Origin of the sequence: Cohnella herbarum (assembly GCF_012849095.1) — a bacterium.
GTDB lineage: Bacteria > Bacillota > Bacilli > Paenibacillales > Paenibacillaceae > Cohnella > Cohnella herbarum.
Genome location: NZ_CP051680.1, coordinates 4,233,021 through 4,290,691, shown reverse-complemented (window position 1 = coordinate 4,290,691; position 57,671 = coordinate 4,233,021). Strand labels below are relative to the sequence as shown.

The window sequence follows — 57,671 nt, the reverse complement described above, 5'->3', positions numbered from 1 at the left end:
ACGTATTGGAACAAGAACCGATCGCGCCGGACAGTCCGCTGCTGAAGATGGATAACTCCATCGTAACGAGCCATTGCGCGTGGTATTCCGAAAGCTCGCTTCTGCGCTTGCAGGAGTACGCCGCGCTGGAAATCAAGAGATTGTTCAGCGGGGAACCGCTGCTGCACGTCGTGAACGGAGTAGGCAAGTAGACGTTCGGGTTGCGAACGATGGACTGGGGGATTGTTGCAACGATGAAAGCATTGGTATATCAGGGTCCAAAGCAGTTGTCTCTCGAAGAGCACGCCATTCCGGAACCGAAACCCGGGGAAGCTATTCTTCGCGTCGTGGCCGTTGGCATATGCGGCAGCGAGTTGGAAGGATATTTGGGGCATAGCAGTATCAGGAAAGCGCCTCTCGTTATGGGGCACGAATTTTGCGGAGTGATCGATAAGTTGGGCGACGACGTCGGCGATTTCGGGGTCGGAGACAAAGTTATCGTAAATCCGCTCATCTCCTGCGGCGCTTGCGATCGTTGCCGGATCGGCAAAGGAAACATTTGCCGCAATCGTCAGATCGTCGGCATTCATCGTCCGGGAGCATTCGCCGAGTGCGTCGCCGTTCCCGCGAGCAATATGTACCGGGTACCGACGGAGATGGATGCCAATCTGGCTTCGCTAGCGGAACCGCTTGCGGTATGCATTCATGCGGTAAAGCTAGGCTTGGGCCCCTATGAGGATCTCATGATCTACGGCGCTGGTCCGATTGGATTGCTGACGTTGCAGGCAGCGTTGACGATGGGAGCGCATCGCGTTCTGGTCATCGACAGACAGCAGGACCGATTGGGTTTCGCTAAAGGGTTAGGGGCGGAGGTCGCGACGCCGGAACAAGCGGAAGAAGCGCACGCAAGTTTGTTCGGAGCTCGCGGAGTCGATACGATCATCGATTGCGTCGGCGTACAGTCCACTCGCGAGCAAGCGATCCGCAACGTCAATCCGGGCGGGACGATCGTCTCCGTAGGTCTGGGTCAAGATCAATCGTTACTTTCCATGAACCATGTCGTTCGTCAGGAAATCACGATCGTCGGCTCTTATACGTATTCGGATGACGACTTCGAACAGGCGGTCAATCTGCTTTCTCAAGGTAAAATCACGAGAGAGCAGTGGTCGACGACTTGCAGCTTGACGGAAGCGATAGACAATTTCGAAGCGTTAACCGACGGGAGCGCCAAATTCAGCAAGATTATCATCAATCCATCCGAAGGAGAGCGTTAGTATGAGCAGATTAGCGGGAAAGACGGCTATCGTCACCGGTAGCACGCGGGGAATCGGCAGAGGTATCGCCGAACGCTTCGGAAGGGAAGGCGCGAACGTCGTCGTCTCCGGAACGAATGCGGCGCTGTGCGAGGAAGTGGCTGCATCGATCCGCAAGGAAGGCGGCTCCGCGATCGGTATTGCTTGTAATATTGCCGATTTGGATCAGATTAATCATCTGTACGATAAGACGCTCGAAACGTACGGCGAGATCAACATCGTCGTGAACAACGCCGGAATTGCCATATTTAAACCGTTCGTCGAGGTTGAACCGGAAACCGTACGGAAAATATGGGACGTGAATTTGTTCGGCACTTTCTTCAGCGGCCAGCGTGCGGCCAAGGAGATGATTCGTCAAGGAAAAGGCGGCAAAATCATCAATATGTCGTCTATCTCCGAAGAGGTCGGTACGGCGCACTTGACCCAATACGCCATGACTAAGGGCGGAATCAAAATTATGACCAAGTGCATGGCTCTCGAGCTGGCGGAGCACGGCATTAACGTAAACGCGATCGGCGCCGGCGTCATCGACACCGATATCAGCATGGAGGAATTCGCTAAACCGGGAATGAGGGAAGAAACGGTCAAGAGAATTCCTTGGGGCCGCATGGGAGCCCCCGAAGATCTGGCGGGCACGGCGGTATTCCTCGCGCACGAAGATTCGGATTATATTACCGGAACGACGGTATACGTCGATGGAGGATTGCTCGCGATGTAAGCGGGCGATCTTCCGTAGGAGAATCGCCGGTCCGTTGATTGATCATATAACATTCCGCTTTATCAAAAACAGGGAGGTCATTTCTCAGATGAATTTCAAATTCCGTACGATGCTATTATCCTTATCCATCGTAAGCGTAGCAGCGCTTACCGCTTGCGGCGGCAACGACGCCAACAATGCCGGCAACGGCGGCGCATCCGGCTCCGCCAGTCCGGTTGCAACCGAGGGCGCGGCTCCGGGCAAGAAAGTCACGATTTCGCATGCGGTTGGAGGAGACAGCCCTAGCCGGGACAAATGGATGAATGCGATCGGCGACGCGGTCGGAACCGAACTCGACATTCAGGTGTTGCCGCTTGAGCAGATGGAGCAAATCTATAAAGTAAAGGCCGGCACGAACGATCTTCCGGATTTGATCAGCTATCACCCGGGCGCAAGAACGAGAGACGATCTTCAGGCGAAAGACAAGCTTATGGATTTGTCCGATATGCCGATCGTTCAAGAAATATTGGAAGACATCAAGCAGTATTACGTGGAACCGGACGGCAAAGTATACGGCGTTCCGGGTCAGGCGCTGAAGTTCGGCGGCATCGCGTATAATAAAAAAGCGTTCGCCGATGCGGGTGTCAGCATCCCGCAAACGTTGGACGAGTTGTTCGCCGCCAGCGAGAAGCTGAAAGCGGCCGGCAAAATTCCGTTCTACTTGTCGGCGAAAGATTCGTGGACGCTGCAAATTCCGGGACTCGCGGCATTCTCGTACGACCAGTTGCAAAGCCCGGGCATCTTGGACAATATCAATGCGAATAAAGCGACGTTCAAGGACGCGAAGAACTTCATCGAAGCATTCGATACGATGAAGAAGATGGTCGACCAAGGTTACGTGAACACCGATTATTTGTCGGCGACTTACGCGAACGGCCAGCAAGCGATTGCCGAAGGCAAAGCGGCCATGTATCCGGTGCTGACAAGCATCTACAGCTCTATTTTGGATACGTATCCGGACAAAATCAACGACCTGGGCTTCTTCCCGTGGCCGGTTGCCGGCGATAAAACGGTTACCGTATGGCCTCCAATGATCTACGGAATTCCGCAATCGAGCAAAAATGCCGACGCGGTCAAGAAATATATTGAATACTTCGCGTCTTCCGAAGGTCAGAAGATCTACTTCGAAACGTTGCCGGCCGCCGGCGTTCCGGCTTACAAAGGTATCGAGCTGGATGAGTCGAAGCTGCTGGATCCGATAAAAGAAATGATCGGCGTGACCAAGACGGCGAAGCAATTCGCTACGGTAGACTTCAGCGTCGTTGCCAACATGGGCGCGTTCGGTCAGACGGTACAAGAAATATTGATGGGTCAGAAGACGGGAGCGGACCTCGCGGCGGAACTGTCCGATATCCTGGCGAAAAACGCGAAAGCAAAAGGCGCCCCGGGTTTCTGATGGATGGAGCATAACGGATATTGGAGTCCCGCAAGGGGCTCCAATATCGGATAGGGGAGATTATATTGCATAAACTCGAACGCAAAACATACTCGATTAGCTTCGTTATTCCCTGGCTGCTCATCTACGGCATTTTTTTCGTTTTGCCAACGCTGTTCAGCTTTTACTACGCGTTTACCGACTGGAATTTGACATCCGCGAAGTTTTCCGGATTCAGCAACTTTGTCGAAATGTTCCAAAATCCGGTGTTTTCTACGGCGTTGACCAATACGGCTATCTTTACGATCATGTCGATCATCTTGAAAGTCGTCATTTCCCTTGCGCTGGCCATGGCGCTTTATCATTGCATCGCCAGCAACTTTTTCAGAACGATTTTTTTCTCCCCTTACGTGCTTAGCTATATCGCGATCGGCGTGCTGTTCACCGCGGTCATGCATCCGGAAATCGGCGTACTGAATAAGGCATTGCGCGCAATAGGCTTGGATTTTTTGGCGCTTAATTGGCTAATCGACAAAGGACAGGTTATCTATTCCCTTGTTTTCATCGACGTCTGGAAATCCGCCGGCTTCCACCTGGCGATCTTTATCGCGGCGCTTCAGACGATCCCTTCCGATATGATGGAATCGGCCTCCATAGACGGAGCCGGGCCGTGGAAGAAATTCCGCTATATTACGTTTCCGATGCTTGCGTCCGCGTTTAACGCCAACATCATTTTCGCGCTTATCGTCGGTTTGACGAAATTCGATCTCGTTTACGTCACGACGGGCGGAGGACCGGGTTATTATTCGGAAGTGTTAAAAACATTAGTCTACAAACAATTCGCCATGGGCCGTTACGGACTGGCTACCGCGGGCGAGTTGATCATATTCGTAATCGTCATCACGTTGACGGTCACGTTAAGGAAATTCCTCGATAAGCGGGAGGTAGAAGTTTAATGAAGAAACGTTCCCTTCCGATCGGGCAAATCGTCCTCATCATTGCGTTATCCGCATTGAGCTTGCTGATTCTCGTTCCTTTTTATCTCATCTTCGTGAATTCTTTAAAGTCGCCCGCCGAAGCCAGCGAATTGGGAATCGCGTTTCCCTCGAAGCTGGAGTGGGGCAACTATTCGAAAGTATTTGAAGTCGCGAACCTGCCGCTGGCTTTTACGAACAGCGCCGTGTTGACCTTCTCAAGCGTCGCGATCATCCTGATTACGGCCGCGATGGCGGCGTTCGTGATGCAGCGAAGAAAAGACGGGCTAAGCTCGACATTGAGCGTGCTGGTCATGCTGGGGCTCGTCGTTCCTCCCGCCATCGTACCGCTCTATAAGGTGCTAAGCTTTTTTCATCTGAATGGAACGCTACTCGGCGTCGTCCTGATCAACGTGGCGACCCGTTCGCCGCTTAGCGTTTTTTTGGCCCATCAATTCCTCAAAAGCATAAGCAAAGAGATCGACGAAGCCGCGATTATCGACGGATGCGGCAAGTATAGATTGTTTTTCAGAATCGTCCTCCCGTTAATGGGGCCGATTATCGTCACTCTTTTCATCTTTAACTCGACATTCGTCTGGAACGACTTTATGTACGTGCTGTATTTCTTGTCCAGCGGCAAGCAAATGACTCTGCCTCTGACGATGTACTTGTTTACCGGGCAATACGGATCGATGTGGAATCTCGTATTCGCCAATATTCTCATCATTTCGGCTCCGCTGCTCCTTATTTATTTTATTGCGCAGCGCTTCATTATTGCCGGCATGACGGCTGGCGCCATTAAAGGTTAACATCATCCGATAATTATATAACGAGGTGCTACGATGGCTTTCCGCGCAGAACGCTTAAGGGTCGAATATTTGGAAAATCCGCTGGGCATTGACGAACGGCGGCCTAGACTTAGCTGGATCATGGAATCCTCGGGACGGGGAACCCGGCAATCGGCTTATCGCATTCTCGTCGCTTCCGAAAGTTCGCTTCTTGACGACGATCAAGGCGACGCGTGGGATACCGGCAAAGTCGTTTCGGAGCAGTCGGAACATGTTGAATACGCCGGAGCAGAGCTGCAATCGCAGAAGCCGTATTACTGGAAAGTGAAAATATGGAATCAAAACGACGAGTCTTCAGAATGGTCTTTCGGAAGCTGGTCGATGGGGCTGTTGCGTCGGGACGAGTGGAAGGGAAAATGGATCGGCCTGAAATCCGACGTCGTGCCGAACAAAGAGGTTCAGAAGCCTTCGGTTTATTTACGCAACGAATTCGAAGTTTCCAAGCCGATCAAGCGGGCAACGATGCATGCTACGGCGCTTGGCTTATATATTTGCCATATCAACGCAAGCAAAGTAGGCGACTACGTGCTATCGCCGGAATTTACCGACTATAATACCCGGGTGTATTACCAGACTTTCGATGTGACCGAGATGCTCAAGCAAGGCGGCAACGCAATCGGTCTTACGCTTGGACAAGGCTGGTATGCCGGCTTCGTCGGGTTGTGGGATTTTCAGAAATACGGTACCGACCCGTTCGGCTTGCTGCAGTTGAATATCGAATACGAGGATGGAAGTTCATCTTATGTCGCAACGGACGCGGACTGGAAAGCTTCCTTCGGCCCGATCGTTTCTTCCGATTTGATTATGGGAGAAATGTATGACGCCGGACTCGAGATGCAGGGGTGGACAGAATCGGGGTATGATGCGTCCGCATGGTCGGAGCCGAACGTCAATTTCGATTACAAAGGTTACTTAGACGCGCAATGCGGTCCCGATATTCAAGTTACGATGAAGCTCTCGCCGCGGAAAATTACGCAGGTGGGGCTTCGCAAATATATCGTCGATATGGGGCAGAACATGGTTGGCCGAATCATCCTGAAGCTGCCGGCGAACGCCCAAGCGGGCAACCGGATGACGATTCGCCACGGCGAGGTGCTTACTCGCGAAGGCGAGCTGTACACGGACAACTTGCGCAACACGAAGCAACTCGACGTCTATATTACCGGCGGTCGAGGCAACGAAACGTACGCCCCGACTTTTACGTTCCACGGTTTCCGTTTCGTCGAAATCGACGGGTATCCCGGGGAACTGACGTTAGATTGCCTGGTCGGCGAAGTGATTCACTCCGCGATGGACGTCACCGGCAACATCGAGACGTCCGATGCGATGATAAACCGGCTGTTCAGCAATATTTTCTGGACGCAGCGCGGCAACTTTCTCAGCGTTCCGACGGATTGCCCGCAGCGGGACGAACGGGCGGGATGGATGGGCGACGCGCAAATCTACTCTTTTACGGCCAGCTTCAATATGGAGGTTGCATCGTTTTTCAAGAAGTGGATGATCGACGTCGAGGATGCGCAGAAACCGACGGGCGCTTTTACCGACGTTTCGCCGCACCTTCCGTATTCCACGATCTCGGCTTATCCGCTCGTCGGTTCGTCCGGATGGGCCGACGCCGGCGTCGTCATTCCTTGGAACATGTACCGGATCTACGGCGACAAGCGCATTCTGGAACGTCATTATGAGGCGATGAGCCGCTGGATCCGCTACAATCAGATGATGTATCCTCAGCATATTCGGTGGAATAAACCCCAATACGGGGATTGGCTGTCCATTCCCGCTGCGGATTTGATCGACGAGATGCACGGCAACAACAAGTACAGCGCGTTCTCGACGACGCCGTTCGAAGTGTTCGGAACCGCCTATTACGCTTACGTCGTAAATATGATGCGGGACATCGCGGATGTTCTCGGAAAGACGGAAGACGAGCGCAAATACGCCTCTCTGTTCGAAGAGATCAAAGCGACGTTTAACCGCGAATTCGTCGAGGAAGATGCGCGCATTAAAGGAAATACGCAGACGGCTTACGCGATGGCGCTGTTTATGAACCTGCTGCCGGAGGACAAGCGCGAACAAGCCGCCCGGCATCTGGTCAACCGCATCGAAATCGAGGACTGGCACATCACGACCGGCATCCACGGCATTCGCTTCTTGCTGCCCGTGTTGTCCGAATACGGTTACGACGACGTGGCTTACCGGCTGCTCCAACAAGATACTTACCCTTCCTGGATGTACACGATTCACGAGGGCGCCACGACGATATGGGAAAGATGGGACGGTTGGACGGAAGAGAGAGGGTTCCAGAACACGCTGATGAATTCCTTTAACCACTACGCGTTAGGATCGGTCGGCGAATGGATGTACCGTTATATGGGAGGCATCAATCCGGTGGAGCCGGGGTACAAAAAAATCGTCATTCAGCCGAGAATCAACGAGCGGTTGAAGAAAGCCGACGTAAGCTATCGCTGCATCAGAGGGCTCATCGCATCCAAATGGGAAGTTACCGAACGGGGCGAACTGGACTTGCAGGTTACGATACCGCCTAACGCCATTGGCGAAATCGTCATTCCGCTGAAGTACGGATCGACGATATCGGAAAGCGGCATTATGGCTGAACAGTCGGAAGGCGTTACTTTGCACGGCAGGGATGATGCGAACGCTATCTATCATTGTCAGCCGGGGACTTACCGCTTTACGTCCAAGACCTGAATGAAAGAACCCCGGGTACGCCATTCCGACCGAGAGGAGGGGATATGATTTGCGAGTAGATCGAATACGGCTATGGGATCATTGCGAACATGCGAACCTGCACGCTTATCTGCTGGATAATCCCGCAACGTTCAATGTAGATCGGAAACGTCCCGCCGTCATCGTATGTCCCGGCGGCGCGTATCTCGTGACCTCCGAACGCGAGGAAGAACAAGTTGCCCTGCGTTTTGCCGCTCAGGGGTATCATGCTTTCGTCCTTCGCTATACGACGCGCTTCCGTAGGGATGAATTCGATATATCCAACTTGCCGGAATCGCCGCAAGGAAACGAGGAACCGATCTTGCCTCAGCCGTTGTACGATTTGGCTAAAGGAATGCTGATCATAAGGGAAAACGCGCAAGAATGGCATGTCGACCCCGATAAAATCGCCATATGCGGTTTTTCGGCAGGCGGTCATTTGGCTGCAAGTCTCGGCGTGCATTGGCATGATGAGATGTTGCAAGAGAAGTTCGGCACGGACAGCGAGCTATTCCAACCCAATGCCTTGATCCTCGGATATGCCCCGACGGATTTTACGATACAAGACGGAGGGAATGCGCCAAGCGATTCTTACAACAACCTGAGGGATCTTGCTCATCGCGCGATGTTTGGAACGGCGGAGCCCATCTTGGAGCAATTGGAACGGCATAGCCCGGTGAATTACGTTTCGTCCCGTACTCCGCCGACCTTCATTTGGCATACGGCCGACGATCAAATCGTGGACGTCAGGCATGCGCTCGCGTTTTCGTCCGCCTTGGCACAACATGGGGTTTCTTTCGAATTATATGTTTTCGAGAGCGGATTGCATGGATTGTCTTTATGCGACGAATCGACGGCAAGCAATGAAGCGCAAATTAATCCGGATTGCGGAGTATGGGTAGAGTTAGCCATGAGATGGCTGAGAAGGCGATTCGGAAGGTAAGGAGGAGGCTGGCCGGGATGCAGCGGAAGCGGGTCGCATACTAGGGCGGGCGGCCATTCCTATACGTCGCAAGCGAACGGACTGTCGAAGAACTGAGATTCGCCTGACGATTTCGGAAAGATAGCGGGGGTATAAACATGAAATTGGTAACTTTTATTAAGGATGGACAACAAGCGCTCGGATTTAAATTGGACTCTGGTATCGTGGACGCGGCGAAAGCAGGACTGCCTTGGGACGTCATGGACGTGATCGAGGGCGGAGCGGACAAAGTCGCGGAGCTGGAGCGCGCGATCGGCGGATTGGATTTGTCGTCGGAATCCGGCCTGCTGCTGGACGAAGCGTCTCTCGAATGGGGACCTTGCGTAACGAAACCGAACAAGATCATCTGCGTCGGCCTTAACTATCGGAAGCATGCGGAAGAGACGAACGCTCCGATTCCGGAATATCCGATCCTGTTCAATAAATTCAACAATACGCTCACGGGACACTTGAAGTCCGTTGCCGTACCTAAGGTGACGGAGAAGCTTGACTATGAAGCCGAGCTTGTCGTCGTTATCGGCAAGAAGACGAAGGACGTCGCCAAGGAGAAGGCATTAGAGCACGTATTCGGATATGCGTGCGTGAACGACTTGTCGGCGCGCGATCTCCAGCTCCGCACCCAGCAATGGCTGCTAGGCAAAACCTGCGACGACTTCAGCCCGTTAGGTCCGTACCTCGTGACCGCGGACGAAGTTGGCAATCCGAACAATCTCGCGATGAAGACGACGGTGAACGGGGAAGTGCGCCAGCACTCCAATACGTCGGATATGATTTTCTACGTCGACGAGATCGTGAGCTATATCTCCCGGCACATGACGCTCGTACCGGGCGACATCATCCTGACGGGAACGCCGGAAGGCGTCGTGTTAGGATTGCCTCCGGAGCAACAAGTGTACTTGAAGCCAGGCGACGAAGTGACGATCGAGATCGAGAAGCTGGGTTCGCTTACGAACCGATTTGTTGCTGAATAATCTCGGTACATGTGTAGGTTCATCCTGCTTACAGTAGAGAACAGGAATAAGGCATTCCTTAAAGGAGCCTTATTCCCAGGGCAATCGCTTACGAAATCGAAATAATCCCACCACTGGTTAGCTCTGCGAGTGAACTTCTGGAAATAAGGGTGCTGAGCACCGCTATCTCGCTCCGTGAGCGGGTTTCTGGAGAAATAAGGGTGCTGGGCACCGCTATTTCGCTCCGTGAGCGGGTTTCCGGTGGAATAAGGGTGCAGGGCACCGCTATTTCGCTCCGTGAGCGGGTTTCCGGTGGAATAAGGGTGCTGAGCACCGCTATTTCGATCAGCGAGCGGGTTTTTGGAGAAATATGGACCTCTGTCAAGAAAGTGGACACGTTATAAGAGCGTTTATTTAATACTGCTATAGTACTGAGCTTCGAATTGCGAAGGTGATAAGTAACCTAGCGAACCATGTATTCTCTTACGGTTGTAGAAGAGCTCAATATATACAAACATCTCTTGTTGCGCCTGCGCCTTAGTTTGAAATTTCGTACAGTAAATAAACTCCTTCTTCAGCACGCTGTGGAACGATTCGATACAGGCGTTGTCGTAGCAGTTACCTTTGCGGCTCATGCTTGCTTCCATGCCATATTGCTTTAACCTTTCACGGTATTCATCTGATGCATACTGCGAACCCCGATCAGAGTGGTGTATAAGCCCTTTGGGAGGTTTGTGCGTACTGTATGCCTGATCAAGCGCTGCAAGCACTAAATCGGTTGTCATCCGGTCTGCGAGCTTCCAGCCCACAATCTTACGGGTATATAAATCCAGAACGCTGGCGAGGTACAAACGACCTTCACGGCACGGTATATAGGTAATATCGGTTACCCAAATCTTGTTAGGTGCAGTCGTCTTAAAATCCTGATTCAGCACATTTGGTGCTATAGGTTGATCGTGATTCGAGTCAGTGGTGGTCACTCGGAATTTCTTAGATACACAAGAACGTAAACCATTCTCATGCATGATTTTCCCTACTAAACGTTCAGAAACTGTCCAACCTTCTTTTCGTAGAAGTTTTGTGATTTTAGGGCTACCATACCTGTTGTGAGCGTCTAGGAAAAGCCAGGTGATTCGCGCCAATAGCGCTCTGCGACGCTTCTGATAACTGTTCTGGACGGTCTTCTCCAGAAGCCATTTATAGTAACCGCTCCGTGATACACATAGAACTGTGCACATCTTCTCCATTCGAAACTCGGAGCGATGATCTTCGATGAACTGGAACCTTAGTTCCTTTCTTTGCTGAAGATGTGCATGGCCTTTTTTAGGATAGCGATTTCTTCCTTGAGATCCTCAATCGTGCGTTCTTGCTCCATCAGTTGCTTATCTTTCTGGTGAAGGGTCTCACGATCTACAAGCGGTTCATTCTCAAACTTGCGGTACTTGGTCATCCACTGTTTTAACGTACCACTTGGGATGTTTAAATCTTCTCCGATCTGGGGCAATGTCTTTGTCTGTTCCTGAATGTATTTAACAGTCTGTTCTTTAAACTCTTCACTGTAACGCTGTCTCTTCTCACCCATACCGGACACCTCATCTTCTTATTGTTTTTTATTATCTGTTAGTTCTTATGAGGTGTCCACTTTCTATTCTAGCTGCAATAAGGGTGCTGGGCACCGCTATTTCGCTCGTTCTCCAGCTAGGAGGGAACAGTTACAGTTATCCCTTCGAGGATAACTCATCCTTAAACAGTTTCGTAAGCGATTTCCCTGCCCCTATTCCTGTTTGTTATTTAAAATCCTGGGAGTGACGATAGATTTCGTGATGGAGGCTTGCTCTCCATCATTCAAGCATCTCCGGTGTCACAGGCAAGTTTCGAACAATTTCATTCATGCTGAACGAGGAACAGGGAACCGTCTTGGAGAGGATTGTATCATCCTCGGCATAGACATCGGCCAGTTCATACCTGTCACCAACTAACACGTATTGCTCTAAAGTGAAGTTGGAAGGGTCTACGATCCAGTATTCGGGAACATGGTATTTGGCGTAGATGCTGCGTTTCTGTACTTTGTCCCGTCTGCGCGAATGCTCGGACGTAATTTCGACGACGAGATCGGGTGCGCCTTTAATTCCCCGTTTGCTAATGATGGATATTCTGCTGCGATGGATCATCACGATGTCAGGCTGCCGAACTTCCGTATTGGATAGGATGACATCGATCGGCGATGGAACGATAATAAACTCGCTACGGCAACTTACGTTGAGAATAACTTGCATTTCATGGCAGATGTATTGATGGATAAACATAGGAGAAGGACTCGTAAGCTCCAATACGCCGTCCGAGATTTCATAACGATTGCCGTCATCGACCATATTGGCATAAATTTCGTAAGTAACGGGAGACTCTTTCATGACCTCTTCGAAAGTTTTCTTTTTCATTTTAACCGCCTCCGAATCATAAAAAATAGCACCCCGTCAAAGCAACACTTCTCGTGTTCGGCTTTGTGAGGTGCTTCCTCGACTTCATTTCCTTTATTATGCCGGAACGCCTAAAGCCTGTCAAATACCTCTATCAAAATTTCTTTTCCATATCCTGATTAGGCGACACGCCGGTTTAATCTCGTCCGCAGCTTGTGGATACTCTATTTTTCGTAATCGTAACGCAACCTTCCGAATCCTTCGGCGTTTATTAAATTGTAAACATTTTACTATTTTATGGAATTCGAGATTCGGAAGGGGCAACTTTAAAGTTGAAAAAGTCGATATTAAGTTTAGCGCTGGCAACCCTATTGGGTTCAGGTTTGTCTTCCGTGGCGGCGGCCGAAACGCAGGAAACGTATGAGAACTCCACGATCAAAGATTATGATCCTTACTCCATAGTAAAGAAAGACGGTACGTATTGGGTATGGGGCCGGGATCATGCGGTGCCGACTCAGCTTCCGGCGCTGACGGAGGTGGAGCAAATGTATCCGGGAGGATTTTTCACTAAGAAGGATCATACGGTGTGGATGTGGGAAAAGGAGTCTTATTTCTCGGTCAAAGCGAAGGTTTACCCGGTCACGCGACTAAGCAATCTGATCGGGGTCTTTGCCAACTACCACGGAGATATGCTGGCTTTAGATAGTAATGGAACGGTATACCGGATTCCTAAAGAGGACAACAAACCGCAGCTTGATCAGATCGCGCCGTTGATCGGAATCGAAAATGTGGTCGACATCAATCCCTATTACGAGAATTACGAAAACATCGAGAAGCGCGGGGAGTGGAGATGGACGTTTCTAAAAAGCGACGGAACGGTATGGAAGGACTCCAACTCCTTAACTTCGTTCGACCCGATCCAGTCTCTTGAGCATGTCGTCTCCTTGGATTACAACTTGGCCTTGAAATCGGACGGCACGGTATGGACATGGCCGACGATTCTTACGGACGAGGAAAGCTCTACCGGTCAATGGATCCCGACTCAAGTCATGGGCCTAGAGAATATTAGCAAGATCAATGGGCGATTGGCAATCGATTCCGAGTCCCGATTATGGTTCTGGGGTTCGACGATTACCGGTTTCTCGGATGGGACGATGACGCATGAGGTTGGAGCGCCGATGCTGCTGACGAGCATTAACAACGTTAAGGAAGCTTATCTCGTCGAGAGATCGCTAATCGTAAGGACGAAAGACGACAAAGTGTACGAAGCCTCGATCGAACGCGAGCGGATGCCGACGGATCCGGAATTCAAGCATATAGCTTCCGATGTATCGGAGATCAAAGCGGGAAATAGATTTATCATCATGAGGAAAAAGAACGGAACGCTGTGGGGCTGGGGCGTGAATAAGAATCATGACTTAGGCTATGGAGACAATGAATTCATGCATAGTGTTCCGGTGCCGGTACAGAAGCCGATCTCCATCAGCCTGAATGGAGAGCAGGTAGTCATGAATAATGGAGTCGTCGTCCGTAACGAGCAGGTCTTCGTGCCATTGCGATCGATCTTCGAGAAGCTAGGCGCAACCATCAAGTGGGACAACACGGACAAAATCGTCACGATCACCCGGGAAGCGGAGGGGGATAAGCCCGCCATCACGATTCTCGTCAACTACCGAGAGGGAATGACGGAGATTAACGGCATTAAATCCGTAAATAATCCGTTCAACAATGTAGGCGGTACATCGTACTTACCGCTGCGATTGATTAGCGAGTCGCTCGGCGCCAAGGTGCACTGGATTCAGAAGGAAGACAAAATCTCGATTACGATGAATTAATGCGAACGGCCCGGAGTTTAACGAAGCTAAACTTATCTAGTTAACACAAACCAGACGAACACAAACCAGACGAACACAAACCAGAACGAACACAAACCAGACGAACACAAACCAGAACGAACACAAACCAGACGAACACAAACCAGACGAACACAAACCAGACGAACACAAACCAGACGAACACAAACCAGACGAACACAAACCAGACGAACACAAACCAGACGAACACAAACCAGACGAACATAAACCAGACGAACACAAACCTAACAAGCACAAACCAGACTGCTTAATCCCAAGAAACCGTCCTCCCGGGCGGTTTTTTGGCGCGAGAATCAGAAAGCTACTATGTATATAGCCACTTCAAGACGGTAAAGTCGACTTACTACTCTGCATTCTAGGCAACTAAGTGTAAAAATGGCATTTAGATGGAGTGATTTTTTACTGAAGAACAAACTAAGTGTAAAACATGCAACTAGTTGGAGTGGATGGACTCGAAAATGCGAATAAGCGCTCAACTAGTTGTACATTCTGCAATTAGATATTGCAGAGGTAGGCTTTCAACAAATCTAAATGTACGTTTTACAACTAGTCGCCGCCCCGCCCCCGCCTTCGCTTCTCCTCCTCCTCTCCCTCCCCCCCTCCTCCCCCTCCGCTCTCCGCCGTGCCCCCTCACCCCGGCTACAATATAACCTTTTCCGATCACAGTCCAACGACGGACAAGCCATTTTGCCGGATGCGGATCGAATATCCTAAAGAAATATGCACGAATCAAAAAAGATAGTGCGTTGTTGCATAGAGCCGTCGACTCTATACTTTGAAGAGTAGAACGTTCTACTACTTATGACTTCTAGGGGGATTCAAAATGAAAAGAGCGTTTCGGTCTACTCTGTTATCCGCCATCCTAACGTGCAGCTTAATCTTGCTAAGCGCGTGCGGAGGCAATAATTCGAAAGACGATAATTCTTCTCCTAATAGCGGAGCGACTTCAACGGCAAGCGGCAGTGAAACCGCGAGCGCCGAAGCGAGCTCGGAGGAGCCTGCAGCGAACGGCAAACCCGTCGTTATCAGACACACGATGTACGATACCGAATTTTCGAGCGAGATGGTCGCGGAGTTCGAGAAAACCCACCCCAATATCAAGGTCGAGATCGTATCCGCGGATTACAATAAGCTGATGGCCATGATGGCCGCGGGCAACGGGCCGGATATCATCCGCACGAATACCAATGAGCTTTCCGGTTATGTTTTGAAAGGGATGGCTCTTGATCTGACTCCGAATTTTAATAATAGCACCGTATTCAAACCGGACGATTTCTATCCTGTCGTTAACCAATTCAAATACGACACGACGACGGGAGTACACGGCGAAGGTCCGCTTTACGGATTCCCGAAAGACTGGTCGCCCGATTTTACGATTTACTACAACAAGAAAATGTTCGAAGCCGCGGGCGTTCCGTTGCCTAGCAGCACAGAGGCGATGACGTGGACGGAACTTATTGAACTAGGAAAAAAACTGACGGTCAAAAACGGCAAAAAGGTAAGCCAATACGGCGTTGTTTACTTTAACGGCAGTACCGCCGCGAATCAGGATCTGCTCAACGTGCAATTGCTTCAGCAAGGCGGAAGCATGTTCAGCGACGATTACAGCAAAGCTGACTTATCGACGCCCGGGATGAAAGATTTGCTTAATTTCTGGGTGGACACCGCGAAATTCGGAGTAGGACCAAGCCCTCTGCACCAGGAAACGGATTGGGGCGGTCAATTGTTCGTCGATAACAAGGCGGCGATCATCATATCGGGTTATTGGTTCTCCGGTTTCCTGAAGACGAACGAGTTGACCAAAGACCGCTTGGGCGATTTCGGAGTCGCGCCGGCTCCGTACCTCGAAGGCGGAAAAAGGATTTCGCCGACCGCATTCGGGACAGGCGCGATCATCTACAAAAATACGAAACATCCGAAAGAAGCATGGGAAGTATTCGAATGGTTCTTCGGCGGCAAGCCCGCGGAAGACCGGGCCAAAGCCGGATATGGTTTGCCGGGCACGAAAGCGTTGGCGGCGTTGCTGCCTCAAACTACCGAGTTCGACAAGATGAGCTACGACTTTATCCAGAACGAGCTGCAGTATACGGACGGCAGTCCTCCGTACAACCCGTTCTTGAATTATCAGGCCGTGAACTCGATATTCGATAAATATTTCACTCCGGTCTATTTCGATAAAGACACGGTGGAAGGCGCCACGCAAAAAATGACGGAAGAATTAAACACGCTTATTACGGAAGGCAAGCAACTCGTCAGCCCAGAGTAACAAATCTAGAAAAGGGTTACCGGAGGTTGTGCTAATCCGGTGACCCTTTTCAATCTCACACCTAAGCAAGGGGGCGAGCCTCTATGAGTCAATTAGCGAATACCGGTACGGCCACCGCTCTTCGCGACAAGCCGAAGCGTTTCCGCGGAAAGAGCTTCAAGGAAGCGATGGAATTTTACGTTTTTATCTCTCCATGGTTCGTCGTCTTTGTTCTCCTCGGCCTGATCCCGCTGTTATACGGACTATATTTGAGCTTAACGAACTACGCGGGATTTAATATGGACCGGTTGAAATTCGTCGGGTTCGATAATTATCGCAAAGTGTTCACCGATAACGACGCGATGTACTCGCTCGGCCGTACATTGCTCATTACGGCGATCATGGTGCCGTTAAGCACGGTCTTAGGCTTCCTGCTCGCGGTATTGTTGAATCAGAACATCAAAAATATCGGATTCTACCGAACCCTCTTCTTTATCCCGTCCATTATTCCGGTGGTTGCGGTAGGGACGATGTGGAGATCTTTGTTCGTGGACGATGGAGTAGTGAATAACCTTCTGGCGGACATGGGCTTGCAACCCGTCGATTGGCTCGGTTACGACTACGCGATGATTCCGTTGTTGATCATGCTTCTCTGGGGCGTCGGAGGCGGGATTCTCGTTTATTTAGCGGGGTTAAAAGGCGTATCCAAGGATCTCTACGAGGCGGCGGCGATAGACGGGGCTACGACGATCCAAAGATTCGCGAGAATCACGATCCCTTTAGTCACTCCCGTGTTGTTTTTCCAGTTCATTATGAGCATTATCGGTTCGTTGCAAATTTTCGTGCAGCCGATTCTGCTCGCGGCTAACTCGAACAGTTTGTTATCGACGCCTATTCGGCCGAATTACGTCTATTCGGTTCACGCTTTCCAACAGATCTTCGCATTCGGTCGCTTCGGATACGGACTTGCGTTGCTGTGGGTTCTATTTATCATGATATTGGTACTGACCGTGGTCGTTTTCTCCACCAGCAAGCTATGGGTATTCTACGAAGTCGATCAGGAGGGGAAATAAGATGGTAAACGTCGGCGTCCGGAATCCTTCGTTCCGAATTTTCATCTATACGATGCTCGTCTTGCTTTCGATCCTGTTCGTCGTGCCCCTATACTGGCTGGTGACCAACTCTCTGCAAACGGTAGGATCGGCTTCTACGTTCTGGCCGACGAGCTTTCGATTGGTCAATTACAAGTATGCGGTGACCTTCATCGATTACTGGAACTACGCGAAAAACTCGATCGTCATTACAGCCATATCCGTGATTATTCCGACGATTACGAGCGCTGTCGTAGGATTCGGGTTCGCTAGATTGAGAGGGCCGGGGAAAAACGTATTGTTCCTGCTCATGTTATCCACGATGATGCTGCCGGCTATCGTGACGCAAATCCCTACGTACGTCATTTTCTATAAGATAGGCTTCATTAATACGTTCTGGCCGTGGTTTTTCTGGGCTTTGGGAGGCAGCGCGTTCAGCATCTTCCTGTATCGGCAATTTTTCGCGACCTTCCCCAAGGATTTGGAGGAAGCGGCCAGAATCGACGGATGTTCGACTTACCGCATCTTCTGGAACATTTTCTTGCCGATCTCCCTTCCGGTTATCGCGACGGTATCGATCTTATCGTTTAACGGATCATGGGGGAACGACTACATTTCGCCATTTATGTTTCTTCAGAACGACAAGTATCCTCTGGCCACGGCTTTGTTCTCGATCGGCTACGTGTTTCCGGGGCAAAAGGATATCACCCTTACGCAAGTCCAGAGCGCGGGGTTGGTTATATTCGTCCTGCCTATTATCGTCGTGTTTTTCCTGGGGCAACGCTATTTGGTAGAAGGAGTCATTTCCTCTGCCGTTAAGGGGTGATAGAGACATGAGAAGACAATCGATCGTCCAAGCTCTACTAGTCATGACTATCGTAACGACGCTATTCGGCTGTACTCCTAAGCAGTCGGAAGCGAAGGAAGAACCCGTCATTACGTATGCGGCGCCTGCCGATTTACCCGAGAATTACCGCTCGACCGAGTTTGCCGTGAAGGCAGGGGAGAGCGCAATCGACTTATATAACGCCGGAAATAACAGTTGGAATCAGCCGGTTTCTTACGGATATTTCGATATGCCGGGAGCCAGCACCATAACGATAACGCCGAACTTCGAATATTCGTCCTTCGAGCTCGTGCCTAGATCGTTAGGGATTAAGGGAGAACGAAGCGGCAACTCCATCACGTTTAAGCTTAACGGTCCGGCGAACGTCTCGCTCGTATTGGACGGAAATTATCAAGGCAAAGTGCTGCATCTGTTCGCGCAGATCCCGGAGAAGGATATTCCGGACGCCAACGACCCCGATGTCATTTTTTTCGGTCCGGGTTTTCATGACTTAGGGGAGTACGGTTCGGTTCCGACGATGATCTCCTCGAATCAGACCTTGTATATTAGCGGAGGCGCGGTGGTCAGAGGCCGGTTCCGCGCGGATAATGCCACGAATATTACCGTAAGGGGCAGAGGCATCATCCTCAACGATTACAGGAGCAAAGACGAGTATGACGACATCGCGTTGGCTCTGAATTACGTCACAAAATCTACGGTCAAAGATATTATCGTCAATCGGGATACGAACAGTTGGACCTCGTCGATGCATGGCAGCAGCGATGTGGAAGTGTTGAATTACAAAGCCGTAAGCCCGCGGTATGCAAGCTCCGACGGATTTAATATCGTGAGCAGCCACGACATCGTCTTCGACGGTTCGTTCATCCATTCCACGGATGACGCCGTCGCGATCAAGGGACTGTCCCAAGAGGAAGATCCGGCGAAGGCTCTACCCGTCTACAACATTACGTACAAGAACGCCCAGCTATGGGCCGATGGCAACAATTCGATCGGAATCGGCGCGGAGACGGTCGCCGCCTACTTCAAGAACATTACGTTCGACAATATCGACGTCCTCTACAATTTCGACGACCGCGATCATCCGGACGTTCTGCCGGACCGATCCGCGATCAATATTTTCGCGCTGCATGGAACGGAGTTCAAGGACATTACATTTCAGAACATTCGGGTCGAGAAAGCCAAGAGGCTCATTAACGTTCAGATGGACACGACGTTCTATTTCGGCGCCATACAGGGCAATTGGTCATGGCCGGGAGCGATTAGCGGTATCCGGTACAAAGATATCACTTCTTATTCGGACGGGACGAACGAAATCAAGGTCGAGGGCTGGAGCAAGGATCGCATCGTTTCGGATATTACGTTCGACAATGTCGTGATCAACGGCAAGAAGGTCGAATCGACGAAAGATTCGCACTTTACGATTAACAAATACACGAAAGATTTGAAGGTGAAGTGACCCATGAGAGTCCATAATGACCAGAAAGACTCGAGAGACTCAACCCTTTACGAGATCGATTCCGCTTTGATCCGAATCTATCCCGCCCCTGCAGAAATCCGATTCGCGGCTAACGAACAACGGTTGCGGCTCCAAGGCGAGGATGCGTTCGGCGCCGATCCGGACGGACTCGTGCTGTCCCGGGACTGGCAACTCTCTGTCGGCGGCCATGACATTCCCGTCTATGCGGCGCCTGTCACGAGCGGGGGGCCGATCTCCTTCGCATCCCTCGACTATGTATCCGAGTCGGGCGCGATTACGCTCGTTGCCCGGAGCTCCGGAGCCGTTCAAAGCGCAATCGTTCGTCCGCTCTCGCTCGGGTTGCTCCCGGAAATAGAGGAGCAAGCCATTCGCATTCCGATTGACGGCCCGTGCAAGCTGATTCTGGAGACGAACGATGGACGGGAGAGACCGCTCTTCCTGACCGTACATGCCCCGGAGAAGGATGTACCCGAAGCGGGCGATCCCAACGTCGTCTATTACGGCCCCGGCTTGCATGAAGTCGACAAGCTGGAGCTTACGAAAGGGCAGACGCTGTACATCGCGGGCGGAGCCGTCTTACGGGTATTCGTTCCGGAAGACGAGCTTCCGATCGTCGAAAGCGACTGGGCGAAACAAAAGGTGTACCAAGATTTCATCGTCGCGGAACGGACGGAGGATATTCGAATTCGAGGGAGAGGAATCATCGATTTGTCCATGCTGAACTGGCATGCGCGTAAAGCAACGTTCATCGATGAGTGCAGCAACGTTCATATCGAAGGTTTGACGATGGTCGGGACATCGCATTGGACGGTCCATCTGTCGAAGTCCAACGATTGCACGATCAAGGACCTTACGTTAATCGGATACCGGGAGAACAGCGACGGGATCGACATCGTAAATTGTCAGAGAATCTCCGTAGAGAATTGTCTGATTCGTACCGGGGACGACGCCGTCGTCGTCAAAGCGATGGCCGCCCCTCCGGCAATCGGGGGACGGGAGATTACGGTTCGCCGTTGCACCGTATGGAACGATAAAGTGCGCTGCTTCGGAATTACGGGAGAAACCCGCACGGATATTCAAGACGTCGTCTTCGAAGATTGCGACATCGTCCATAGCTTGGCCACGTGGACGGAGGAGGTCGGTTCCTTATGCATAGTCGTCGGGGATTCCGGAACGATCGAGAGAGTCCGGTTCGAGAATATCCGAATCGAAGACGAGATGCAGTATGTGATGGTGTGCTTGATCTTCAAGGATCGTTGGTCCGTCGACAAGGAACCGGGACATATTCGTAATATCGTATTTCGTAACATTCGTATTCCGGAAGGAGTGCCGTCGCTCTTTCACGGCTCGGATGCCGGCCATATCGTGGATAACGTTCGGATCGAGGGGCTTTATGCGGGGGGCCGGCCGATTAAACGGATGGAGGACGCGAGCTTCCGACTGAACGACTTCGTTAACGAGATTCGCTTGATAGGCAACTCCGAATATCCCTATAATGAAGCGTAACGAATAGAATGTCATCGATCAGAGGGGATAACGAATGGCTAACGAGCGATACAAACTGATGATCGTCGACGATGAATACGAGATTAGGCAAGGGTTAAGAAGCTTCGATTATTCCGCGTTCCGTATCGAAGCGTCCGAGGATTGCGAGAACGGACTGTTCGCTTTGAAAGCATTGGAGAACGAGCCGGCGGACATTCTGGTGACGGACATTCGCATGCCCCTTATGGACGGATTGGAGTTGGCGGAGAAGGTCTCTTCGCGTTATCCGCATACGAAGATCATTATTTTGTCGGGGTACGACGATTTCGAATACGCCAAGAAATGCATGAAGCACGGAGCGCTCGATTATTTGCTCAAGCCTCTCGATTTCGAAGAGTACGAGAAAGTGTTGGCCAAGGCGATTCGTCTCATCGGCCAAGAAAAAGAACAGCAGGTAAGGGCTGCGGCCCTTGAACGAAAGGCCAAGCTGTCGGCTCATCATTTGCGCCAGAAATTTCTCCGCGACATTCTGCAAAGGTCCATGACGGAAGAGGCGATCGAGCTGGAAAGTTCGTCCGCCGAAGTCATGCTGGAGGAGAACGGACAATACGCGGTTTGCCTGCTGCGGTTGTCCTCTTATCCCGAGAAACCGAGAGGGGTAGGAGACAAGGATTGGAACCTGATCGTCTTTACTTTGGATAATCTACTGCAAGATTTGTGGGATGAACAGGGTATGGGCTACCACTACGTCGATTCCGATGGACAATGTTCCCTGATCGTAGCGAATTCCGATGCGCTGACGGCTCTTAGGGATAATTCGGATAGTTTGAGAGAAAAGCTGGATCGGCTTCTGAGCGGCTTGAAGCGCTTTCGGGGCTTGTTTAAATCGCACTTTTCCTACGTCATCGGTCCCGTCGTGTCGAAGCCCGAACGAATCCGGTTATCTTATCGGGAAGCGGGAGCCTTGTTTCACGCGACGGCAGATCGCCCTGTGGAACAATCGGAAGATTCGGCGATCGACGAGGGAATGCCGCGCAGGGACATCGAGCAGGCGAACGGTCATCGTCTCGTACAGGAAGCTAAGCGATTCATCGAAGAAAACTTCGACAGGACGATTACCTTGGAAGACGTGGCCAAGCATGTCCATCTGAACGCGAGCTATTTGAGTTTCCTGTTCAAGGAGATGACGGGTCAGAAATATATCGATTACTTGACGTTGTACCGAATCGATAAGGCCAAAGCTTTCTTGAAGCAAACGAACCATAAAATACACGAGGTCGGTGAAATGGTAGGGTACGAGAATCCCCGTTACTTCACTTTGGTATTCAAGAAGTACGCGCAACAGTCTCCGGTCGAATATCGCAACGCCTGTTTCCAAACCGATGCCAAGGACGGCCGGCCATGAGGTTTCGCCACCATCGCAATCGCCTCGTGATGATCGCGTTCCTGCTCACCGTGCTATCGGAAGCTATTCTGATCGGCATCAGCTATTGGAACACGCGCGACGTCGGTTCCGAAATCCAGAAGGCTTCCGAACAAAATCTGTCCAAACACGTAGAGAGCCAAATCGTAACGAAGCTCAACGAAATGAATTCCTTGGCGTTGCAGATCGAATCGTCGGACTTCACGAAGTATGCCCGTTCGTTCTTGAACCTCCGTACCGCCGAAGAAGAAGTGGAAGCCAGGGGAGAACTGAATTCCCGTCTAAGCCGGTTGCATCTTCCCCAAGGGTTGGTCGATCAGATTTATTTCATCGGGGATAACGTGAATCAGAGGAACTTCGGCAAATCGTTCCCGACCGATCGCAATATTCCGGACGATCGGATTCCATGGATCGATGAGTTAAGAAGTGCGGGTCTGTTGGATTCTTTCACCCGATACTATAGCATGCCGACCTATATTCCCGAAGGGATGTTCACGGATGCCCTGGCGGCGAACAAAGCGCCTATTCCGGATGAAACTCGGCAGCGGCTCAATCATTTTTTCACGTCTATCGAAGGCCATCTCGTTATCAATAACGGGGTCAATTACTTGAACGTATTATCCGTCATCGTATTGGATGAACGGATTTTCTCCGCTGAATTACCGTCGCCCCGAATATGGAACGGATATGTCGGGGTATTGGACGAAAACCAACAGACGCTTTGGTCGAACCTGCCCGATCCGGATGCACTCCGGACGGCGGCGCAACGGATCGATAACGGATTTCGGCAATGGGAGCAACGGATCGGCGGCAACTATAAAGTCAGAACCCAGCCCATTGCTCCTTATGAATTCAATATCGTCTTCTTCGAGCGGGAGAAGAGCAGCTCGCTGTGGGATCGGAATTTCATTAACGTCTACATTGCCTTCTTCCTATGCACGTTGCTCGTCTGTTTCCTGATCTCGCTCAAGTTCGCCAACTTGATTATGTACCCTTTCCAAGTGTTGGCCAGAATCGTTTGGAAGAAGGAAAACGATCTCGATTTCCATAGCATCCCGGAGGAACGGTTCTCGGAGGTCAAGCTTTCCAGAATCTCCATTCGGGGCAAAGTGCTGCTCATGCTGCTGACCTCCGTCCTGATCCCGGTGCTAACGGCGATCTGCATGCATTTATATCTGATGTACAATTATGTCTTCAATAAGGCCGTCGACTTATCGGTTGAATCATCCAACCATCTGATCGTTGAATTGCGGGACCGGATGGAAGGTTACGAGAGCTTGACGAATCGATTGTCTACGGACAGCCGGTTAACGAACCTGTTGTCGCCGTATACGTTCATGGACAACATTGACGACTTTACGGTCGCCAGCTATCCGGGGTTAGGTGATCTCTCTTACTTCGTTCTGTACGATTCCGGCGGAGTCGCCCGCTATTCTTCGGCGTTCTTCAATAATCTGACGCTGTTCAAATTGTCGTCCATCGACCCCGATCTATTGTCGAACCTGCAATCGGAACGAATGGTATGGGTTACCGGGTTGAATGACGTCTACGGCCATCCTTCATTAATGCTGATCAAGAAGCTGTCTCTGCCTTCGCCCGCGACGGGGAAGTCGATGGATGCTTTCCTCCAGGTCGTCCTGAAGGAAGACGCGTTCTCGTCCGTCGCTTCCGACCGCAAGATGAGCTTCGTTATGCTCAATCGTTCCGGGGATTTCATTTATTCGAATACCTCGTCCCAAGGCTTCCGGATACAGGCTTCCAATCAATGGAACGGCCATAGGGAGAAAACGGATGACGTCCTCATCGATAAAGTGGAAGGAAGCAATCAGGTGATCGTCTATCGCCCGATCGGGAACGAAGGCTGGTCGACCTTCATCTTCATGACCATCGACGATATGTATTTGAAGATGAACGATATGCTTCATCGGTTTGTTTTGCTTATCGTCCTGATCATTCTGATCATCTTTGCGGCGGTATGGAACGTGTCATTGCTTCTGGTCAAGCCTATCGAAAGGTTGAAGCGCGCGGTGGAGAGGGTGGAAGGCTTGCCGGCCGGACTCGATAATCCTTCGGGCTCCCGGGACGAAATCGGTCAGTTGGTCGGGAGTTTCAACCAGATGATCATGCAGATTCACGGGCTGATGGAAGAGAACATCAACAAGCAGATCCGCGAGAAAATATTGGTCACGTCCAAGATGAAGGCAGAGCTGGGAATGCTTCAACAGCAGATTAACCCCCATTTTCTCTATAACACCTTGGAAGCCATCAATATGAGAGCGAGGCAGTATGGCGCGACGGAAGTCAGCACGATGGTGAATTCGTTGGCCAAAATCTTTCGGTTCACGATAAATACCGGCAACGAGGTCGTTCCTCTCTCCGAGGAAATCGAGCATGTGCGCAATTATCTGACGATCCAGGAGCTTCGGTTCCAGAACAAATTCACCGTGAAGTGGCGATTGGACGAGTCGATGATAAGGGTACCGATCTTGAAGTTTATCCTTCAGCCTATCATCGAGAATGCGCTTCAGCACGGAATCGAAGATCTTTACGGGGACGGCGAGATTACGATCGTCGTCGGATCGTCGGATGGACGAATGATTCTAACCATATCGGATAACGGAATCGGAATGAGCGAGGAAGAGCTGGCGAAAGTGAGAAGGTCCTTGACCATGGAAAACGAAACTTCGCCAGCTTCGAACGATGGAATCTCTTCGAAACGCTCCAACGGCGTAGGATTGGTGAACGTGTATCAGCGGCTGCTCATCTATTACGGCGAGGGATTGAAACTGGCGATCGATAGCGAGGAGTTTCGAGGGACGACCATAACGATCGAGATACCTTTGCGTTTCGACTCCGCCGGAGCTTAATCCCCCACAACCATAATTGAAAGGAATGTTCCTTCATGCCATTCATCGATATGCCTATATGCCTATCGATGAATTAAAAGAACCAGGGGACGAATCCTCGTCCCGCCGATTTCGACGAGTATTGGGATAGCGCGATCGCCGAGCTGCGCGCCGTGGACCCGCAGCTCGAGCTCGTTCCGAGCACGTTTCGGACGCCGAACGCGGAATAGGAAACAACCGATCCTCTATGTTGAACTGCGTACAATCAGGTTTGTAGGCAAACTGACCCGCTTCGCAAGGACCGTGCTTCCTTTAATCCGTTCGAGCAGAAGGTCGACGGCTACCATTCCGATTTCTTTGGTCGGCACATGGATAGTCGTTAACGGAGGATTCGAATACTTCGACATCTCGATGTTGGATAGGCCTATGACCGCCGTTTCGTCCGGGACGGCGACGCCGTTATTATATAAACCGTTTAAGGCAGCCATCGCCATCAGATCGCTCGCCACGAAGAAGGCGGTCGGCAGGCGGCTGCTTTTGCAGAGCTCGTCGACTTTCTCGATGCATTTTGCTTCGTCCCATAAACAATCGATCACCCAATCGGGATTGACCGTTAATCCGGCCGCATGCATGGTAGAATAATATCCCCGATACCGCTGGCTCTCCCGAATGTTCCCTCTTAAGCCGCTTCCCCCGATAAATCCGATCTTCGTATGGCCCTTCTCGATCAGATGGCTCACGGCCATCGAGGCCACATGGTGATGATCGTAACCGACGTTGTCGATATCCCAGCGTTCCGTGTCGATCCCGACGATATAAGGCACGTGCTTTCGCAAATACTCGTAGGTTTCGTGATTTAAAGTTTCCATGAGGATCAGTCCCGTAATGGGCTCGTTAAACGTATTTAACAAAATGTGCTTTTCATCCAATTCCGCTCCCGTTCGGATAAATGCCACGTCCAATCCTTCGGCGAGCAGTCTTTCCTCCGCGCCGGACAAGATCGACATAAAATAAGGATCGTTATATTTATCTTTCGTTACGCTGAGCACGCATCCGATTTTCATATTCGATAGTTCCCGGAGAGGACGCTTCGCGTTCGGGTGGATTCGGTAATTCAGTTGCGAAGCCGCCTGGATCACCTTAGCGCGGGTTTCTTCGGTGATTTTATAAGTAGAATCGTTGTTTAATACCCGCGAGACGGTAGCGGTGGATACGTTGGCCAAGTGGGCAACCTCTCTAATGGTACTCATGACCGTAATCTCCTTTTTATCAGAAACATATGTTTCCAGTTTATCATGTAATTTTGATTTTCACGACTCTGATAGACTTATTTCTAAGTATTTATCGAAAACAATTGCGTAAAATTGTTACGTTTGTTTAGTTAACCGCAGAAAATGAAGGGAGCAATAAATAGAACTGCTTTTTATTCTATATCCTTCAAGGCTTTTGTGAACATATAACTAAAAATAACATGAGAATTTCGTAAGCGAAATCTCGAAATTTTGACTTGCGCGATCCGTTTGAGATGATATAATTGCATCATAAATATTACTAAACAATTGTATCATATTACGCAACAAAAATCCACTTGTTACGTAATTGTTCGAGAATATCAGTTCAAGGAGGGTCGAACATGAATAAGGCAGTAACCGTGTATCCGCAAATGCGCCACGGGATGATCGCCAATCCGGGAATCGGATTTACGGCGGCCCCCGCGTTAATGGGCGATCTGGACGAAATTTTCGATAACAGAGGCAAGAGAGTCGGGAAGTACAAATTTACGGAGGATAGCCGAACTTGGAATCATCCGGACAGTAAAGTCTATTACGTAGGTGCTAGATGGAAAGACCTGGAGGCGGAAAAAGGGGCGTATCGTTGGGAAGAGCTCGAAGCGAAGCTGGACAAAGCGAAATCGCTCGGATGCTCCGCGATCGTACGATGTTCGCCTTATGCGCTGAACGAGGACGAGGATATTCCCGCCTGGTTCCGAGCGGAGACTCCGGAAATCCCGGATTTTCCTTTCTGGAAAGTCGATCCCAACGAATCCTCGTATGCGGACTACTGGTCTTCTTTTATCAGGGCTTTCGCGGAGCGCTTCGACGGTCATCCGGTAATCGGCTCGGTGGATATCGCCATCGTCGGCGCATGGGGAGAAGGCGGGGGAACGGAGTTCATGAACCCGGAAGCGATCCGGCAGATCGTCGAGGCGTATACGGACGGGTTTAAGACGACTCCGCTGCAAGCGCTGCTGCACGATCCGCAATCCTTGAAGATCATAAAGGCGCGCAATGCGAATATCGGTTTCCGTGTGGACTGTTTGGGCGATATGGGCGGGTTTCACGGGCAAGAGTGGTCGCACATGACCGATTTTTACCCGCAAAACATTCATAATTTCAATATGAGCGACGCCTGGGAAAAGGGGCCGATTCAGTTCGAAGCCTGCTGGCACATGAACGATTGGTATGTCCAGGGCTGGGACATCGACTATATTATCGAGGAATCTCTGAAGTGGCATATTTCTTCCTTTAACAACAAAGGCACTGTCGTTCCGGAGCCTTGGAAAGACAAGGTAGTTCAGTGGGTGAAGAGGATGGGCTACCGATTCGAGCTTCGTAAATTCACTTATGATTCGAAAGTAATTGCGGGAGAAGGACTGTATCTCGAAGCGCTCTGGGCGAATATCGGCTCGGCTCCGATCTATAACCGTTATCCGCTTGTCGTACGAATCGTCGGAAGGAATCGAATCATCAAGCTCACGAGCCGGGAGGATATTCGGAAATGGCTTCCGGATCAGGATACTCTTTGGGCGGAGAAGTTAGTGCTTCCTCCCGACATTCCCGAAGGAGAGTACGAGCTGGAAATCGGAATCGAAACCGGCGTAGAAGAGATCGGGAACGTCCGGCTCGCGATCGAAGGGGAGCGGGACGGTTACTATCCGATGGGTGCGCTAACCGTTGGGAGGGGATAAGAAGATGAAGAGGCAGAAACCCGAGTATGGCGAATGCATCGCCTATTGTCGATTCGATTATGTACCCGAAGGGCTCGAGGCGAAATACGCTTCGTATGAACCGAATCCGGAGACCGCTCTCGTTCCGAACGGCTTCCTGGACGGGCTGCTGGAGAGATACGAGCTTCCCGCGACGGCAAGAGAGGAGGTCGAGGCGGCTCTTGACGAGATCGTACAAGACTCCGTCCTGCATGCTTTCACGAAGTTTCTCGTGCACGATATGTGTACCGCGCGCAACCGTTGCGATCCGGACTTTTATACGAATATGACCCCAGGTTGCATGAAGCGGTACGGGGAGTGGTACTCCTTTCTGCTGCTGTTGGCCTGCATCGCTCCTTCAATAGAGAGCTTGGAGCGCCGCGGAGTTCCGAAAATCCATTACGAGAACGTTCCGCATCAGCCTTTGAAGTCGCAAATCGAGAAAATCGTTTCGTACGGCGATCCGAAAGTGCACGATTTTCCGTGGGTCATGAATTTTTATACGTGTTCGATCTTCCATCTTGATCGGTTTTTGTTTATCCCCTACCGCTTTGAAAGCGCATTCTCGATGTTCAGAAACAAGGAAACGCAGCAAGTCGTCGCCCTTCGGCATGCCGGTGAGGCATTCAGGGCGGACGGACAGAGGGACGGCATTAACGGCGTATTCGATCCTTCCGGTCGATTCGTCTCCTTGTGGGAGGAAGACGAGGATGGCATTACGGCTAACCGGATTAATCCGATGGGTTTCGTAGAGAGAGAGCCGGTCCGAATCGCCAAGAAGGATTGGGAGCCGGCGCTCCGGATCGGCGATACTCTGCTGGCGCTCCATATTCCGTCGGGTCCCGGCTATACGCCGGAACGACTGCGAGCTTCGATGGCGATGGCGATCGACTTCTACGAGAGGTACTTTCCGGAGCTGCCCGTCAAAGGCTTCTGGAGCGAAAGCTGGCTTTACGATACGCGGTTGTCGCTAATCTTGGATCCCGACAAGAGCAATATCATCCAGGTGCAAAGGCAATTTTACAATTATCCGATCGACGAGGGGGACGGCATGCTGCGTTACGAGGTTTTCGGAGATCGCGCGGCCGATCCGCTTGGCGGCGAAATTCAGTTGAAAACTTCGCTGCAGAAAGCGGCCGCGAACTATATGAAGACGGGAGCGCGATTTAACACGCTCGCCATGATCGTATTGAAGGAAGAGGTCTCTCGGATCGGAAACATGCCCTATATTAGCTTAGAGGATTTGGACAAATTCCGGATCGCGGCGGATGCGCATCTGCAAGGGAGGGTTTCCGATCGGTAAATATTCGTTGGAAAATTACGAGCCGTATCCGATGGTTAAAATCCGTCCGCCGCATCTTAGCCGAAACTTCGGGAACGAAAGCAAGCTGAGCTATATCGCTGTCGCCTGGAAGCAACTGGAGCCCGAACGAGGAGCATTCCGCGCGGAATCGATGCTCGCGGCGATCGGCGCGGCGACGAATCCGGTTCTCGAGCTTACGCCGGACTTACCGGAGTGGGCGATGAGAGGCGAGTCCGACCTTTATTCCGCACTGATTCGAAAAGTCGGGAGCGTGGTCGGGGAGGACAATCGGTTATGCGGTGTTATCCTCTCGACGCTCGAGGATAACATGGAAGAATGGAATGCCTTTGCGGAAGCGTTCGGGAAGGTTCCGCTGATCGCGGATTTACGACAGGAGCGCTTGATCCGCCATCTCAAGGAAAGCCGAAGGGAATTCGGTCTTAGGGTGACATGCGGCGAGTCCGACTGGTTAACCAGTTGCGAAGCGATCGCCAGACAGAAGCTGAACGGCGTATGGAAGCGGCAACCGGTTCTCCTTCACGTCACGGATGAGGTTTGCGGTCCGAATGTTCGCAGAGAAGCAAGGCGTTGGCATGCGGCCCTCTCCAACGTGGATGCGGGGCTCGGCTGGCAACTGGAACTGCGAAGGATGACTTATCCGCAAACCGTATTCGGCGGCGGAAGCTTGCCCGTCAGAATTTGGTTGGTCAATTCGGGAACGTCTAACCTCTATCGCGATTTCGAGCTGCGAATTCGGCTCGGCCGACAAGGAGAGTCCTACGAAATCCCGCTGAGCGCGCGGACGAGGGACTGGTCCGTCGGAGACATCGTTCATAACGAAATCGCGAAGCTGCCGGAAATCAAGCCCGGAAATTACAACGTAGGCATAGGGCTGTTCGACCTGAACGACAAGCCTATCCGCTTGCACATCGGGAGCGGACAATCGGACGGATACTACGAAGCCGGAGAAGTGAACGTCGAACGGGCCGATGGAGATCCGTTAGCGAACATTTGGGACGTCTATTATCCGGAGGGATATTATCCGCTCGAAGACCCGAAGACTCCGCAACAATAGGATCGATAGAGAGACAGGCAGCCGGAACACTATCAGGAGGGAAACACATTGAAACTGGCATTAATCGGAGCGGGACAACGCGGGATGATCTATTCTTCATCCGCCTTTCCCCGGGCGGAAATCATTGCGGTCACGGACCCGGACGAGGGCAGAAGAAGGGCGGCGGCGGAGCAATTCGGCATCGCTCCGGAGAGACGGTACGCTTCGGTCGAGGAATTCTACCGGCAAGGCAAAATCTGCGATGCGGTCATTATCGCGTCCATGGATCGGGACCATTATGCGCAAACGATGCAAGCGCTGGAACTAGGATACGACATTTTGTTGGAGAAGCCGATTTCCCCCAGCCCGGAGGAATGCGTCAAAATCCAACAAAAGGCCAACGAGAAAGGACGTAAAGTCACGGTATGCCACGTGCTCCGCTATACGAATTTCTACTCGGAGATCAAGAATCTGATCGATAGGGGAGAGTTGGGCAAAGTCTTGACGATCCAGCACAACGAAAATATCGGCAATTTCCACATGGCTCATTCTTTCGTCAGAGGCAATTGGAGAAGGAGCGACCTGTCCAGTCCGTTGATCATGCAAAAGTCGTGCCACGACATGGATCTATTGGCATGGCTTGCGGACAGCGATGCCAAACGGATCTCTTCCTATGGAGATCTGGCGTTCTTCAAAGAAGAGAACGCGCCGCCCGATAGCTCGGATCGTTGCGTAACTTGCAAGGCGGCCAAAGATTGCCGATTCGACGCCAGAAAAATGTATTTGCCGATCGCGGGAGGCTGGCCCGCAACCGTTGTTGCGGAGGATCAGTCGGAGGAAGGGCTGCTGAAGGCATTGGAATCCGGTCCTTATGGACGGTGCGTCTTCCGCAACGACAACGATGTTTGCGACAACCAGGTGTCGATCATCGAGTTCAAGAACGGCGTGAAGGTCACGTTTCACCTTAGCGCGTTTACCAACAAAATGCATCGCACGATTAAGATCATGTGCGAGCACGGAGAAATTCGCGGAGACGACAGCCGGAATATTATCGAAGTGACGAAGTTCGCTTCCAATATGGCAGAAGGGCAGGAGCAGAGGATTATTCGGCCGGCCACCGTCTCCGGAGGCCATAATGGCGGAGATACGGGCTTGATGAACGATTTTCTGAACGAATTGGAACGGAGCGGCGGCGAAAGCCGATCCTCCATAGACAAATCGGTGGAGAGCCACCTCATGGCCTATGCGGCGGAGAAAGCGAGACTGACCGGAACCGTGGTAGACATGGATCGCATGAAGAGCGAGTTGCTTGAGGCGGTCTCGGTCTCGGGTTAGCGGGCGGCCTGACGGACAAGGAGAAGGAGAAGGAGTGAGTAAATGATTGCTTCAAGCGAAATGCCTGAAACGAAAAAAAGTCAGGGCTTTCTATACGAAATGAACAAACACAAAATTTTGTACCTGATGTGCGCGCCGGGCCTGATCGTTCTGATTCTGTTCTGCTACGTTCCGTTCGCGGGAGTCTGGATGGCTTTTACGGATTTTAACGTCGTGGACGGGATTTTCGGAAGCAAGTTCGTCTGGTTCGACAACTTCAAGTACTTTTTTTCCAAAAACAGCATGGGCTGGAGAGTTACCTACAATACGCTGGTCATTAACTTTTGGGGAATTATCCTCGGGATTATCGTCCCGATTACCATCGCCGTTTTGCTGAACGAGATTCGCGGCAAGGCGTTCAAGAAGCTGACGCAGAGCATGATGTTTTTCCCTTATTTTATCTCATGGGTCGTGGTGGGGGCGATCATTTACGGCATATTTTCCTCGGACGTCGGCGTCGCTAACGGCATTCTGGGTTGGTTCGGAATGGAGCCGATCCGGTGGTATTCGGAGCCGAAGTACTGGAAAGAGATCATTATTCTGGCGAACGTGTGGAAGTGGAGCGGATATAGCTCCATTATCTATCTAGCCGCGATGTCCAATTTCGACGGAAGCCTGTACGAAGCCGCGAAGGTGGATGGAGCCAACAAGTTGCAGCAAATATTCCGCTTGACGATCCCGATGCTGAAACCTACGGTCATCGTCCTTACGTTGCTGAGCGTCGGCCGCATCTTCTATGGCGATTTCGGCATGATCTACGGAATCGTCGGCAACAACCCGGTACTCGGCGATGAAGTCACCATCATCGACACGTACGTCTACCAGTCGATGAGGACGCTGGGCTTCTCTTATTCGACGGCGATCGGCTTGCTGCAATCCGTCATGGGTCTCATTCTGATTACGTTGGCGAACGGGGTCGCCAAGAAAGTCAATGACGGGGAGGGCCTATTCTGATGCATAGGAACGGATGGCTTAACGACAGATTCGTTACGGGATTCGCCTATCTGTTCATCGCGTTGTTCGCCATGATGTGCCTGTATCCGCTTCTCTTAACCGTAAGCGTCTCTTTTTCATCGGAGCAAGCCATCACCAAGAACGGATACTCGATTATCCCCCAAGAGTTCAGCCTGGACACGTATCGCTATATTTTCGCCAACAGCGGGGGAAGAATTTTGAGATCCTACGGCGTGACGATCTTCGTGACGATCGCAGGCACGTTGGGCGCGTTGCTGCTGACCAGCATGGTTGCCTATGCCCTTTCCATCAAGAAGCTGAGATATCGCAACATAATCGCGTTTATTTGCAATTTTACGATTATCTTCTCGGCGGGTTTGATCCCGTGGTACATCGTCAACGTCAACTATTACGGGTTAAAGAACAGCGTACTGGCGCTGATTGTGCCTTCGCTCTTTAACGTATGGAATATGTTTTTGCTGCGAACGTATTTCGCGCACATCTCGCCGTCTCTCTACGAAGCCGCTGAAGTCGACGGGGCGAATCATTTTACGATTTATTGGAAGGTCGCGCTGCCGTTAAGCAAGACCGCGTTGCTTACCGTCGGTTTAATGTACGCGCTGCAGTATTGGAACGACTGGTGGCATGCGTTGATCTTCATTAACGATCGGGATCTGTTTCCGTTGCAGTATTTCCTCTACAATATTTTGTCGAACGTCAACGCCATCAGTTCCGGGCGAATCCCGTCGGGAGCCTCGGGCAGCATCACCCTTCCCGCGGAAACGGTCAAGATGGCGGTCACGATCATTACGATCGGCCCCATTCTGTTTCTGTATCCGTTCGTGCAGAAGTACTTCGTTCAAGGGATCATGACCGGCGCGGTTAAGGAGTAGCTGATTAGCCGAAATGGCTTTTACATAGATGAACGACAAAGACCGAGGAGGGTTATGAAAATGAACTTGAAGAGAATGCTTGTTTTATCGATTATGCTGGCGCTAATCGTATCGATTGCGTCGGCCTGCAGCAGCGGCAACGGAGAAAAGTCGAAGGGAGGAAAGCTCGAAAAGGTCACTTTGCTCTATCCCGGCGATGAAACCGATCGGTTTAGCAGTTTTATAGATAAAGAATTGGCGGAGAAGCTCGCGAAAGACATCGGGATTAAGCTGGAGGTCGTCTTCGTCCCTTGGTCCCAGTATTGGGAGCAGAAGGACATCATGTTGGCCGCCAACGAGCCGATCGACTTGTATTGGGACGGCTTGCCGGATCTCGCCGCGATCGTCAACAAGAAGCAAGCGCAGCCTCTGGACGAGCTCGTCGAGAAATACGGCCAGGATATGGCGAAGGTTCTGCCGAAGGAGCAGCTTCAGGGAGCGGAAATCGACGGGAAACTCTACGGCATTCCGTCCGCGTACGCTCCGTCTTCCGCGATGTACCAACTCGTGGCGGTACGCCAGGATATTCTGGAAGCCGTCGGCATGGAGGAGTTGAACACGCCGGAGGATCTGAAGACCTTCGCGACCAAAGCCAAAGAAAAGTTCCCGCAAATGAAGGGTCCGGCGGATATCATCTTTAAGCCGTTGACCCGCTACTTCGCGGAGGAGCAATACAACTGGATCGCGGTAGAGGACCTGGTCGTATTCGGGGAAGATACCAAGAAAGCTTATAGCTATTATGAAACGAAGGCATTCCAGGATATGGCGAAATTCAATCGTTCAATGAATCAAGAAGGATTCTATTCCGAGGATCTGACGATCAAATACAACGAAAGAGATACGCGGATGCAAACCGGTCTCTACCTTTGGGTGGAAGGCTCCCTGGGCAAAGAGATGGAGATCGCCAACTCGGTCAAGGCGAACGCTCCCGAAGCCGAACTGAAATCGTATTTGCTGGCGGATGACAAGCCGCGCTATATTACCGCGACTGGCGGCGAAGTGCTCGGCATTCCGGTTACCGCGCCGAATCCCGAGGGAGCTATGAAGTTTATCAACTGGCTCTACTCGTCCAAGGAAAATTATTTGTTCGCCTTGTACGGCGTGGAAGGCCAAGACTATGAAATCGTGGACGGAAGAATCAAGAAGCTGACTACCGACGAGTTTTTCTACGAATGGATGTTCCGCAATCAGAATTATCAATTGTTCGCGCCCGATATTTCGCAAGAAACGATCGATCAATATAAAAGCTGGGACGATAAAGCGGTGCTCTCCGATTCGATCGGCTTCCGCTTCAACAACGAAAAGGTGAAAAATATCGAAACGGCTTTGCGTGAGGTCGCCGGTAAGCAATTCGCCGCGATTCGTTCCGGGTTCGTCGACTTCGATACGGAATATCCTAAAGCGGTTCAGAAGCTGAAGGATGCCGGTATCGAAGAGTACGTAGCCGAGATACAGCGTCAACTGGACGAGTTCTTGGCAAATAAAAGGAAATAGATACGCCGACGGTGCCGCCTGGGTAGGGTCATCTAAGGGTAAGGATTTCCAAGTGTTGTTTATCCTCATAGTTTAATGAAAATACCGTCAGAACTTATCTGACGGTATTTCTTAAGTGCGAAGAAGTCGCTACATCAGCTTCTTATACTGCGAAGGAGGGACGCCGACGTATTTTTTGAAGTGCTTGTAGAAGTGCGCGGTATCCCAATATCCGACCGACTTGGCGATGTCGTGCGTTCGCATGGATGAGGTCTTCATCAGCTTGATCGCCGTGTCGATCCTGAACCGGTTGAGGTAGTCCGAGAACGTCTGGTTCATCTCCTTGTGAAACAGTTGCCCCAAGTAAACGGGATGAACGCGATAGGTTTGGGCAAGCGTCTTGAGCGAGAAGTCTTCCATATAAGAGGTTTGCACGAACTCGACGATCTGTCTGATCACGGGGCTCTTATCCTGCCGTCCGCTTAGCGCTTGAGACACTTCCTTGGCAATGTAACGAACATGACTCTTCAATTGCTCCAAAGACGAAGATTGGAACACGCGGTTCATGATGTCGTGGTAGGCATGGGAGATTAACTTGCTCTGCCGGGCTTCGACCAGCAGCTTCTTCATATGGATGATCATCTCGACGGCCACGCTCCGCAGCTCGCTCGGCGAGACGCCTTGCATCTGCGAGAATGCCTCGAGATCCTCTTCGATTTGCTTGCATAACCCGTCTTCGTCATCGGCGAGCAGAAGGCGGGTGTAGGTATCGGAATTGGCGAGCAGCGTTCCTTGGCGCTCCGCATAAGCCGAGATATCGTCATGAGTCAGCACTAGCTCATGCGGGAAAAGCAACGCATAATCGAGCGTTAGCAGCGCATTGCGATAGCTTGCCGGCGCTTGCTCGAAGTTCGCTTCCATCGATCCCAATGCGATGAAGGGCCGAATCCCCGTATGAACGCTCAACCGTTCTCCAAGCTCGTTCACGATCTTGCTTAGTCTGGTTTGTGTTTCCTCCGAATCGTCCTCCGCCCCTAGAATCAGCAACGAATGGTCGTCGATATCCTGGAAGACGAGGCAAGGAATGCCGCTTGCTTGCATGTAGACGCATGCTTCTTGGCGAACCTCGTACGGCAACCCGGACGACGATCCCCTTTGCTCGGGATCGGGCTTGATAATGGCGACGGCGACGAAGGGCGCCTGCAATCGCAGCCGTAGAAATTCGGAGCGAAGCTTCCACTGTTCCTTGCCGATTCGTCCGGTCACCCAACGGTACAGAATATTGTCTTTGAGCAGATCGATCTGATCGGGACTGAGCGCCTCGATTCGCGACCGGTTTAGCTTCTCGACCGTAGCGGCCAGAGTCTGCGTCAGCTCCTCGAGATTAATCGGCTTTAGCAAATAATTTTCGATTCCGATCCGCATGCCGTCCCGGATATAATCGAATTCGTTATATCCGCTAAGGACGATGCTCTTTAGCTCGGGCGACTTCTCCTTCAGAACCCGGATAAGTTCCAACCCGTTCATTTCCGGCATCGCGATATCCGTGATCAGAATATCGATCTTCGCTTCGGACTCCTCGATCTGCTCCAAGGCTTCCAATCCGTTCTCCGCTTGCCCCGCGAGATTCAATTGCAGCGAGGGCCAATCCAATACCGCTACGAGACCTTCCAGAATGAAGGGCTCGTCATCGACGATCCATACGTTGTACATCTAGTGCTCCCCCTTCTCGAAAGGCAGACGAATGCGGACAACCGTCCCTTCTCCCCGTTTGCTACGTATATCTAATCCGTAATTCACCCCGTAAACTAACCGAATCCGTTCGTTCACGTTGCGGAGACCGAGCGACGATGATGAGCCGGGATTGCTCTGGCCTAAGATGGAATCCGTAACGGTTTTGTGCTTCTCGGGCTCCATGCCTTTTCCGTTATCCTCGATTTCGACGATCATGGAAGAGGCGCCTTCCGCGAAAGCCCGGATCGTGATGAGGTTGCCGTGTTTCGTTTGCCTTATGCCATGAACGATCGCGTTCTCGACGATCGGCTGCAGGAGAAGCTTGAATAAGCGGGCGGATTCGATTCGCTCTTCTATTTCGATTCGATAGTCGATCTTTTCTTTGTACCGAATTTTGTAGAGCTCGAGAAATTGCCGGCAGTTGTCGGCTTCGTCTCTCAACGAAACGACCGTGTCCGCCCTGACCGCATAGCGGAACAAAGCGCCGAGCACGTAAGCCATTTCTCCGACATCGGCGGCCCCAAGCGTCATAGCCCGCATGCGGATCGCTTCTAAGGTGTTGTATAAGAAGTGGGGATTGATCTGCGCTTGGAACGCCACGATCTCGGCGTGCTTCTGCTTGATCTCAGAGACGTAGACTTGATTGATATACGAAGACAATTCCTCGCACATTCTGTTAAAGCTGAAGGAAATCTCGTCCAGCTCGTCGGCGCGTCCGGTAGGCACGCGGACGGTTAAATTCCCTTGCTGCGCCAGCTTCATCGCCTTTACGATGGACCTCGTTCGTTTGGCGTAACGATAAACGGCGATATAAGCAAACGTGATCGTGGTCAGAATGCCGACGACCGTCACCGCGATCAACCTGCCCTTGAATCCGGCATAGCGGTTCTTCATCTCGGATAGGGGGATGATTCCGCTCACGTAAATATCCGATTTTACCGTACGCATTGTTGTCGTGAAAGACTTGACCTCCAGGGTGGCGTCCCCCGGCGACGTGCTTAATTGCCTGAAATACGGGTAGATTTGTCCGATGTATCGCCCCGAAGAATCGTGGATGACTTTTCCGTCGGATAGCAGCACCAGATGGGAACCCATCAATCGTTCCCGGCCCGACTCGAACATTTCGCGAATGGTGTCCGGTTGATAAGTGACCAGAAGCGCGCCTTCGTTCTGGAGCGTGTCCGGATCGTTCAGCTCGAAGCCGAACGTATAGGCGCCAGGGTTCTCGATGCCCAGTATGCGATCGACCGCAGACGTCCTACCGCTAGCCTTTTTCTGATATTGCATGCTGTCGACGGCACGGGCGACTATGTCCTTTTTCTCGTTCTGAAGCATAAGCAGCTTCTGAGTTTTATTTTTATTGAAGACGAACAAGAAGGATTGGTCGCGGCTGTAGATGGCAATTTGCACAATATCGCGATTGCTTTCCATATGGCTGCGGATGAACGTTTCCACGTTACGGTCTTCGGTCGTATTGCTCGTTATATATTCGTTAAATCGGTATTGAATATAGTGCGGAAGATCGTTCCGCAGGAAAAAAAGCATGTCATTCAAGAATGCTTTGTTCTGGTACAGCCGGAGGACGATCTCCTGCGATTTGTCCATCTGCTGGTCTAGAGCTTTGGCGACGCCGTCGACGGCTTCCGTCTGAGCTTCGAGTTCTTTCTGGCGCAAGGAGTCCGTCGAATACTGGTATACGACCACGGCCAACGTGCAGAAGGTGACGATCGTCAGTGCGGAGTAGATCAGAATAATCCGGTTGAACAGCTTCGCGCGGAAAAAGGTGCGATAGATTTTGTTTAACTTGACCGTAACGAATCAACTCCGTCGATTGTAACGTCGGTATAGGAAGTAGCTCTACGATACCACGGAAAATAAAGCGCTTCCACTAATCGGCGTTCGAATCTTTACTTTTTACTTCAAAGCTTAATTCCGTTCACTATCAGACGTAGTAAACGCCGTGATACCTTAAGTGTGCAGGACGAGACGAGGGCCGATCAAGGGGGTGATCCAAGCTGAGAACGCTACGGTTATTTATTCGAGACGTCGCCAAGAACAAAGCCTTCCTTCTCATGGTATTTCCCGGGGCCTTGTGGTTTTTCATTTTCGCTTATCTTCCGATGCCCGGAATTATTCTGGCTTTCAAGGAATACCGGCTCGACCTTGGGGGGTTTTTCTCCGGTATTATCAAGTCGCAATGGGTGGGTTTGAAAAACTTCGAGTTTTTGTTTCTCGCCGATGATGCGTACATCATTACGCGAAATACGGTTTTGTACAATTTGGTTTTTATCGTGCTCGGTTTGATCCTATCCGTAAGTCTGGCGATCATACTGTTCCAATTAAGCCAGAAGAAGCTGGCCAAGCTGTATCAGACGGCGATGTTCATGCCTTATTTTCTATCCTGGATTATCGTCAGCTACTTCGTGTTCAGCTTCCTCAGCGTAGATAGAGGCGTACTGAACCAGATCCTGTCCGCATTCGGCGCGGAGCCGATCATGTGGTACACGGATGCGTCGTATTGGCCGTACATTCTCGTGTTCATGAATTTATGGAAAGGCATCGGATATTCCAGCGTGATCTATTTGGCTGCAATCTCCGGCATCGACCGAACTTATTACGAGGCGGCGATGATCGACGGAGCGAATAAATGGCAGCAGACGATCAAGATTACGATCCCGCTGATCAAGCCGATGATGATCATTCTGACGATTCTCGCTATCGGAGGCATATTCCGAGCGGACTTCGGACTCTTCTATCAGGTCCCTCGCGAATCGGGACCGCTCTTTCCGGTCACGAACGTTATCGACACGTATGTGTTTCGCTCTATGAAGGTGGTCGGCGATTTCGGATTGGCCACAGCGGCCGGATTCTATCAATCCGTCGTTGGCTTGGTGCTAGTCTTGGCCGCGAATTGGTCCGTTAAGAAGATCAACGAGGATCAAGCCTTGTTCTAATAGAGGGCAACCTACAAATGGAAAGGAGGCAGCCCGACATGGATTCTCCGTCCAAAGGGAAGCTGCGCGACATTCATCGGCTTCCTGCCGCCTGGAACGGATTGCTTCACCTGATAGCCGGCGGCTTCGCGTTCGTCTGCGTATTTCCGTTCGTATTCGTGGTCATTCTCTCGTTCACCGAGGAGAATTCGCTTTTAGTGAACGGCTACCGGATTTTTCCCGAGGAATGGAGCCTATTCGCCTACTCGTATATTTTCCGCACGGGGGATCAATTGTTGAAGTCCTACGGCGTAACCGTCTTCGTCACGATCGTAGGCACGGCGCTTACCGTATTGCTAACGACGTTGTACGCGTATTCGCTCTCGCGTAAAAATTTCAAGTTTCGTGGCTTTTTCGCTTTTTTCGCCTTTTTCACGATGCTGTTCGGCGGCGGGCTCGTTCCTTCTTATATCGTCGTGGCGCAATTGCTTGAATTGAAGGATACGGTTTGGGCATTAATCTTGCCTATGACGATGAGCGCATTCAACATTTTGGTGCTGAGAACCTTTTTCCTGACGATGATCCCCGATGCTATCATCGAGTCGGGTAAGATCGACGGGGCGAGCGAGTTCAGGGCGTTGCTCAGCCTCGTCTTACCGATCTCGCTGCCGGGAATCGCCACGATCGCGCTGTTCAGCACGCTCGCTTACTGGAATGATTGGTTTAATGCGCTGCTCTATATCGATTCCAACAAGCTGGTGCCGTTGCAAGCCCTTATGATGCGACTGTATAACACCATGCAGTTCTTGATTCAGAACTCAACGCTGCTGAACAGCGGACAGAGCAGGGAGTTGATTCGTTCGCTGCCGCAGGAGACTGCCCGTATGGCGATGGTCGTGCTTGCGACCGGACCGATCGTATTCGCTTATCCGTTTTTTCAACGCTACTTCGTGCAAGGGTTGACCATAGGCTCGATCAAAGAGTGATTTTAGACGCATGGGCAAATAAGGCCGCGGCGTTTAAAATAAATACTAGAGTTGACAGGGAGGATCTGCATGTTCAATAAGAATAAAAAGTGGGTCGGCCTCATCGCTTTCGTTTTGGTAGTTAGCGTCGTGATGGCGGGATGCAGCGGCGGAAACAAGGAAAACAAGTCTTCAAACGGCGGTGCTAGCCAAACGCCGGCTGACAGCATCGAGAGTAAACAGCCGGAAAGCGAAGGCAAGAAGGAAGAACCGGTCAAGTTGATCTGGTACACGATCGGAACGCCGCCGACCGATCTGGCGAAGGTAAACGACGAGATCAACAAGCATATCCTGCCGAAAATCAACGCGACCGTCGAGATGAAACTGCTGGACTGGGGCGAGTACGATCAGAAGATGAAGATCATCATCGGTTCGGGGGAAGCGTACGATATCGCCTTTACGAGCTCGTGGGCGAACGATTATTTCGGTAATTCGAAGAAAGGCGCTTTCTATGAACTGGATTCGCTGATCGAACAATATGGCCAAGGGGTCAAGTCGGCGTTAAACCCGGCGTTCCTCGAAGGCACGAAGGTAAACGGACACAATTACGGGCTGCCGACGAACAAGGAATTGCCGCAACAACGCGTATTCCGGTTCAATATGGAAATGGTGGACAAACATGGGCTAGACATCGCGAACGTGAAGACGATCGACGATCTGGAACCGTTGCTTAAAGCATTCAAGGAGAAAGAACCGGGTATCGCGGCGATTCCGGGAACGCCCATGGAATTTCTGCCATTCGATTATCCGATAACGGACTTGCCATTCATCGGCGTTGCAATGGATACGCAGGATTATAAGCTGATCAATACGTGGGATACTCCGGAAACGATGAAGTACTTGAAGACGATGCATAAGTATTACGAAGCTGGTTACTTGCCTATGGACGTCGCCACGCTGAAGGATGCCGGAGATTATTTCAAAACGGGAAAATGGCTTACGGACACCGCGGATACTCAGCCATACGCGGATAACCTGTGGAGCGGAGACGCGGGCTACAAGGTGGTCAGCATGCCGATGCATGATCCGATCGCGTTTAACTGGTCGGTCGCTGGCGCCCTGCAGGCGATCAACGCGAAATCCAAGCATCCAGAGAAAGCGATGGAGTTTCTTAACTTGTTGTATACGGACGCAGAGTTGATCAACTTAGTAGATTTCGGTATTGAGAACGTGCACTACAAGAAGACGGGCGACAACACGAAGGACGCGATTCCCGACAGCGGCTATGGCTTCCCCGCCTTCTCAGTTGGAAACTTGATGCTGACCTATCTGAACACGGCCGATCCCGCCGACAAATGGGACCAGTTCAAGAAGTTCAACGATTCCTCCAAGAATTCGCCGTTGCTCGGATTCCAGGTCGATACGACGAACATTACGACGGAGCTGGCGAACCTGAAGAACACGAAGGAAGCGACATACAAATCCTTGTTCTCGGGCACGTTAGATCCGGAGACGAACATTCCTAAGATTACCCAGAAGTTGAAGGACAATGGGCTTGACAAAGTAATGGCCGAACTCCAAAAGCAAATCGACGAGTGGAGAGCTAAACAATAAAACAGTAATAGGAAGCGAAAGGGATCGTACCGATCAGGAGGAAAACCTCGTCGGTACGATCTTTTTCTAATCACGCAGTTCTGGCATCTCCTTCCGTTCCCTGCTAATATCAGTAGAAGACTGGCGCAGGCCGGGATGAGTACCGGGAGGTTTACCGCATGAACATGGTTTCTCTTTTATTGAGTTTGATTCTTCTCTTGAATATGATCCTTGCTACCGTAGTTATCTTTAGGGAAAGAAGGGATATAGGCTCCACGTGGGCGTGGTTGCTCGTCCTATACTTCATTCCTTTGCTCGGTTTTGTTTTGTATTTATTTTTCGCGCAGAACTACAGGCGCATTCGCCTCTTCGAATGGAAGGATATCGATCGGCTCGGAACGGCGGAGGCGGCACGGGAGCAATTAGCCCTGGTCGGATCGGACGAGAATGGGATTCGGAATCCGGCGGCAATCCGAAATTTGGATCTGGTCGTCATGCATCTAAACTGTAACCAAGCGCTCTTCTCCGAGAATAACGAGGTTGATCTGCTGATGGACGGCGAGCGGAAGTTCGCCCGGTTGTTCCGGGATATCGAAGAGGCGAAGGATCATATTCATATCCAGTACTACATTATCCGTAGAGACGAATTGGGAACGAAGCTGATCCAAGCGTTGGCGAAGAAAGCGCGCAGCGGGGTAAGCGTGCGGTTGTTATATGACGAATTAGGTTCAAGGTTATTAAACGAAAGGTTTTTGCGGGAGTTAAGGGAAGCGGGCGGCGTGGCCGAGGCTTTCTTTCCGTCGAAATTCCGTTTGATCAACTTTCGGTTGAATTATCGGAACCATCGCAAGCTGGTGATCATCGACGGGGAAATCGGATACATAGGCGGATTTAACGTGGGAGACGAGTATCTGGGGAAGGATCCGAAATTCGGGTATTGGCGGGATACGCATTTGAGAGTGCGGGGCGGCGCCGTTCAAGGGATGCAGACGCGGTTTATTTTGGACTGGAATCAAGCTTCCCGTAAGGACATTCACTATAGCCCGAACCTATTCCCGGTAACGGAGTCCGCGGGAGCGGCAGGCATGCAGATCGTGGATAGCGGTCCCGAGTCGCAACTAGAGCATATTAAGAACGGGTACGTAAAAATGATCTCTTCCGCCAAGAAGTCCATTTACATCCAGACGCCTTATTTCGTGCCGGATGCCGGATTTATCGACGTCCTTCGCATTGCGTCCTTGTCGGGAGTACAGGTGAGCATCATGATTCCGGATAAGCCCGACCATCCTTTTATTTACTGGGCTACGTTATCCTACATCGGGGAAATGCTCAAGTCGGGCGTGTCCGTCTACCTGTATCGGAACGGGTTTATTCATGCCAAAACGATTGTCGTAGACGAAGAAATCGCTACCGTGGGTACGGCGAATATGGACATGCGAAGCTTTAAACTGAATTTCGAAGCGAACGCCTTCCTGTACGACTCGGAAATCTCCGAAAAATTGGCGGACGCGTTTAGGGAAGATATTACGGTGTCCGAGCTGCTTACGGTCGAGAAGTACGGCCGGCGTTCCAGATGGATTCGCGTCAAGGAATCCGTGTCCAGATTGGTTTCTCCGATTTTATAATGGCGATCGATACGAAAGCGCGGCATATTCATGTATATTTCACCGTAGATAAGGGGAATTTGAACGAAAGCAATGCAGATTTTCCCGGAAGGATAAATTCGTAAATGGTTTCTCTCTTGGTTACGCTCTCGCGGCTTTTGAAAGGGATAAGCAAATCGGTCAAAGACAAAAACTTTCAAGCTTTGTTTATCCTTATTCTCCTGATGCTGGTGTCGGGCACGTTATTCTATACGGAGGAAGAAGGAATGTCCTTTGTCGATGCGTTATACTTCTGTATCTCGACGCTAAGCACGGTGGGACATCCGAATTTCGAACCGCAAACGACGCTAGGCAAAATCTTTACGATGATTTACATCGTCGTAGGTACCGGATTGTTCTTGGGCTTAATGTTTTACGTCGCCCGAGGCGTCTTCGTCCGCAAGGACGATGGGGATAAGAAGGAAAATAGATGAGACCGAGATGAGACCGTCAATGCCCGAAGCGAATGGGTGTTGGCGGTTTTTTCGCCATCCCTAAGGACGGCGGCAACCGTTTATGCTTGGATTTGAACGATCTAATCATTTGACAAAATCACTAAAACAATTTAATATTTAAACAGTTGAAATATATGTGTATGAAATAAAGTGGATGGAGAGGAGGTTAGACAATGGATACGATAACTCAGCGGTTCCATCAAGCGCTCCAAGCGTTCAAACGCAGCTCGGAATCCGATATTTTGAACAAGATGCAAGCGCAAATTACGCCTCCCCAGATTTTCATGCTCTATTACATCAATAAATTAGGGGGATGCAAGCTAACGCAGCTAGCCGAGAAGATGGAAGTTAAGCCGAGCGCCGTTACGGTCATGATCGACCGGTTGGAGAAGTCGGGCTACGTCACTCGCTCTCACGACACCGTCGATCGCAGGGCGATTCTCGTGGAAGCAACACCCGCCGGTAAGGAAGTTCTGGAGAAGGCGATACAGGAAAGAAACGAGATTATCGGCCATTATTTGTCCAGGCTCGAACAGGAAGAGGCCCGCATACTCACCGAGTTATTGGAGAAAATGATGGGGATCGAGCCGCAGAAATGACCATAGAAGCAAATACGAGGTAAGTATGGAAAAGAACGATTTATGGATAGAGCTGATTCCTCTCTTCAAGAGCGCGATCAGAGGAATACGAAGCGAATGGCATAAACAAGTCGGAGACCATCTAACCCATACGCAGCTTTATTTGCTGAGCAAATTATATAAACACGGTCCGTTGAAGTCGGCCGATCTGGCGGAGAAGCTAAATGTCACGAACAGTACGTTAACCGCGATCGTCGATAAGTTGTGCGATAAAGGGTTAGTGGAGCGAGAACGAAGCGAGCTCGACCGACGGGCGGTAATCATCAACATTACCGAAGAAGGACAATCGCTGGCGATCTCGTTCAAGGAGTACGAGATTCGCGCTTTTCGGAAATTCATCGATCGGCTATCGTCCGAAGATCTGATCCATTTCAAAGAAATATTAATCAAGCTTAATCTGCCGGACAGGGATGAGCTTCAATAGGGGAGATGTCATTTGGAAGAATTATCGCACAAACGTAAAGTCACCATTATGATGGCCATTATCGCGGCCATGTTCTTCTCGGCGATCAACCAAACGATCGTAAGTACGGCCATGCCAAGAATTATCGCGATTCTCGGGGGCATGGAATATTACACTTGGGTTATCACCATCTACATGCTAACTTCGACGATCGCGACCGTTCTCGTTGGTAAGTTATCCGATATTTACGGACGGAAGCCGTTTATCCTTGCCGGTATTATCTTTTTCATTATCGGAGCTTTCTTAAGCGGGTTTTCGACGGATATTTATCAGCTCATCATTTATCGCGGTATTCAGGGAATCGGCGCCGGGATCATTATGGCTTCCGCGTTTACGGCCGTGGGGGATTTGTTCTCGCCTCGCGAACGCGGAAAATGGACCGGAATCATGATGGCCGTATTCGGGTTCTCCAGCGTGCTCGGACCGACGCTCGGAGGATGGCTCGTCGACAACATGGATTGGAAATGGCTGTTTTGGATTTTCCTCCCGCTTGGCGTCGTCGCCTTCGTTATGATCTTAATGTTATTCCCGAAAGCGGAACGTAAAGCTTCGGAGAAGATCGATTACCTCGGATCCTTGTTTCTCAGCTTGACGATTACCGCCTTGCTGCTCGGATTTTCCTGGGCAGGCACGAAATACGAGTGGGCTTCAAGCCAAATCTTAGGCCTGTTCGGAGCCGCTCTCGTCTGTCTCGTCATCTTTATTTTCGTTCAGACGAAAGCGAAGAGTCCCGTGCTTCCGCTATCTCTATTCCGCAACGATATCGTTACGCTTTCGAACATTATCGGATTCATTATGAACGCGGGAATGATGGGGGCGCTTATCTATTTGCCTTTCTTCGTTCAAGGGGTCGAAGGCATCTCGCCGACTTACTCCGGTTACGTGACGATGCCGATGTCGATCGCTATGGTTATATTAAGTACGGTTATCGGAAGATTAATTAGCAAAACGGGGAAATATAAGCGATATGCGGTGATGGGGTTACCGATCATGGTGGCCGGCATGCTGATCATGGCGTTCATGAACAGCGTATGGATGGCCGTCGTGGCAATGATCGTATTCGGTATCGGACTAGGCGTCGGGATGCCCGTGTTCTCGCTTACGGTGCAGAACGCGGTTAAACCGTCGGAGCTTGGCGTTGCAACGGCGTCTTCGCAATTGTTCCGGAATCTCGGGGGTACGATCGGGATCGCCGTTATGGGAACGATTATGCAATCAGCCTTGAAGAGAAATATGGAAGATGCGGCTGCCTCGGGTAAAGGGGTCGATTTCTCCAAGCTGGATCCGGAAACGGCCAAGGAACTGGCCGCGTTCCAGAATCCGGAGATGTTATTGGATCAGCCTAAACTCGAACAATTGCATCAGACGCTTCCTGCGGACGTTCAACCGGTGTTCACCCAGATGATCGATATGCTTCGCGACGCTCTGAGCAGTTCATTAACTACCGTGTTCCTCGCCGGTGCGGCGCTAGTCGTCGTTGCGACGATTCTAGTGTTCTTCCTAAGGGAAATTCCGCTAAGGACATCGAACAAGATGCCTGGAGAAGAGGCCCCGGAAGGCGGGAACAAGCAAGATGGCAAGGTGAAGTTGGTCAAAGCTGAGCCCGTGAAATGATTGTTGTTTGAATAGATAAGGAACGGCGGCGGTGCGGGATGAATATTCCCGTACCGCCGTTTTGCTTTAACGGTTATGGCGACTTTAAGGCATCGCGTACCCTGGGCGTGCCGTCGTCGAAATCATATGTCCTGATAGGAATCGATATGCTACAATATTATGGAAACATCGACTGGATTCGACGAAATATTCAGGAGGAACACTAACGTGCAACAGAAAGCTAGACGACGTTCCTTAACCTCCGAGATGATGCTATGGATTTTGTTGTTGGTCGTATTGCCGGTCATTGCTTTGACCGTATACTTTTACATAACGATAACCTCCGCGTTAACGGAAGCCGGATACGAGAAAGAGCTGCAGACTAACCATACGGCGCAGAGATCGATAGATGCCCTTGGAGAGACGATACTCGGGGTTACGATCACGAACGGTTACTGGGAAGTTAATCGGCAAGCCTTGTTGGCGCGCGATATGGAGTGGCTGGAACAAAATATCGGAGATATGCCTAGAGTCGTGCCGAATATCGATTTCGTGGCGGAAGCGGACTTAAAGGGCCGTATCTTGGTGCAATCCGGCGACGTAGAATTGTTCACCGACACGGTGAAGGTTCCTTACCTATTGGATCGGTTCGAGAAGGAGAAGGAATTCTCGGGCATCTTGGACACGTCCAAAGGGTTGGCTATCATCGCGGTATCGCAAGTAACGGGAGACCAAGGGGAGAACGGAACGGCCGGTATGCTCATCACGGGCCACTATTTGAATGAACGCAATCTATTGCGTCTAAGCGACACGTTGCAGACCGATATCGCGTTGCTGTTGAATTCCGGTCAGTTCCTGTCTTCGACGGAAAGTCTCGATGCCGATGATCTCTTATCTTTAACGGATGGCCATCGCGCGGGAGAATCTCTGAGCGTCGTCGGGCAAGACGACTTCAGCCGGATGAAGTCCGCCGTTTCTTTCAAAGAAATGACCGGCCGCGTCGTAGGCATACTCTATACCCAGAGCGAGTCGGTTACGTCGATGCAAACGGTCAATGCTTTGAACAAACAGGGCATCTACTCTTTGGTCGCGATGATTTTCCTGCTTGTTCTCGTGGCCTATCTGCTACGGCACCGAATTATGCTGCCTCTTCGCCATCTCACCATCATGCTTGAACAAGTGGCGGCCGGCCGTCAAGTGGACGATATCCCGAAACAAGTCGAGCAAGCGGACAAGGAGCTCCTTCAGGCTTTCGCGCGGATCGGAAGCTTGAATCAGCATCTAGAGCAAACGGTTCGGAAGAGAACCGAAGCGATCCAGAATCTGTTGAACTATTCGCAGCAGGGCTTCTTCACGGTTCACTCCGATCTCACTATCGGAGAGGAATACAGCTTGCCTTGCGTTCGGATATTCGGCAGAGAGATTTCGGGAGCCGATCTTCCCGGGTTGTTCTATTCGGATAACGAACGGGAGAGACGGCTGTTGAAGGAAATCGTCGAGGAAATTTTCTTGCAAAAGGACGAGTTGAAACGCGAGATGGTCGTAACGTTGCTTCCCGAAGAGCTCGCGTTAGGAGAACTGACGGTTAGCGCGGAGTACAAGCTAATCGACGATGCTTCCGGTACCGCGACGGAAATCATGGTCATTCTTACCGACATTACCGAGAAACGAAAGATAGAGCTTCAGATCGCGCGGGAACGGCTCGTTCAGCAGATGGTCGTCCAGGTTGTTACTCATCTGGATGAAACGAATCAAATTTTGGGAGAGTTCAAGCGGTTTTGCGAAATGGGAATCGTAGACAACATGAATAGCCGGCTCCCGATCGAACATCGCCTGCTCTCCGTGTATAAACGAATACATACGTTCAAGGGCAGTTTCTCGCTTCTGCAGTTCCCGCATATCGTACCCCGACTGCATGAACTGGAGACGCAGATTCAACTGAGAATAGAGGCCGGGGAATCCCAGACCGAAGATCAGAACATGCAGTTCCTCCGATCTCTCCGCTTGCACACTTGGGTAGACGAGGATGTCGAAGCGTTGAAAGAGATTCTTGGAGAAGAGATGCTATTCCAGCATAATCGTGCCCAGACGGTAACGATCCGGCGCTCGGAATGGCTCTCTCTCGAGAGCAAGCTTACGAAGGCTCTGACGGAGTCGCGGCGTCTAGACTTGCTGGCGGAACTTAGGGAAGTCCGCAACAAACCTCTGCGGAAGCTTGTCGATCATTATGCCGAGTACCTCGTTATTTCATCGGAGCGTCTAGGCATCCAATTGCATCCGATGCGAATAGAGGGAGAAGAGATCTCCGTGGATGCCCAGCGCTTCTTGCCCTTCTCGCAATCGTTGATCCATGTCTTTCGCAATATCGCCGTTCACGGCATCGAACCTCGAGAGGAACGGCTGAGTCGGGGGAAAGACGTGCGCGGGACCGTAATCGTACGGTTTAGCAAAGCAGGAAGTCAGCTTGAGCTCTCGATTAGCGACGACGGAAGAGGAATCGATTGCGCGAAGTTGCGTCAGCGCTTAGCGGCCAAGGGGTTTGGCGACGAACGGACGCTGCGCGGGCTCACGGACGAAGAAGTCATTCTATATATTTTCAAAGAGGAGCTGACGACCGCGGAATCCGTATCCGAACTGTCGGGACGAGGCGTCGGGTTATCGGCGGTTAAGGACGAAGTGGATAAGCTGGGCGGACAAATCTCCGTGACTAGCGTATTCGGTCAGGGAACTACGTTTACTTTTACGATACCGCACGAAGACGAACATAGAAAACTCGAGGAGGGATTATCGGATGAGACAAAGCGAAGCTGAATTTTTCTCGGAATTGAAGCTATCGGCTGAGAACAATGTCACGAAGCTAGGCATTCCGGTACGACGATCGTCGCGATCCGAGGCGGAAGAAGGGAATTTGGACGATTATACCTCCTTCGTTCAGGTGAGCGGGGCGATTCAGGGCGGCGTTATTTTCACGGTTGACGTACAATTGGCAATTGCAATGGCCCAAAGCTATTTGATCGATCCTGTTACGCCCGAAGAAGCCAAATCGTATGCGGTGGAAGTCGTTGCCGAGCTGACCAACGTCATTTGCGGGAATGCGCTGACGGACCGCGTGCCGCACCCGATCTATCTAGGCAATCCGCTTCTCTTCGTTGCGAAGCAAGCGGAGATTAGAACGCGGTCGGCGAAACCGTTCCTCCAGCTCTTCGGCACGGACAAAGGGTCTTTCCGTATCATGTACATTCCAATGGATCAGGAATCCGAGCTAGCTACGATAATGAACGCACAATAACGGACTTTAGGAGTGAAGAGTATGGCTACATTTATGATTGTCGACGATTCGGCCGTAATGAGAAAAAATATCCGATCGATGCTGGAAAGCGCGGGTCACGAAGTCGTGGCGGAAGCCTCGGACGGTCGCGAGGTTTTGGTCAATTACGTGGGCTCCAAACCCGACATCGTGACGATGGATATCAGCATGGGAAATATGAACGGAATCGAAGCGCTGGAATTGCTGCTTAAATCTTATCCGACCGCTAAAGTGATCATGGTGAGCGCTATCGGTCACAAGCAGCAAGTGTTGGAAGCGATAAAGCTCGGCGCTAAATCCTACGTCGTTAAGCCGATAGAGAAGGCTCGTTTTCTGGATATCATCGATAAAGTGGCGGATCAGAAATGATAGAAAAGACAGAAGTGATAGAGAAGACACCTGCGGAGGTGTCTTTTTTTGACTATTGAGTTTCGAGCCGGAGGACGAGCGAAATAGCGGTGCCCAGCACCCTGGAGTGCTACGATAAAAATGCAGTCGAAAAACACCCTCGTATGAAATAAAATGAAAGCTGACGAGGGGACGAGAGACAATGAATCAGTACGACAAAGCATTCAAAGAAGAAGCAGTCAGATTGAGCGATGAAATTGGACCAAAGAAAGCCGCCGAGCAGTTGGGCGTAGCCTACCACACCTTGCAAGGATGGAGAAAGCAAAGAACCCTGCACGGCGACGGAGCGCATATCGGGAGCGGACGCGCTTATGCATCTGCCGATAAGACTGCGCGAGAAATCGAATTAGAAAAAGAAATAGGCGAGTTGCGCCGAGCGAATGAAATTCTCAAGGATGCACTCGGTTTTTTCGCAAAAGACCGGAAGCGGTAAAGGCATGCCAGCTCTATCTTTACATCTGTAAACGACGGGATCGATGGACCGTCAAGGAGATGTGCGAAGTACTTGCTGTCAGCGAATCGGGCTATTACCGTAGCTTGAAGCCTACGCCCAAACAGGAGCGGCAGCAACGTCTTCTGGTCAAAATCAAAGACATCATTGGAGAACATGACGACAACAGTAACTACGGCGTCCAGCGTATACTGCTGGCGCTGTTACAAATAGAGATCACGACGAGCTACAGCACCGTCTATCGCATCATGAAGATGCACGGTCTGCTGAAGAAAGCCAAGCGTCATCCAAACGGCATTACACGCGAGGATGCCGCTGCTCAAAAGAGCGAGAACCTGATCCAGAGAGACTTTAAATCCACAGCACCCAACCAAAAGTGGCTGTCGGATATCACCGAAGTCCCTTGTTCGGACGGCAAGCTATATCTATCCGCGGTACTGGATTGTTTCAACGGAGAGATCGTGGGCCTCGCCATGGACGACAACATGCGCAAGGAACTCTGCATCCAAGCCTTTGAGAATGCCTGTAAAGCAAGAAATGCCCGCGGAATGATTTATCACAGCGATCGAGGCAGCCAGTTTACGAGCCAAGCTTTCCGTGAGAGTCTGGCTAACTGCGGCGCCATTCAAAGCATGAGCGGCACGGGGCGCTGCTATGATAACGCAAGGATGGAAAGCTTTTTTGCTACGTTAAAGAAAGAGAAGCTGTACAAGATCCGAACGGAGCACTATCCGATGGCCTATATTAAATCAATCATCTTCAGGTACATCATGGTCTACTACAACAGGCGGCGGATCTACACCTCTAATCCAGGGGGCTGGCCGCCAGCTATCTATCGTGAAAGAATGCTGTCAAAGGCAGCGTAGCAACGGGGGTTCCGTATGAGTGTGTTTTCAAACTGCACTTTTTTTGACAACTCCACCCTTATTTCTCGAGAAACTCGCTCGCTGGGCGAAATAGCGGTGCTGAGCACCCTTATTTCTCGAGAAGCCCGCTCGCTGAGCGAAATCGGTTAGACCCCCTAAATCCGGAGTATTACTGATGAAATACGTTGCTGTCGTAAAAATACTTGGTTTACTAGCGTTTTCCTCAGGATTTCGATTCTTAAACGGCTCGAGTGTACTTTTCTAAAGAATCAGTCGTTTGCTCCACCCACTTCATGAAAGCCGTTGGGGACCGTTTTCCCAGGCTTCTGTGCATGCGGCGGTTGTTGTAAAAATCAATGTAATTCCGTACAGCTTCGTGTGCCTCCTGAAAAGATTCAAAGCTCTCTTTTCCAAGCAGATCTCGCTCAAGGGTGGCATGAAAGGACTCGATGTATGCATTCATATTAGGTGTCTTTGGAGGAATGCGCTCATGCATAATTCCCTCTGCTTCGCATAACTCTCCAAACGCCTTGCTGATAAATTGGGGGCCGTTATCGGTGCGAATGATCGGCTTGCTCTCTTCGGGCTTTAGACGTGACTGTAACGCCTTTTTCACAGCTTCGCATACGTGTTTGGCTTCGCAATTCGTACCGATATGGATGCCGACGATACTGCGATCGTAAACGTCGATCATATCTGCGATGTAGAAAAACTGATCATACCCCGCAACGTATCCATACTTAATATCGAGCTGCCAGACTTGGTTGGAACCTGTTATCGTGTGATTGCGTGCTAGGCGCCTTGGATAGTGAACCTTCTTACGTCGTTGCGGATGAAGAATACCGAGCTTCTTACAGAGGCGGTACACTTTTTTCTTATTGATGATGAGTTGGCGCTGTACGTGTAAGCATTCTGTTAACAACAGATAGCCGTAGCTATGCTCTTCGCCAGACACCAGCTCCATTAACCACTCTTCAATCTGTGCATTACTTATTACGTTTCCGCAAACCGTTAGAGAATGCTTAGTTACAGGGCGTCCTCGGAGTGGCATTTTTGTTTCTGTAGTTGTATCCTCACGTGATGCTTTCTTTCGTTCGTAGTACGTCGAAGACGCGGCCCCCACAATGCTTAAGATGTTAGCTACTGTATGTCCCTGCTCAATGAACGTCTGGGCAACGTCGAGTTTGTCATTGAGGCAGGGTTCGTCTTTTTTACGAGTTCGCGCAGCACCTCGATCTCTAACTCTTTTTGCCCTAACGCCTTTAATGCACGCTCGTACTTTTCTTCCAGATCTGCAAGTCGCTTGGACTCCATAACTCGTTCGTCGATCGTTGGCAATGAATCTGCCCCAAACGTCTCTTGATATTCCACTACCCATGCTCTAATTGTTTTCGGAGTCACGTCATACTTTCTGGCCAGCACGCCTGCTTTCATTCCCGCAAGAGCCTCTTGTGCTGCTTTGTAACGTACTTCCTTAAAGGCATTATTTCGCTGTCTCATTTCCGCTCGCCCCCCTAATGAAATACTACCTTATTTCCCTAGCCATTCTCCAATTCATTTAGGGGGCTTAATAGAAATAACGGTGCTCAGCACCCTTATTTCTCGAGAAGCCCGCTCGCTGAGCGAAATAGCGGTGCTCAACAGTTACTGTTTAGGTCACTCTTCTCCGTTTTCGGTGGGCTGTAATTGTTCGGAGAGTACCTTATCTTCGCCGCAGCATGGGTGACGAACCAAATAGAGCACTGAGTACCTTATCTTCGCCGCAGCATGGGTGACGAACTAAATAGAGCACTGAGAGGTTACTACTCAGGTAGTCTTGAATTGGAAATTACCACGGAGTGCTGATACGAGTGAGGCATGTAAAGGAAGATTCTGTTTGAGGAGAGTGGAAATAAAGCCACGAATACTTGCAAATTGTTCGCCGCCAGTCGCCGTACGGAAGCATCCAGAAATCTTCTGTTTCACCTTGGACATACGGATGTCTCGTTCAGCCTGGTTGTTGTCAAAAGGGATGCGGGCATCGTAAAGAAAGCGAAGAATCGACGCTTTGTGGAGCTCGAATCGCTGCCCAAGATTAGCTGCTTTGCTTTTGCACTTCCGTCCTCGAGGCCCTGTTTTTTCACGCACCGCATCTTTCGTCCATTCGGTTTTTCCGAGTTCCAAAATGGTGTCGAAGCGTAGATCAATCTCGTTGAGAACCTGATCCGACAAGGGGATGTCTAACGCACGAGCCTCCTTGGCTAGCGACCAACTTCTTTGGAGTAGTTCCTTCATGTCGGATGCCCACTTATGATGGTCATGCTCCGCGATCCCTTGGCATTCGCGCAACAAGTGCGCGTTACACAAAGCGTGCGTGAACTTAAACTCTGGCTTGAAGTAGGAATTCAGACAGTCATGAACCGCGATACCGGTGTAAGAAGGCAATACGCCCATGTCTACAAGCGCCGGCCCACATCGCCTTGCGTGCATGGCTAACAAGGTCCATTCGGCGTTGGAGTGCGTATGGAGATACTGTTGTTTGCCATTCAAGCGCATCGGTGTTTCATCGCAGTGAATGAAAGGCTGCTTGAGAAGATGCGTTCGAATAACCGGCTCTTGATCCGCTACAACGGATGCCATCGTCTTGATCTGTGCCAACAGCGTCGCTTCGCTAGGATGGTAACCGGTCAGATCGGAAAACAATCGCGAGATGCGATCCAGTGGCAGAAGCTGATATACATTCAAGTAAGCCGTCCAAGCTGTAAAACCTTCTCCATACTGAACAGGTGCTTGAACTCGGTCTGGAAAGGTAGCACGCTGGCGTGTATGGCAGCGAGGGCAACACTTCTCCTCCGCGCGATGCTCAGTTACAACCAAACGGGGAAGGGGTAAGTCGAATACTTGTCTCTTGGTGTAGCCTTGCACGGCCACCCTATCAAGGGATTGAGCACAATGCTTACAAGTGGATACCGAATGCACGACGATTTCGTCCGGCGAAGTGCTAAAACGAAGCGTATGTCCATCATGGCCTTTGGGCGCGCCCATTTTGCCACCAGATTGACGTAGATTAGTTTGTTTGCGCAATCCGTCACTGGAAGGCGGTTTGCTGCTGTTGTCGCTATTTTGACCGAGTTGTCTTTCTAACTCGTTAACGCGCTTTTCTAACTTCTCGATTTGGAGGGTTTGCTTCTCAATTTGAACGGCCTGCTTTTCGACAAGTTGGGTCAACTGTTGGTTTTGAGTTAGGAGCGCACTGAAATAACCCGCAATTTCTTCGTCGTCCTTGCAAATCTTATTCACTTGTTGCGAAGTTAGTTTCACGGGTGTCACGCGCTCCTCACTAGCAAAGTTTCTTTAACTACTACTTCGCTGTGAGATGCTCGAATTCCTTTAAATAGCAAAGAAAAAATCTCCCCGAATTTGGGGAGACCTGAGTAGTAACACTGAGAGTACCTTATCTTCGCCGCAGCATGGGTGACGAACCAAATAGAGTACTTAGTATCTTATCTCCGCCGCAGTATGGGTGACGAACCAAAAAAAGCACTGAGAGTATCTTATCACCGCCTCAGTGCCTTGATATGAGGATGGATGGCGATTACGGCGAAAACAGGCAAACAAAGTGCCTGGGATTGCTCCCTTAAGAAGTGGATCTAAGCAGTAACTGCCCAGAGCCCTTACTTCTCCGCTCTCGGATTGAGATAGCGGTGGGGTTGTTTCAAATTACCTTTCGGCGACAACCTTTTACGCTTGGCTGAAATCGTCATTTTCCTTTGGTAATCTCGAACTTCTCTCCGGGCGCGAGAACGCGTCCTTGCTGATCTTGGGCTTCCAGTCGCTTCACGAAAGCTTCGGCATCTTGGCGGATGGGCGGGAAAGAGTCATAGTGGATAGGGATGACCATTCTTGCGCCGAACCATTCGGCTGCTTGGAGCGCATCGTCCGGTCCCATCGTGTAATGGTCGCCGATCGGGAGGAAGGCGACGTCGATTTTGTTTCTATCGCCGATCATCTTCATATCCGAGAACAAAGCGGTATCCCCGGCATGAAGCAGCGTCAATCCTTCGGCTTGAATGATAAATCCGGCCGGCATGCCGCCATAAATGATTTGACCCTCTTCCAGGAAGATGCCCGAACTATGGAAAGCTTGGATCATCTTCGCTTTGGCGAATCCCAGATCGACCGTTCCTCCGATGTTCATGTCGATCGTTTTGAGGTTTTTCCGGGAGGACATGTACATCGCCAGTTCGAAAGTCGCAACGACCGTCGCGTCGTTCGCCTGCGCGATCGGTTCCGCATCGAGAATATGGTCGGTGTGCGCATGCGTAAGCAAAATATAATCGGTTCGGATATCCTCCGGCTTCGTTACCGCTATCGGATTCCCTCTCAGAAAAGGATCGATCAGCAGAGATTTGCCGTTCGTAATCAGTTGAATGCAAGAATGCCCGTGATAAATGATTTGCATAAACGAGTACTCCTCCTTTTTCCTCTATTGTAACCTATTTTCCCAATATCCTATCTACTTCAACTCGCATCCGAACCAATGATGATCCTTATTTCCCTTTCGCGTATGCTTCAAAGGCTTTATTACCGGTCGACAAGCCTGGCCGCAAGGCAACCGGAATTTTGATCTGCCGAAAAGTAGCGGGATCGCTAATGGTCTCTCCAAGCAGATTGACGGCTTGAACGCCGATCTCTTCCAAATTTTGTTCGATAAAGCCGAAGAAGGGGTGGTGCAAGTCCCGAATGCCTGGATCGTCGAAGGAAAGGATCGCTAGATCCTCGGGAATTCGGATACTCATAGCTTCTGCGACTTTAGCGACGTATACGGCGTCAAGCGGGTTGAGCGCGAAGACGGCGGTAAGATCGCGATTGTTCGTTAACCACTCGCGTATGCGCTCCATCGAATTGAGTTCTTCGTGGTAAGGCAGTTCATCGTCCATTCGCGTCAGCCAATGCC

General features: G+C 50.9%; 46 protein-coding genes and 3 pseudogenes (2 of these 49 cut by a window edge). 38 read left to right on the top strand and 11 right to left on the bottom strand.

Annotated features, from left to right (window positions below; all coding sequences use genetic code 11):
- The 9 genes from HH215_RS18280 to HH215_RS18240 all read left to right on the top strand — a co-directional run.
- Window positions 1–191 carry the final stretch of a C-terminal binding protein gene (locus tag HH215_RS18280; protein WP_169281210.1) on the top strand. 778 nt of this gene lie to the left of the window's left edge, so the window shows 191 of its 969 coding nt (coding positions 779–969); its start codon lies off the left edge, out of view; it ends in the stop codon at window positions 189–191.
- Window positions 192–233: 42 nt separating this feature from the next.
- The gene (locus HH215_RS18275; protein WP_169281209.1) at window positions 234–1,253 is read left to right on the top strand and encodes a zinc-dependent alcohol dehydrogenase; all 1,020 of its coding nucleotides are present in this window, start codon (window positions 234–236) and stop codon (window positions 1,251–1,253) included.
- 1 nt (window position 1,254) lies between these two features.
- Window positions 1,255–2,010, top strand: coding sequence for an SDR family NAD(P)-dependent oxidoreductase (locus HH215_RS18270; RefSeq protein ID WP_169281208.1), 756 nt, complete (start codon window positions 1,255–1,257; stop codon window positions 2,008–2,010).
- Window positions 2,011–2,098: 88 nt separating this feature from the next.
- A complete protein-coding gene (locus HH215_RS18265; protein WP_169281207.1) occupies window positions 2,099–3,445 on the top strand; it encodes an ABC transporter substrate-binding protein in 1,347 nt (448 codons plus the stop codon).
- A gap of 65 nt (window positions 3,446–3,510) precedes the next feature.
- Window positions 3,511–4,380 (top strand): carbohydrate ABC transporter permease, encoded by an 870-nt coding sequence (locus HH215_RS18260; RefSeq protein WP_169281206.1) that lies wholly within the window; start codon window positions 3,511–3,513, stop codon window positions 4,378–4,380.
- Window positions 4,380–5,207: a carbohydrate ABC transporter permease gene (locus tag HH215_RS18255; protein WP_169281205.1), complete on the top strand. Its 828-nt coding sequence runs from the start codon at window positions 4,380–4,382 to the stop codon at window positions 5,205–5,207. Before HH215_RS18260 ends, HH215_RS18255 begins: the two co-directional genes overlap by 1 nt.
- Before the next feature lie 33 nt (window positions 5,208–5,240).
- A complete protein-coding gene (locus tag HH215_RS18250; protein WP_169281204.1) occupies window positions 5,241–7,955 on the top strand; it encodes an alpha-L-rhamnosidase in 2,715 nt (904 codons plus the stop codon).
- A 49-nt stretch (window positions 7,956–8,004) separates the two neighbouring features.
- Window positions 8,005–8,916, top strand: coding sequence for an alpha/beta hydrolase (locus tag HH215_RS18245; protein WP_169281203.1), 912 nt, complete (start codon window positions 8,005–8,007; stop codon window positions 8,914–8,916).
- 137 nt (window positions 8,917–9,053) lie between these two features.
- Complete coding sequence (locus tag HH215_RS18240; protein ID WP_169281202.1) at window positions 9,054–9,926, top strand: fumarylacetoacetate hydrolase family protein; 873 nt, start codon at window positions 9,054–9,056, stop codon at window positions 9,924–9,926.
- A 389-nt stretch (window positions 9,927–10,315) separates the two neighbouring features.
- Here HH215_RS18240 and HH215_RS18235 read toward each other — a convergent pair.
- From HH215_RS18235 to HH215_RS18230, 3 genes and pseudogenes are all read right to left on the bottom strand, one after another.
- Window positions 10,316–11,182: pseudogene (locus HH215_RS18235) on the bottom strand (IS3 family transposase); the annotation flags it as partial.
- A gap of 8 nt (window positions 11,183–11,190) precedes the next feature.
- Window positions 11,191–11,487 carry a transposase gene (locus HH215_RS36100; protein ID WP_217362224.1) on the bottom strand — a complete coding sequence of 99 codons (297 nt, stop codon included), beginning with the start codon at window positions 11,485–11,487 and terminating at the stop codon, window positions 11,191–11,193.
- Window positions 11,488–11,746: 259 nt separating this feature from the next.
- Complete coding sequence (locus HH215_RS18230) at window positions 11,747–12,343, bottom strand: Uma2 family endonuclease (protein WP_169281201.1); 597 nt, start codon at window positions 12,341–12,343, stop codon at window positions 11,747–11,749.
- Window positions 12,344–12,654: 311 nt separating this feature from the next.
- Here HH215_RS18230 and HH215_RS18225 point away from each other — a divergent pair, with 311 nt between their 5' ends.
- From HH215_RS18225 to HH215_RS36720, 9 genes and pseudogenes are all read left to right on the top strand, one after another.
- A complete protein-coding gene (locus HH215_RS18225) occupies window positions 12,655–14,157 on the top strand; it encodes a stalk domain-containing protein (protein ID WP_169281200.1) in 1,503 nt (500 codons plus the stop codon).
- A gap of 862 nt (window positions 14,158–15,019) precedes the next feature.
- Window positions 15,020–16,462 (top strand): ABC transporter substrate-binding protein, encoded by a 1,443-nt coding sequence (locus HH215_RS18220; protein WP_169281199.1) that lies wholly within the window; start codon window positions 15,020–15,022, stop codon window positions 16,460–16,462.
- Window positions 16,463–16,545: 83 nt separating this feature from the next.
- Window positions 16,546–17,514: a carbohydrate ABC transporter permease gene (locus HH215_RS18215; protein WP_169281198.1), complete on the top strand. Its 969-nt coding sequence runs from the start codon at window positions 16,546–16,548 to the stop codon at window positions 17,512–17,514.
- Between the two features lies 1 nt (window position 17,515).
- Window positions 17,516–18,358 (top strand): carbohydrate ABC transporter permease, encoded by an 843-nt coding sequence (locus tag HH215_RS18210; protein ID WP_169281197.1) that lies wholly within the window; start codon window positions 17,516–17,518, stop codon window positions 18,356–18,358.
- 7 nt (window positions 18,359–18,365) lie between these two features.
- On the top strand, window positions 18,366–19,835 hold the full coding sequence (locus HH215_RS18205) for a glycosyl hydrolase family 28 protein (protein ID WP_169281196.1): 1,470 nt from the start codon (window positions 18,366–18,368) through the stop codon (window positions 19,833–19,835).
- Window positions 19,836–19,838: 3 nt separating this feature from the next.
- A complete protein-coding gene (locus tag HH215_RS18200) occupies window positions 19,839–21,362 on the top strand; it encodes a glycosyl hydrolase family 28 protein (RefSeq protein ID WP_169281195.1) in 1,524 nt (507 codons plus the stop codon).
- 34 nt (window positions 21,363–21,396) lie between these two features.
- Window positions 21,397–22,746 (top strand): response regulator transcription factor, encoded by a 1,350-nt coding sequence (locus HH215_RS18195; RefSeq protein ID WP_169281194.1) that lies wholly within the window; start codon window positions 21,397–21,399, stop codon window positions 22,744–22,746.
- A complete protein-coding gene (locus tag HH215_RS18190) occupies window positions 22,743–25,631 on the top strand; it encodes a sensor histidine kinase (RefSeq protein WP_169281193.1) in 2,889 nt (962 codons plus the stop codon). The genes HH215_RS18195 and HH215_RS18190 overlap by 4 nt, the downstream gene beginning before the upstream one ends.
- Window positions 25,632–25,726: 95 nt before the next feature.
- Window positions 25,727–25,840: pseudogene (locus tag HH215_RS36720) on the top strand (acetylxylan esterase); the annotation flags it as partial.
- A 15-nt stretch (window positions 25,841–25,855) separates the two neighbouring features.
- On the opposite strand, the gene HH215_RS18180 reads toward HH215_RS36720, so the two are convergent.
- Window positions 25,856–26,860 (bottom strand): LacI family DNA-binding transcriptional regulator, encoded by a 1,005-nt coding sequence (locus tag HH215_RS18180; protein WP_169281192.1) that lies wholly within the window; start codon window positions 26,858–26,860, stop codon window positions 25,856–25,858.
- Between the two features lie 383 nt (window positions 26,861–27,243).
- Between HH215_RS18180 and HH215_RS18175 the strand changes: the two genes are divergently transcribed.
- Genes HH215_RS18175 through HH215_RS18145 form a run of 7 tightly spaced genes read left to right on the top strand, consistent with a single transcriptional unit; the run spans window position 27,244 to window position 35,707 of the window.
- The gene (locus HH215_RS18175) at window positions 27,244–28,578 is read left to right on the top strand and encodes a DUF4832 domain-containing protein (protein ID WP_169281191.1); all 1,335 of its coding nucleotides are present in this window, start codon (window positions 27,244–27,246) and stop codon (window positions 28,576–28,578) included.
- Window positions 28,579–28,582: 4 nt separating this feature from the next.
- Window positions 28,583–29,899 (top strand): acyltransferase domain-containing protein, encoded by a 1,317-nt coding sequence (locus HH215_RS18170; protein WP_169281190.1) that lies wholly within the window; start codon window positions 28,583–28,585, stop codon window positions 29,897–29,899.
- Window positions 29,865–30,974 carry a DUF4832 domain-containing protein gene (locus tag HH215_RS18165; RefSeq protein ID WP_254450142.1) on the top strand — a complete coding sequence of 370 codons (1,110 nt, stop codon included), beginning with the start codon at window positions 29,865–29,867 and terminating at the stop codon, window positions 30,972–30,974. The genes HH215_RS18170 and HH215_RS18165 overlap by 35 nt, the downstream gene beginning before the upstream one ends.
- 48 nt (window positions 30,975–31,022) lie before the next feature.
- A complete protein-coding gene (locus HH215_RS18160; RefSeq protein ID WP_169281189.1) occupies window positions 31,023–32,288 on the top strand; it encodes a Gfo/Idh/MocA family protein in 1,266 nt (421 codons plus the stop codon).
- A 42-nt stretch (window positions 32,289–32,330) separates the two neighbouring features.
- Window positions 32,331–33,281 (top strand): ABC transporter permease, encoded by a 951-nt coding sequence (locus tag HH215_RS18155; RefSeq protein WP_254450141.1) that lies wholly within the window; start codon window positions 32,331–32,333, stop codon window positions 33,279–33,281.
- Window positions 33,281–34,174, top strand: a complete 894-nt coding sequence (locus HH215_RS18150; protein ID WP_254450140.1) for a carbohydrate ABC transporter permease — start codon at window positions 33,281–33,283, stop codon at window positions 34,172–34,174. The genes HH215_RS18155 and HH215_RS18150 overlap by 1 nt, the downstream gene beginning before the upstream one ends.
- Before the next feature lie 60 nt (window positions 34,175–34,234).
- Window positions 34,235–35,707 (top strand): ABC transporter substrate-binding protein, encoded by a 1,473-nt coding sequence (locus HH215_RS18145; RefSeq protein ID WP_169281188.1) that lies wholly within the window; start codon window positions 34,235–34,237, stop codon window positions 35,705–35,707.
- A gap of 129 nt (window positions 35,708–35,836) precedes the next feature.
- Here HH215_RS18145 and HH215_RS18140 read toward each other — a convergent pair whose 3' ends face one another.
- Both HH215_RS18140 and HH215_RS18135 read right to left on the bottom strand, forming a co-directional pair.
- Entirely contained in the window at window positions 35,837–37,399 is a 1,563-nt protein-coding gene (locus HH215_RS18140; RefSeq protein ID WP_169281187.1) for a response regulator transcription factor, read from the bottom strand.
- Window positions 37,400–39,094 carry a sensor histidine kinase gene (locus tag HH215_RS18135; protein ID WP_169281186.1) on the bottom strand — a complete coding sequence of 565 codons (1,695 nt, stop codon included), beginning with the start codon at window positions 39,092–39,094 and terminating at the stop codon, window positions 37,400–37,402.
- A 398-nt stretch (window positions 39,095–39,492) separates the two neighbouring features.
- Between HH215_RS18135 and HH215_RS18130 the strand changes: the two genes are divergently transcribed.
- From HH215_RS18130 to HH215_RS18070, 13 genes and pseudogenes are all read left to right on the top strand, one after another.
- Window positions 39,493–40,374 carry an ABC transporter permease gene (locus tag HH215_RS18130; protein WP_169281185.1) on the top strand — a complete coding sequence of 294 codons (882 nt, stop codon included), beginning with the start codon at window positions 39,493–39,495 and terminating at the stop codon, window positions 40,372–40,374.
- 38 nt (window positions 40,375–40,412) lie between these two features.
- Window positions 40,413–41,339, top strand: a complete 927-nt coding sequence (locus HH215_RS18125) for a carbohydrate ABC transporter permease (protein ID WP_169281184.1) — start codon at window positions 40,413–40,415, stop codon at window positions 41,337–41,339.
- Between the two features lie 69 nt (window positions 41,340–41,408).
- Window positions 41,409–42,932 carry an ABC transporter substrate-binding protein gene (locus tag HH215_RS18120; protein WP_169281183.1) on the top strand — a complete coding sequence of 508 codons (1,524 nt, stop codon included), beginning with the start codon at window positions 41,409–41,411 and terminating at the stop codon, window positions 42,930–42,932.
- A gap of 158 nt (window positions 42,933–43,090) precedes the next feature.
- Window positions 43,091–44,536 (top strand): cardiolipin synthase, encoded by a 1,446-nt coding sequence (cls, locus tag HH215_RS18115; protein ID WP_169281182.1) that lies wholly within the window; start codon window positions 43,091–43,093, stop codon window positions 44,534–44,536.
- 104 nt (window positions 44,537–44,640) lie between these two features.
- The gene (locus HH215_RS18110) at window positions 44,641–44,988 is read left to right on the top strand and encodes a potassium channel family protein (protein WP_169281181.1); all 348 of its coding nucleotides are present in this window, start codon (window positions 44,641–44,643) and stop codon (window positions 44,986–44,988) included.
- 194 nt (window positions 44,989–45,182) lie between these two features.
- The gene (locus tag HH215_RS18105) at window positions 45,183–45,608 is read left to right on the top strand and encodes a MarR family winged helix-turn-helix transcriptional regulator (RefSeq protein ID WP_169281180.1); all 426 of its coding nucleotides are present in this window, start codon (window positions 45,183–45,185) and stop codon (window positions 45,606–45,608) included.
- Window positions 45,609–45,633: 25 nt separating this feature from the next.
- Window positions 45,634–46,071, top strand: coding sequence for a MarR family winged helix-turn-helix transcriptional regulator (locus HH215_RS18100; RefSeq protein ID WP_169281179.1), 438 nt, complete (start codon window positions 45,634–45,636; stop codon window positions 46,069–46,071).
- Between the two features lie 12 nt (window positions 46,072–46,083).
- A complete protein-coding gene (locus tag HH215_RS18095; protein ID WP_169281178.1) occupies window positions 46,084–47,724 on the top strand; it encodes an MDR family MFS transporter in 1,641 nt (546 codons plus the stop codon).
- 207 nt (window positions 47,725–47,931) lie between these two features.
- Window positions 47,932–50,514, top strand: a complete 2,583-nt coding sequence (locus HH215_RS18090; RefSeq protein ID WP_169281177.1) for an ATP-binding protein — start codon at window positions 47,932–47,934, stop codon at window positions 50,512–50,514.
- Window positions 50,495–50,992, top strand: coding sequence for a chemotaxis protein CheX (locus HH215_RS18085; protein ID WP_169281176.1), 498 nt, complete (start codon window positions 50,495–50,497; stop codon window positions 50,990–50,992). The genes HH215_RS18090 and HH215_RS18085 overlap by 20 nt, the downstream gene beginning before the upstream one ends.
- Before the next feature lie 21 nt (window positions 50,993–51,013).
- Window positions 51,014–51,379: a response regulator gene (locus HH215_RS18080; RefSeq protein ID WP_169281175.1), complete on the top strand. Its 366-nt coding sequence runs from the start codon at window positions 51,014–51,016 to the stop codon at window positions 51,377–51,379.
- A gap of 181 nt (window positions 51,380–51,560) precedes the next feature.
- On the top strand, window positions 51,561–51,851 hold the full coding sequence (locus tag HH215_RS18075) for a transposase (RefSeq protein WP_169280726.1): 291 nt from the start codon (window positions 51,561–51,563) through the stop codon (window positions 51,849–51,851).
- An 11-nt stretch (window positions 51,852–51,862) separates the two neighbouring features.
- Window positions 51,863–52,735: pseudogene (locus HH215_RS18070) on the top strand (IS3 family transposase); the annotation flags it as partial.
- Window positions 52,736–52,973: 238 nt separating this feature from the next.
- Here the strand turns inward: HH215_RS18070 and HH215_RS18065 are convergent.
- From HH215_RS18065 to HH215_RS18045, 5 genes are all read right to left on the bottom strand, one after another.
- The gene (locus tag HH215_RS18065; protein ID WP_169278256.1) at window positions 52,974–53,858 is read right to left on the bottom strand and encodes an IS3 family transposase; all 885 of its coding nucleotides are present in this window, start codon (window positions 53,856–53,858) and stop codon (window positions 52,974–52,976) included.
- Window positions 53,859–53,875: 17 nt separating this feature from the next.
- Window positions 53,876–54,235, bottom strand: coding sequence for a helix-turn-helix domain-containing protein (locus tag HH215_RS18060; RefSeq protein ID WP_169278257.1), 360 nt, complete (start codon window positions 54,233–54,235; stop codon window positions 53,876–53,878).
- 306 nt (window positions 54,236–54,541) lie between these two features.
- Window positions 54,542–56,035 carry an IS66 family transposase gene (gene tnpC / locus HH215_RS18055; protein WP_169280169.1) on the bottom strand — a complete coding sequence of 498 codons (1,494 nt, stop codon included), beginning with the start codon at window positions 56,033–56,035 and terminating at the stop codon, window positions 54,542–54,544.
- A 439-nt stretch (window positions 56,036–56,474) separates the two neighbouring features.
- A complete protein-coding gene (locus tag HH215_RS18050) occupies window positions 56,475–57,176 on the bottom strand; it encodes a metal-dependent hydrolase (protein ID WP_169281174.1) in 702 nt (233 codons plus the stop codon).
- Between the two features lie 88 nt (window positions 57,177–57,264).
- Window positions 57,265–57,671 carry the final stretch of a GntR family transcriptional regulator gene (locus HH215_RS18045; protein WP_169281173.1) on the bottom strand. It continues 733 nt past the right edge of the window, so the window shows 407 of its 1,140 coding nt (coding positions 734–1,140); the start codon falls outside the window, past its right edge; it ends in the stop codon at window positions 57,265–57,267.

Coding starts and splice junctions, on each gene's coding strand:
- HH215_RS18275 (WP_169281209.1), top strand. CDS start 234: ATGAAAGCATTGGTATATCAGGGTCCAAAGCAGTTGTCTCTCGAAGAG.
- HH215_RS18270 (WP_169281208.1), top strand. CDS start 1,255: ATGAGCAGATTAGCGGGAAAGACGGCTATCGTCACCGGTAGCACGCGG.
- HH215_RS18265 (WP_169281207.1), top strand. CDS start 2,099: ATGAATTTCAAATTCCGTACGATGCTATTATCCTTATCCATCGTAAGC.
- HH215_RS18255 (WP_169281205.1), top strand. CDS start 4,380: ATGAAGAAACGTTCCCTTCCGATCGGGCAAATCGTCCTCATCATTGCG.
- HH215_RS18250 (WP_169281204.1), top strand. CDS start 5,241: ATGGCTTTCCGCGCAGAACGCTTAAGGGTCGAATATTTGGAAAATCCG.
- HH215_RS18240 (WP_169281202.1), top strand. CDS start 9,054: ATGAAATTGGTAACTTTTATTAAGGATGGACAACAAGCGCTCGGATTT.
- HH215_RS36100 (WP_217362224.1), bottom strand. CDS start 11,487: ATGGGTGAGAAGAGACAGCGTTACAGTGAAGAGTTTAAAGAACAGACT.
- HH215_RS18230 (WP_169281201.1), bottom strand. CDS start 12,343: ATGAAAAAGAAAACTTTCGAAGAGGTCATGAAAGAGTCTCCCGTTACT.
- HH215_RS18220 (WP_169281199.1), top strand. CDS start 15,020: ATGAAAAGAGCGTTTCGGTCTACTCTGTTATCCGCCATCCTAACGTGC.
- HH215_RS18215 (WP_169281198.1), top strand. CDS start 16,546: ATGAGTCAATTAGCGAATACCGGTACGGCCACCGCTCTTCGCGACAAG.
- HH215_RS18210 (WP_169281197.1), top strand. CDS start 17,516: ATGGTAAACGTCGGCGTCCGGAATCCTTCGTTCCGAATTTTCATCTAT.
- HH215_RS18205 (WP_169281196.1), top strand. CDS start 18,366: ATGAGAAGACAATCGATCGTCCAAGCTCTACTAGTCATGACTATCGTA.
- HH215_RS18200 (WP_169281195.1), top strand. CDS start 19,839: ATGAGAGTCCATAATGACCAGAAAGACTCGAGAGACTCAACCCTTTAC.
- HH215_RS18195 (WP_169281194.1), top strand. CDS start 21,397: ATGGCTAACGAGCGATACAAACTGATGATCGTCGACGATGAATACGAG.
- HH215_RS18190 (WP_169281193.1), top strand. CDS start 22,743: ATGAGGTTTCGCCACCATCGCAATCGCCTCGTGATGATCGCGTTCCTG.
- HH215_RS18180 (WP_169281192.1), bottom strand. CDS start 26,860: ATGAGTACCATTAGAGAGGTTGCCCACTTGGCCAACGTATCCACCGCT.
- HH215_RS18175 (WP_169281191.1), top strand. CDS start 27,244: ATGAATAAGGCAGTAACCGTGTATCCGCAAATGCGCCACGGGATGATC.
- HH215_RS18170 (WP_169281190.1), top strand. CDS start 28,583: ATGAAGAGGCAGAAACCCGAGTATGGCGAATGCATCGCCTATTGTCGA.
- HH215_RS18165 (WP_254450142.1), top strand. CDS start 29,865: ATGCGCATCTGCAAGGGAGGGTTTCCGATCGGTAAATATTCGTTGGAA.
- HH215_RS18155 (WP_254450141.1), top strand. CDS start 32,331: ATGATTGCTTCAAGCGAAATGCCTGAAACGAAAAAAAGTCAGGGCTTT.
- HH215_RS18150 (WP_254450140.1), top strand. CDS start 33,281: ATGCATAGGAACGGATGGCTTAACGACAGATTCGTTACGGGATTCGCC.
- HH215_RS18145 (WP_169281188.1), top strand. CDS start 34,235: ATGAACTTGAAGAGAATGCTTGTTTTATCGATTATGCTGGCGCTAATC.
- HH215_RS18140 (WP_169281187.1), bottom strand. CDS start 37,399: ATGTACAACGTATGGATCGTCGATGACGAGCCCTTCATTCTGGAAGGT.
- HH215_RS18130 (WP_169281185.1), top strand. CDS start 39,493: ATGGTATTTCCCGGGGCCTTGTGGTTTTTCATTTTCGCTTATCTTCCG.
- HH215_RS18125 (WP_169281184.1), top strand. CDS start 40,413: ATGGATTCTCCGTCCAAAGGGAAGCTGCGCGACATTCATCGGCTTCCT.
- HH215_RS18120 (WP_169281183.1), top strand. CDS start 41,409: ATGTTCAATAAGAATAAAAAGTGGGTCGGCCTCATCGCTTTCGTTTTG.
- cls (WP_169281182.1), top strand. CDS start 43,091: ATGAACATGGTTTCTCTTTTATTGAGTTTGATTCTTCTCTTGAATATG.
- HH215_RS18110 (WP_169281181.1), top strand. CDS start 44,641: ATGGTTTCTCTCTTGGTTACGCTCTCGCGGCTTTTGAAAGGGATAAGC.
- HH215_RS18105 (WP_169281180.1), top strand. CDS start 45,183: ATGGATACGATAACTCAGCGGTTCCATCAAGCGCTCCAAGCGTTCAAA.
- HH215_RS18100 (WP_169281179.1), top strand. CDS start 45,634: ATGGAAAAGAACGATTTATGGATAGAGCTGATTCCTCTCTTCAAGAGC.
- HH215_RS18085 (WP_169281176.1), top strand. CDS start 50,495: ATGAGACAAAGCGAAGCTGAATTTTTCTCGGAATTGAAGCTATCGGCT.
- HH215_RS18080 (WP_169281175.1), top strand. CDS start 51,014: ATGGCTACATTTATGATTGTCGACGATTCGGCCGTAATGAGAAAAAAT.
- HH215_RS18075 (WP_169280726.1), top strand. CDS start 51,561: ATGAATCAGTACGACAAAGCATTCAAAGAAGAAGCAGTCAGATTGAGC.
- HH215_RS18060 (WP_169278257.1), bottom strand. CDS start 54,235: ATGAGACAGCGAAATAATGCCTTTAAGGAAGTACGTTACAAAGCAGCA.
- HH215_RS18050 (WP_169281174.1), bottom strand. CDS start 57,176: ATGCAAATCATTTATCACGGGCATTCTTGCATTCAACTGATTACGAAC.